This is a genomic window from Streptomyces sp. NPDC044704 (assembly GCF_056433525.1).
In genome coordinates this window covers 253229-308353 of the sequence record NZ_JBWKGY010000005.1, presented here as the reverse complement: position 1 = coordinate 308353, position 55125 = coordinate 253229, and the positions used below count along the sequence as shown (strand labels likewise).

The window sequence follows — 55125 nt, the reverse complement described above, 5'->3', positions numbered from 1 at the left end:
CTGCTCGCCGCCGACGGGCGGGACGGGCCGGACCGGCCGGACGGGGCCCTCCTGCGGGACCCCGACGGCCGGGACCAGCCCCTGGTCGCCGCCTACCGCGCCGAGCCCCTGCGCCGCGAGATCGCCCTCCTGGCCACCGAACACGGCACCCTGCACGGCCTCCCCCTGCGCGCCCTGACCGCCGAGCTCGACCTCACCCCCGTCACCGCCGCCGCGCCGCTCGCCTCGTTCGACTGCGACACCTGGGAGGACCTGGCGGCGGCCCGGGCCCGGATCAGGGAGCATGGGACCGTGCTGGAGCAATGGATCAACGCCGCCAAGAACGAGCTCGGCATCGACGTCGACGTCGACGTCACCGCCCTGCTCGACCTCGCCCGTGACGCCGCCCACGGCGTCGCCCGGCCCGCGGCTCCGCTGACGACCTTCCTCATCGGCTACGCGGCCGCCCGCGCCGAGGCCGAAGGCGCCGACCCCGCCCGGGCCGTCACCGAGGCCTGCCGCAAGACCGCCGCCCTGGCCCTGCACTGGGGCGACGAAGCACAGCCCGCCGATCCCGAGGAGAGCGGCTCCGGATGACCCGTACCGACGCCGACGGCGCCCTGGACGAGGCCCTCGCCCTGGTCAGCCGCGATGCCCGCGCCCACACCGCCGGCGGCCACCGCGCCGCACCCTGGCCCGCTGCCCGGGAGGCGGCCGTCAGGGCCGGCTCCGGCGTACGCGGCCGCACCCACCGGGTACCGCTCGCGGACGCCCACGGCGAGGTGCTGGAGGCCCCCCTGGAGGCCCTCAGCGACCTGCCCTCCTTCGACACCTCCGCCATGGACGGCTGGGCCGTCGCCGGACCCGGCCCCTGGCACGTCCGCAGCGGCGGGATCCTGGCCGGTACCGAGCCGCCCCCGCCCCTCGCCGACGGCGAGGCCGTACGGATCGCCACCGGCGCCCGGGTCCCCGCCGACACCAGCGCCGTGATCCGCAGCGAGCACGCCCGCGAGGCCGGCACCCAGCTGTACCCGCAGCGGGCCGTGAGCACCGGCCAGGACATCCGCCCCCGCGGCCAGGAGTGCCGCTCCGGGGACCTGCTGCTGCCCGTCGGCTCCCTCGTCACCCCGGCCGTGCTCGGCCTCGCCGCTGCCGCCGGGTACGACGAGCTGGTCACCCGGCCCCGGCCCCGCGTGGAGGTCCTGGTCCTCGGCGACGAGCTGCTGACCGGGGGCCGCCCCCATGACGGCCTCATCCGTGACGCCCTCGGCCCCATGCTCGGCCCCTGGCTGACCCGGCTCGGCGCGGAGGTCACCGGCACGCGCCGGCTCGGCGACGACCCGGCCGGGGCCGAGGCCCTGCTCAAGGCCGTCACCGGCTCCACCGCCGACCTGCTGATCACCACCGGCGGCACCGCCTCCGGCCCCGTCGACCACGTGCACCCCGTGCTGGCCCGGGCCGGCGCCGAGCTGCTCGTGGACGGGGTCGCCGTGCGCCCCGGGCACCCGATGCTGCTGGCCCGCATCGGCGACCGGGCGGACGGCCGGCACCTCGTCGGCCTGCCCGGCAATCCGCTGGCCGCGGTCTCGGCGCTGCTGACCCTCGCCGAGCCCCTGCTGCGCGCCCTCGCGGGCCGGCGGCAGCGGCCGCGCTACACGGTGCCGGTGCAAGGCGACGTGCCCGGCCACCCGTACGACACCCGGCTCGTCCCGGTGCTGCTGACCGACGAACACGCCGTACCGCTGCGGTACAACGGCCCTGCGATGCTGCGCGGCGTGGCCGCCGCCGACGCGCTGGCCGTCGTACCGCCGCACGGCGCACGATCCGGGCAGGACCTCGAAGTCCTCGACCTGCCCTGGGCTTCGGGGGGATGTTTCACGTGAAACTTCACGGCCAGGACGCCATGGCGCGCGGCGCGGACGAGAAACTCGTCTCGCGCCGCATCAAACTGCCCAGACGCATCGTCGAAAAGCCGCTGCGGCAGGTCGGCCTGCGCCTGTTGATGGCCCTGTTCGTGCTGTTCCTGACGGTCCTGATCGTCTGGCTCGACCGCGCGGGGTACCACGACAACGCGAACGATCAGGTCGATCTCCTCGACTGCTTCTACTACGCGACCGTGACCCTGTCCACGACGGGCTACGGCGACATCGTCCCGTACAGCGACAGCGCGCGGCTGGTGAACATCCTGCTGATCACGCCGCTGCGCGTGCTGTTCCTGATCATCCTGGTCGGCACCACCCTGGAAGTGCTCACCGAACGCACCAGGGAAGAATGGCGGCTGAGCCGCTGGAGGAAGAACTTGCGCGAGCACACGGTCGTCGTCGGCTTCGGCACGAAGGGCCGCTCGGCGCTGCAAACCTTGCTGGCCACGGGCCTGAGCAGGGAACAGGTCGTCATCGTCGACCCCAGCTCCAAGGTCATCGACATCGCCAACGCGGAAGGGTTCACGGGCGTGGTCGGCGACGCCACCCGCTCCGACGTCCTGCTCCGCGCGGAGCTCCAGAAGGCCCGTCAGATCGTCATCGCCACCCAGCGGGACGACACGGCGGTGCTGGTGACGCTGACGGCACGCCAGCTCAACCGGGGCGCGAAGATCGTCGCGGCGGTCCGCGAGGAGGAGAACGCGCCGCTGCTGAAGCAGTCCGGCGCGGACGCGGTCATCACCAGCGCGAGCGCGGCCGGCCGCCTGCTCGGCCTGTCGGTGCTCAGCCCCAGCGCGGGCACCGTGATGGAGGACCTCATCCAGCAGGGCAGCGGCCTCGACCTGATCGAACGGCCCGTCAACAAGGCGGAGGTCGGCCGGAGCGTGCGGGAGACCGACGACCTGGTGGTGAGCGTGCTGCGCGGGCACCGGCTCCTCCCGTACGACGACCCGCACGCCAGCCCGCTCCAGCTGACGGACCGTGTGATCACCATCGTCCGCGCCCGGCCCCCGGTGGCACACGTGCCGCTCGGCCCGGCGGAGTAGCAGCGCCGCCGGGTCGCGTACTGGGCCGCACGGGCGGGTTCGCGTAGCCTCCGGGCCATGCATGCGATCACCATCGAGCAGCCCGGCGGCCCCGAGGCCCTCGTCTGGGCCGAGGTACCCGATCCGGTGGCGGGCGAGGGGGAGGTGCTCGTCGAGGTCGCGGCGAGCGCCGTGAACCGCGCCGACGTCCTTCAGCGGCAGGGGTTCTACGATCCTCCGCCCGGCGCCTCGCGCCACCCCGGCCTGGAGTGTTCCGGGCGCATCACCGAGGTCGGTCCGGGGGTGTCCGGCTGGTCGGTGGGCGACGAGGTGTGCGCGCTGCTGGCCGGAGGCGGGTACGCGGAGCGGGTCGCCGTACCGGCGGGGCAGTTGCTGCCGGTGCCGCGGGGCGTCGACCTGGTGACGGCGGCCGCGCTGCCGGAGGTCGTCGCGACGGTGTGGTCCAACGTGTTCATGGTCGCCGGGCTGCGGCCCGGCGAGACCCTGCTCGTGCACGGCGGTTCCAGCGGGATCGGCACGATGGCCATCCAGCTCGGCAAGGCGGTCGGCGCGCGGGTGGCGGTCACGGCGGGCGGCAAGGACAAGCTGGCGCGCTGCGCCGAGCTCGGCGCGGACGTCCTGATCGACTACCGCGAGCAGGACTTCGTGGAGGAGCTGCGGTCCGCGACGGGCGGGGCCGGGGCGGACGTGATCCTGGACATCGTGGGCGCGAAGTACCTGGCGCGGAACCTGGACGCGCTCGCGGTCAACGGCCGGCTCGCCGTGATCGGGATGCAGGGCGGGGTGAAGGCCGAGCTGAACCTGGGCGTCCTGCTGGCCAAGCGCGCGGCGATCACCGCGACCTCGCTGCGGGCCCGGCCGCTGGAGGAGAAGGCGGCGATCATCGCCGCCGTACGGGAGCACGTGTGGCCCCTGGTCGCGGCCGGCCGCGTGCGCCCGGTGGTGCACGCGACGTACCCGATGGCCGAGGCCGCGGAGGCGCACCGGGTACTGGAGTCCAGCGCCCACGTGGGCAAGCTGCTGCTGAAGGTCTAGTGCCGTGCCCCGGGGGCACCCACCGCGCCCGGAGGGGTGGTGCCGTCCGGGCGGGGTGGGGGTCCCGCCCGGACGGGCTCTGTGGGCTGCTCTACAGGCTGCGGAGCAGCACCGACGGGGATTCCACGCAGTCGGCGACGTAGCGCAGGAAGCCGCCCGCCGTACCGCCGTCGCACACCCGGTGGTCGAAGGTCAGCGACAGCTGAACGACCTTGCGGACGGCCAGCTCCCCCTGGTGGACCCACGGCTTGGGGATGATCCGGCCCACGCCGAGCATGGCCGCCTCGGGGTGGTTGATGATCGGCGTGGAGCCGTCGACGCCGAACACCCCGTAGTTGTTCAGGGTGAACGTCCCGCCCGTGAGGTCCGACGGGGCCAGCTTCCCGGCCCGGGCGAGCTCGGTCAGCCGGGCGAACTCGGCCGACAGGGACTCGGGACTGCGGTGCTGCGCGTCCCGGACCACGGGGACCATCAGTCCGCGTTCGGTCTGCGCGGCGAAGCCGAGGTGCACGGCGGGGAGCCGGACGATCTCGTTCGCCGCGAGGTCTACGGTGGAGTTGAGCTCCGGGTAGCGGGCGAGGGCGGCCGTGCAGATCCGGGCGAGCAGTGCGAGCACCGAGATCTTCGGACCGTCGACGGCGTTCATGGCGGCGCGGGCGGCCATCAGTTCCGTCGCGTCGGCGTCGACCCAGCAGGTGGCCTCGGGGATCTCGCGCCGGCTGCGCGAGAGCTTCTCGGCCACGGCCCCGCGCAGCCCCTTGAGCGGGATCCGCTCGCCCTGGACGGCGGGCCGGGAGGCCACGGCGGGCGCGGCGGCCGGCGCGGCCTGAGCGGCGACGGGGGTGTCGGGGGCCGTCCGCAGGGCGGCCTCGACGTCGGCCCGCAGGATCAGGCCCTCGGGTCCGGAGCCGCGCAGCGCCCGCAGGTCCACCCCGTTGTCCCGGGCCAGCTTGCGCACGATCGGGGAGATCACCGCCACCGGCCCGAGTGCCACGGGGGCCGCCGGGGCCACGGCCACGGGAGCAGCAGCGGGGGCGGCCTGCACGGCAGAGGCAGAGGCAGCAGCGGCGGCAGTGGCGGCAGTGGCGGCGGCAGCCGGACGCACCCGGCGGCGGCGCGCCGGCCGGGAGTGGTCCGTGCCGTAGCCGACCAGGACGTTGCCCGAACCGGACGCCGCCTCCGACGGCTCCGGCTCCGGCGTCGTCCCCGAGCCCACCGCGACGGTGATCAGCGGAGCCCCGACCGGGAGCTCGGTGCCCTCCTCGCCGAAGCGGGCGGTGACCACGCCCCCGTACGGGCAGGGGACCTCCACCATCGCCTTGGCGGTCTCGACCTCGACGACCGGCTGGTCGATCTCGACCACGTCGCCCACGGCCACCAGCCAGCGCACGATCTCCGCCTCGGTCAGCCCCTCCCCGAGGTCGGGCAGCTTGAACTCCAGTACCTGCGGCATCAGTTCTCCCACTGCAGGCGGGCCACGGTGTCCAGGATCCGGTCCACGCCGGGCAGGTGGTGCTTCTCCAGCATCGGCGGCGGATACGGGATGTCGAAGCCCGTCACCCGCAGCACGGGCGCCTCCAGGTGGTGGAAGCACCGCTCCGTCACGCGGGCGGCGATCTCCGCGCCCGGCCCGCCGAAGCCGCCGGCCTCGTGGACCACCACGGCGCGCCCGGTGCGGCGTACGGACGCGACGACCGTCTCCTCGTCGAACGGGACCAGCGACCGCAGGTCCACGACCTCCAGGTCCCAGCCCTCCTCGCGGGCCGCCTCGGCCGCCTCCAGGCAGACCGGCAGCGAGGGCCCGTAGGTGATCAGCGTGGCGCTCGTGCCCGCCCGGCGGACCAGTGCCTTCCCGATCCCCGGCACCTCGGCCGGCGCGTCCGGCGACCACTGCGCCTTCGACCAGTACAGCCGCTTCGGCTCCAGGAAGACCACCGGGTCGTCGCTCGCGATCGAGGCGCGCAGCAGTCCGTACGCGTCCTCGACCGTCGCCGGGGTGACGACCGTCAGCCCGGGCGTGGCCACGTAGTACGCCTCGGAGGAGTCGCAGTGGTGCTCGACGCCCCCGATGCCGCCGCCGTACGGGACACGGATGGTGATCGGCAGGGGCATGGCGCCCCGCGTGCGGTTGCGCATCTTCGCCACGTGCGAGATGAGCTGTTCGAAGGCCGGGTACGCGAACGCGTCGAACTGCATCTCCACGACCGGCCGCAGCCCGTACATGGCCATGCCGACCGCGGTGCCGAGGATGCCGGCCTCCGCGAGCGGGGTGTCCGTCACGCGGTCCTCGCCGAACTCCTTCACGAGGCCGTCCGTGATCCGGAAGACCCCGCCGAGCGCCCCGACGTCCTCGCCCATGACGTGGACGGTCGGGTCTTCGGCCATCGCGTCGCGCATGGCCCGGGTGAGGGCCTGCGCCATCGTCGCGGGCTTCACCGCCTGCTGTGCCACCGTGCTCACGCCTCGTCCTCGGCTTCCAGTTCGGCGCGCAGCAGCTCGGCCTGCTCGCGCAGCCGTCCGGTCTGCTCCGCGTACACGTGCGCGAACAGGTCCATGGGGTCCAGGACCGGCTCGGCGTTCATCCGCTCGCGCAGGTTCGCGGCCATCGCCTCGGCCGCGTCGCGGGCCTCCCGGATGCCGGCCTCGTCGAGGATCCCGCGGGCGGTGAGCTCGCGCTCCAGCAGTTCCACCGGGTCGTGGGCCTTCCAGGCCTCCACCTCGGCGTCGGTGCGGTAGCGGGTCGCGTCGTCGGCGTTCGTGTGGGCCTCCATCCGGTACGTGACGGCCTCGATGAGGGTCGGTCCGCCGCCGCTCCGGGCCCGCTGGACGGCCTCGGTGAGGACCTCGTGCATCGCGGCGACGTCGTTCCCGTCGACCAGCCGGCCGGGCATGCCGTAGCCGACGGCCTTGTGGGCCAGCGTCGGGGCCGCGGTCTGCTTGGCGAGGGGGACGGAGATGGCGAAGCCGTTGTTCTGGACCAGGAAGACCACCGGGGCCTGCCAGACGGCGGCGAAGTTCAGCGCCTCGTGGAAGTCGCCCTCGCTGGTTCCGCCGTCCCCGACCATGGCCAGGGCGACGACCTCGTCCCCGCGCAGGCGGGCGGCGTGCGCCACGCCCACGGCGTGCGGGAGCTGGGTGGCGAGGGGGGTGCACAGCGGGGCTATCCGGTACTCGCGCGGGTCGTACCCGGTGTGCCAGTCGCCCCGCAGCAGCGTGAGGGCCTGTACGGGGTCCAGTCCGCGCGCCACGGCCGCCAGGGTGTCCCGGTAGCTCGGGAAGAGCCAGTCCTGCTCCTCCAGGACCAGCGCGGCCGCGATCTCGCAGGCCTCCTGGCCGACGGTGGACGGGTACACGGCGAGACGGCCCTGCCGGGTCAGCGCGGTGGCCTGCGCGTTGTAGCGGCGGCCGCGCACGAGCTCGGCGTAGTACCGGCGCATCAGCGCCGGGTCGAGGCGGTCGGCCGCCTCGGTGCCCAGCACCCGGTACGGCTCGGGGTCCGGAAGCAGCGCGGCTGCGTCCGTACGGGGCCTCCAGGCGGGCGGCGGGGTGGCACGGTGGGACGCACCGGCACCGGGCAGCTCTTGGACCGTCATGGCGGCGTACACCTCCTCATGGGAAGCGGGCAGGGAGTGCCCCGGATGTGAGGCCCCTCACCAACCGATTGTTCGGTTGTCCGCGCAATTTGGCTACAGGCGACTCCAGGCTGTGGACAAACTGGCGCCGGGGCCGTGGGATGGGTGCAGGACGTCCAGGAGAGGGAGGCATCGGGCAATGCCGGATGAACAAATGGCCGGAGCGGGTTCCGCACCGGTCCCGGCGGGGAACGCCCCGGGCGTCCCTCCGGTCCCTCCCCGCCCGCTGGATCCGATCGACCGGTCGATCATGCGGCTGCTCCAGGCGGACGGCCGGGCGTCGATACGGTCGGTGGCCGAGCAGGTGCACGTGTCGCGGGCCAACGCCTACGCGCGGATCAACCGGCTCATCGACGACGGGGTGATCCGCGGGTTCACGGCCCGGGTCAACCACGAAAGGGCAGGTCAGGGCGCATCCGCCTATATCACCCTGAAGATCGTCCAGAACTCATGGCGGACGGTGCGCGAACAGCTGCGCGAGCTCCCCGGGGCAGCGCACATCGCACTGGTCAGCGGGGACTTCGACGTCCTGCTGCTCGTCCACACCCCGGACAACCGGACCTTGCGCGAGCTGGTCCTGACCCGCCTCCAGTCCATCCCGGAGGTCCTGTCCACGCGCACCCTGCTGGTCTTCGAGGAGACGGACCTCCTGGACCCGGGCCCGGCGGCAGGCCCGGCGCTCACAGAGGACTGACTCCGGTACGACTGGTACGACCGGGTGAGCGGCGGTTACCGAGCGTCGGTAACCGACCGGCGGTCACGGAGCCGCGGTCAAGGAGCCGCGGTGCGCAGGCCGTCGAAGGCCATGTGGACGACCGCGTCGGCGAGCTGGCCGTGGTCCGCGCCCGGGTGCGGGCGGTACCACTCGACGAGGGAGTTCACCATGCCGAACAGCAGCCGGGTGGCGAGCCGGATGTCCACGTCCGCGCGCAGGTCCCCGTCGGCCGCGGCGGCCTTCAGCAGATCGGCGACCTGGTGGTCGAACTCGCGGCGCCGCTCCAGCGCCCAGCGCTCGGTGCGCGTGTTGCCCCGCACCCGCAGCAGCAGCGTCACGTAGGGCAGTTCGCCGAGCAGCACCTCGACCGTCCGCCGGGTGACGTACTCGACGCGTTCGACCGCCCGGCCGCGTACGGCGCCCGGCTCGTCGAGGACGGCGAACAGCCCGTCCAGGGCGCGGCTGACGGCCCGCAGCAGCAGCTCCTCCTTGCCCGCGACGTGGTGGTAGATGGAGGACTTGGAGATCCCGGCCGCCTTGGAGAGGTGCTCCATCGAGGTGCCGTCGTAGCCGCGCTCGTTGAAGACCTGGACGGCCACGGAGAGCAGGGTCTCCGGTGTGTACGTGTCCCGCCTGGCGGTGGTCATCGGGCGTCCTCCCCGTCGTCTTCCGCACCGGCCGCGTAGCCCAGCTTGAACAGCGCCAGCGAGGGCGCGTAGCGGCCGCCGGGACAGCGTTCGTCGAGGTGGTGCAGCAGGTCGTAGGCCCAGTCCCGGCCGAGCCGGTCGTGCCACGCGGCCGGGCCCATCGGGTAGTTCACGCCGAGCGTCATCGCGGTGTCGATGTCCTCGGCGGCCGCGACCCCGCGCGCCACGGCGTCGGCGGTCAGGTCGATCAGCATGGCGACGGTCCGGGCGACGATCATGCCGGGGACGTCACCGATGACGGAGACCTTCTTGCCGAGCTTCTGGAAGAGGCCGACGGCCTCGGCCAGGGTCCGCTCGGTGGTGTCCTCGCTCGCCGAGAGCGCGATCCGGGTGGCGCCCCGGTAGTCCAGGGCGAGGTCGAAGTAGACGACATCGGCGAACTCGACCGAGGTCTTGCCGTCGGCGAGCACCAGCTGGCCCTCGCCGGGCAGCTGGATGTACGGACCCCCGTGCTCGGTGGCCGTCACCGCGATCCCGGCCTCCTCGATGAGGTCGGCCAGGGCCGCGGCCGGTCCGAGGTCGCCGACGACGGTGACCTTGTCCGGGGCCTCCTCGGGGCCCGCCGTGTGCGGTTCCGGGGCCTTGGCGCCCTCCCCGTACGGGAACCAGCCCTGCCCGGACTTGCGGCCGAGGCGGCCCGACTGGACCAGCCGGCGCTGGGAGAGGGAGGGGGTGAACTTGGGGCTCCGGAAGAAGGACTCCCAGACGGAGCGGGTGACGGCCTCGTTGACGTCCTGGCCGATCAGGTCGGTGAGCTGGAAGGGGCCCATCTTGAAGCCGCCGCTCTCGCGGAGCACGGCGTCGATGGTCGCCGGGTCGGCGCCCTGCTCCTCGTGGACCGCGAAGGCCTCCGCGTAGAAGGGGCGGGCGATGCGGTTGACGATGAAACCGGGGGTGTCGGCGCAGCGGACCGGGGTCTTCCCCCAGCCGAGGACCGTGGCGTGGGCGCGCTCGGCGGCCGCCGGGTCGGTCGCGTGGCCGCTGACCACCTCGACGAGGGGCAGCAGGGGCGCCGGGTTGAAGAAGTGCAGGCCGAGGAAGCGGCCGGGGTGCGCGAGGGCGCCGGCGAGCTCGGTGACGGAGAGGGAGGAGGTGTTCGTGGCCAGCAGCGCGTCCGGCGCGACCACTCCTTCGAGTGCCGCGAAGAGGGTGCGCTTGACGGCGACGTCCTCGACGACGGCCTCGATGACGAGGGCCGCTCCGGCGAGGTCGGCGAGACCCGCCGCCGCGCCGATCCGGCCGATGGCGTCCTCGGCCTCGACGCGGTCCAGGCGGCCCTTGGCGGCCATCCGCTCGACGCGGTCGCGCACGAGGCCGGCTCCGGCTTCGGCGAAGGCGGGGTCGATGTCGTGGATCAGCACGCGGTGACCTGCGAGGACGGCCACCTGGGCGATGCCCTGCCCCATGGTGCCCGCGCCGACGACCGCCACAGTGCGGGACCGCTCGATTGCTGTCATGTCCTGATCCTCCCGCACCGACTTATCCACAGGCCTGCCGGGCCCTCTTGTCCCGACCGATCGTTCGGTTACTCTAACTCCAGTCTGCTCTCCTTCGCCCGGCTCAACGAGGAGTTGGTCCCTGATGGCCGCCGAGCTCACCGTCCCCCAGCTGTCCGCCAAGCACCGGCCCACCCTGGACCAGGCCCTGTCGGCGATCCGCAGCCGCGCCTACTGGTCCCCGCATCCCGAGCACCCCAAGGCCTACGGGGAGACCGCCCCGGCCGACGGCCTCGCCGCCTTCGAGGCCGTCCGCGGCACCCGCTTCGACCTCGGCCAGCCCGGCACCGACGGCTGGACGGGCGGCGAGGTGTCCCCGTACGGCCCCGAGCTGGGCGTCGAGTACCCGCACGCCGACCCCGACGTGCTGCTGCCCGCGATGCGGGCCGGCATGGGCGCCTGGCGGGACGCGGGCCCCGAGGTCCGCGCGCTCGTCTGTATCGAGATCCTGGCCCGGATCGGCGCGCGGACGCACGAGTTCGCGCACGCGGTCATGCACACCAGCGGCCAGGCCTTCATGATGGCCTTCCAGGCGGGCGGCCCCCACGCCCAGGACCGCGGTCTGGAGGCCGTGGCCTACGCGTACGAGGAGCAGACCCGGGTCCCCGGCCAGGCCGACTGGTCGAAGCCGCAGGGCAAGCGGGACCCGCTGGAGCTCGGCAAGACCTTCACGGCCGTCCCCCGCGGCGTCTCGCTGATGATCGGCTGCAACACCTTCCCCACCTGGAACGGCTACCCCGGCCTGTTCGCCTCCCTGGCCACCGGCAACCCCGTACTGGTCAAGCCGCACCCGCGGGCCGTCCTGCCGCTGGCCCTCACCGTCAAGGTGGCCCGCGAGGTACTCGCCGAGGCGGGCTTCGACCCGAACCTGGTGGCCCTCGCCGTCGAGCGGCCGGGCGAGGGCATCGCCAAGACCCTCGCGCTGCGCCCCGAGGTCCGGCTCATCGACTACACCGGGTCGACGGAGTTCGGCGACTGGCTGGAGACCAACGCCCGGCAGGCGCAGGTCTACACGGAGAAGGCGGGCGTCAACACGGTCGTCGTCGACTCCACCTCCGACTACAAGGGGATGCTCTCCAACCTGGCGTTCTCCCTGTCCCTGTACAGCGGCCAGATGTGCACCACCCCGCAGAACCTGCTGATCCCGCGCGACGGCATCGAGACGGACGCCGGCCACAAGTCGTACGACGAGGTCGTCGCCGACCTGGCCGCCTCGGTCGGGGGCCTGCTGGGCGACGACGCCCGCGCCAACGCCCTGCTCGGCGCGCTGGTCAACCCGGACGTCAAGGCCCGGCTGGAGGCGGCGGCCGCCCTCGGCGAGGTGGCCCTGGCCTCCCGCGAGGTGGTCAACCCGGAGTTCCCGGACGCGGTCGTGCGCACCCCGGTCATGGTGAAGCTGGACGCCGGCAAGCCGGACCCGGACGCCGCCTACCTCTCCGAGTGCTTCGGCCCGGTGTCCTTCGCGGTGGCGGTGGACTCCACGGCCGACGCGCTGGAGCTGCTGCGCCGTACGGTGCGGGAGAAGGGCGCGATGACCGTGGGCGCGTACACCACGTCCCCGGACACCGAGCGGGCCATCGAGGAGGTCTGCCTGGAGGAGTCGGCGCAGCTCTCGCTGAACCTGACCGGCGGGGTCTACGTCAACCAGACCGCGGCCTTCTCCGACTTCCACGGCTCGGGCGGCAACCCGGCGGCCAACGCCGCGCTGTGCGACGGGGCGTTCGTCGCGAACCGCTTCCGCGTGGTGGAGGTCCGCCGCCAGGCGTAGCCGGCCCTCCCGCCCGGCCGCACCTTCCGGCCGGGCGGATCCGGCCGCCGGGCGGTCCCGGCCGGGCGGTCTCCACGGCTCATGCCGAGAGGCGACCCGGCGGGCCGTCCGCTCCGGCGTCCGAGCCCGCCGCCGCCTCGAAGGCGCGGGAGGATCCGTCGGTCTGGGCCAGCCTGCGCAGGGCCGCGAACATCGCGTCGCCCAGGACCGTACCGACCACGACCGTCTCGATCAGGTCCTCCCGGGCGGCCCGTCGCCCGACGTACTCCAGGTCCGCGCGGGCCACCCCCTCGGCCGCCGAGGCGTAGGCGTCGAGCACCTCCGCGAAGCCGCCGTGCCCGACCCGCGCCAGCGCGGCCAGGGCCGCCGTCAGGGCCTGTCCCGCCGGGCTGTCCGCCGAGGAACGCCAGCCGCGCGCGTCGAGCAGCCGCACGACCCGCTCCCGGGCCAGGACCGCCTCCGCGTCCGGCCCCCCGTCGCCGCCGCGGTCACTTCCGTACCCCGGCACCAGCCGGTCGGCGGCCGCGCCCAGCAGTTTGTGCACCGACCGCTGCTTGTCGTCGACGGCCGCGAGGACCTCGCCGATCGCCGCGAGGGACAGCCCGCCCACTTCCAGCAGGGCGCGGATGAGCCGTAGCCGCCGTTCGTGGTCATCGCCGTAGCTCGCCTGGTTGGGGCTGCTCAGCTCTCCGGCCGGCAGCAGTCCTTCCCGTACGTAGTACTTGATCGTCGGCACGGGCACACCGGTCCGGCCGCTCAACTCTCCGATGCGCATCGTGCGTTCACTCATCTCTGCTTGCCAGCTCCCCGCCCATCATAGATAGTGGCACTACCAGATAGCGGCAAGTGCCGCTATCCATCATGCTCCTGTGGGGGGGAAAGCATGTCCTCGTCCACCTCGTCCACCCGGTCCACCTGGTCCATCTCGTCTTCCTTACGCACCTGGCACCGGCCGCTGACCGTCTTCGCCGGGGTGATGGTGGTGTGGGCCGCGGGCTCCGCCGTCGGACTGCTCGTCGACGACCGCGTCCTCCTGGGCGCCCCGATCTGGGCCAAGCCCTTCAAGTTCGCCGTCTCGTTCGTGGGCTACTCGCTCAGCCTCGCCTGGATGATCTCCCTGGCCGGCCGGGCCCGGCCCCGGCTGCGCCGCCCCGCCTGGTGGGCCGGCACGCTCGTCGCCGCCACGAGCGCCGTGGAGATGCTGCTCATCACCCTCCAGGTCGTCCGGGGCAGGCAGAGCCACTTCAACCAGGCGACGCCGCTCGACGCACAGCTCTACAGCGCCATGGCGCAGACCGTGGTGGTGCTGTGGCTGGCCACCCTCGCCGTCGCCGTCCTGCTCTTCCGCGCCCGCGTCGCCGACCGGGCCACCACCTGGTCGATCCGGATCGCCACCGTCCTCGCCCTCGCCGGCGCGGGACTCGGCTTCCTGATGACCCGGCCCACCGACGAACAGCTCGCGACCGACAACGCCCCCCTGGGTGGGCGCGCACAGCGTCGGAGTGCCCGACGGCGGCCCCGCCATGCCGCTCACCGGCTGGTCGACCACGGGCGGAGACCTGCGCATCCCGCACTTCGTCGGCATGCACGCGCTCCAGCTGCTCCCGCTGCTCGTCCTCGTGCTCGCCGCCCTCGCCCCGCGCTTCGCCCGGCTGCGGGCGGAGCGGGTCCGGCTGCGCCTGACCCTGGTGGCGTCCGCGGTCTACGCCGCGGTGGTCGCCCTGCTGACCTGGCAGGCACTGCGCGGCCAGCCACTGGTCCACCCCGACGGGGCGACGCTCGCCGCGGCCGCGGCGATCCTGGCCGCGGGCGCGCTAGGCGTGCTCGGCGCCCTGCGCTCCGGCCGGGGGGCCGCCCCAGTGGAAGAGGGTCATGGCCACGCTGGTGGCCAGGTTGTAGCTGGAGACCTGCGGACGCATCGGCAGGGAGACCAGGTGGTCGGCACGGGCACGGAGCTCGGGTGAGATGCCGTGCCGTTCGGAGCCGAAGGCGAGCAGGGCGTCGTCCGGGAGGGTGAGGGAGCGGATGTCCTCGCCCTCCGGGTCGAGGGCGTACAGCGGCCCGGCCGGCAGTTCGTCCAGTGCGAGCCGGTCGACCGTGGTCGCGTAGTGCAGTCCGGCCCCGGCCCGCACCACGTTGGGGTGCCAGGGGTCGAGGTCGCCGCGGGTGACCACGCCGGTGGCCCCGAAGCCGGCCGCGAGACGGACGACGGCGCCTACGTTGCCGAGGTTGCGCGGGTTGTCGAGCACCACGACCGGGGCGGGCCTCGGCAGCCGGGCCAGCACGGCCCGTCCCGCCTCCCGGTCGGGCCGGACGGCCAGGGCGGCGACCCCGGTGGGGTGGACGCGGGGCAGCAGTTCCTTCAGCGGGGCCCGGCGCACCAGCCGCGCCACTTCCGGGGCCACGTCGGGAGCCAGCCCGGCGGCGAGGGCGCGTACGGCGTCGGGGTCGTCGGCGACGACCGCCCGGACCTCGGCGCCGAAGCGCAGGGCGTGCTTCAGCGCGTGGAACCCGTCCAGCAGGACGACCCCGTCCCGCCCGGCGGCCTCCCGCCACTGCCGCGCGACGTCATCGGGACTCTGCTGCTCGCTCATGCCCCGACCCTACGACGCCCCGCGCGACCGCCCGCCCACGGCCGCCCGGGCCGCCCCGGCGGGCGTCAGCGCGGTACCGGGCTGGGCTCCGACGGGACCGGCGGCCCGGCGGGCTCCGCGGGCTCCGGGCGCGGCCGGGTCCGTACGGGCCTCAGGGCCGTGGCCCGCGCGCCGAGCCACACCAGGAAGGCCGTCGGCAGGAAGACGGCGTCGGCGGCGATCATCGCCAGCGAGAAGAACGGCAGCCCCAGCAGCACCGCGATCCCCGCGTGCTCCAGCATCATGACCGCCAGCAGCACGTTCTTGACGCGCCGGTCGAACAGGGTGAACGGGAAGGCCACCTGCACCGCCACCGTCCCGTACGACAGCAGCATCACCAGCGTCCCGCTGCCCGCCAGCAGCCCGGACAGCCCCGGCCACGGGGTGAAGTAGTCCAGCCCGAGCGGGTAGTAGAGCGCGGTCCCGTCCTGCCAGCGCGATCCCTGGATCTTGTACCAGCCGGCCGTGGCGTAGATCAGGCAGACCTCCGCCATGATCACCAGCATTCCGGCGTTGTGCAGCAGGTTCGCGAGCACGTCGAGGACGGCCCGGCCCTCGCCCCGCGGCTCGTACCGGTCGACCAGCCACCAGAGCCCGAGCCCCACCCACAGCGCGGCGAAGGCGGCCAGCCAGCCCGTCCCGAACCGTCCGGCCAGCGCCCCGTACGCGAGGACCAGGCCCAGTACGGTCCACAGGACCGGCCCCGCCGCCCCCGCCGAGGCGCTGCCGCGCAGCCGGACGCGGCGCGCGTCCAGCGACCACACCTGCGCGCAGCGGGTGAGCACCAGGTAGATCGCCATCAGGTGGATGACGTTGTCGCCGCCGTCGCCCATGAAGACGCTGCGGTTCTGCAGGGACAGCACCCCGACCATGAAGACCACGGACGTGGCCCGCGTCCGCCAGCCGAGCACCAGCAGCGCGCTCGCGAGCACGGAGACGGCGTAGACGATCTCGAACCAGAGCGTGGAGTCCGACCACATCAGCACCGTGAAGGCACGGTTCGAGGCGGTCAGCCGCTCGGCCAGCTGCCAGCTCCACGGGCTGTCGGGGCCGTACAGCTCGTGCCGGTTCGGGATCTCCCGCAGCAGGAAGAACAGCCAGGTCCCGGCGAAGCCGATGCGGACCACGGCGCTCTGGTAGGGGCCCAGCGCCCGCCCGGTGACCTGCGCCAACGCCCGGGCCGCCCGGGCCCTGGGGCCCGGTCCCGACGGCTGCCCCGGCCGCCCCGGTCTTCCCGGCCCCCTCATACCGTCCACCACGGCAGCTCCCGGTAGTAGGTCTGGGTGTCGGTCTTCTCGGTGCTCCAGCTCGGCGCCGCCACGGCCGTGGTCGCCGAGCGCAGCTGGATCCGCTCGATCCGGTCGCCGTCCCGCCCGCCCCGGGCGAGCCGGTCCAGGGCGATCCTGCGCAGGTACTCCTCGGAGAGCGCGCCGCGGTCGCCGTTCGGGCGCTCGTCCTCGTCGTGGGAGCCCGTGTAGAAGTCCCAGGCCCGGCGGAGCTCGTTCTGCTTCGTGTGGCTCGGCAGCAGGCTGTGCCGGATGGCCGCTCCGTCCTCGGCCGACAGGTCGCGCCAGTCTCCGGTGACGACCTCGCCCGCCGGGGTGCGGACCTCGGCCCGCACCTGCACGGCGATGTTCTGCTGGAGGGGGTTCGGGGCGAAGAGCTTCCAGTTCTGTTCGAACTCGGGGTAGACCCAGCCGTCGACCAGGTCCGCGTGCCGCTTGCTCACCGTGTTGGACGGCGCGACGTGCAGGAAGACGAGCGCCAGGTGCAGGCCTGCGGCGACGGCCACGGCAGCCAGCGCCAGGGCCGCCACGACCCGGTACGGGGCCGACAGGCCGGCTATTCCGGGCGTCCTGGCCGGTGCGTCCCGCTCGGCGGGGGGCGACTCGGCGGGGGGCTCGGCGGACGCCTCGCCGGGCGGGGCCGGAGGGGCCGCGGAAGGCGGAGGAGGCGGCGGAACGACCGGCGGAAGGGCTCCTTCCGCAGGCTCGTGCTCGTTCGAATCCATCCCGCCCCGATCATCCCGCGTCCACAGGGTTGCCCACAGAGGTTGACACCCTACGGGCCGCCGTCTCACCATTGAAGAGGATGAACCGAACGATCGGTCGGTCGGGCGGACGGCAGACTCTGACAGGGAGCCGAGATGGTCGCAGTGACCCCGGAATCGGGCCCGGGCACGGCAACGGCGCCGCGCACGGCGAACGCCGTCGAGGCGGACCTCGGCGCGCAGCTCGCCGCAGCCTTCGACGCCGCCGTGGCGGCGGACGAGCGCGTGGAGCCGCGCGACTGGATGCCCGACGAGTACCGCGCTTCGCTGGTCCGGCAGATGGCCCAGCACGCGCACTCCGAGATCATCGGCATGCAGCCCGAGGCGAACTGGATCACCCGCGCGCCGTCGCTGCGCCGCAAGGCGATCCTGATGGCCAAGGTGCAGGACGAGGCCGGCCACGGCCTCTACCTGTACAGCGCCGCCGAAACCCTCGGCACCAGCCGCGACGAGCTGCTCGACAAGCTCCACTCGGGCAAGCAGAAGTACTCCTCGATCTTCAACTACCCCACCCTGACCTGGGCGGACGTCGGCGCCATCGGCTGGCTCGTGGACGGCGCGGCGATCACCAACCAGGTGCCGATCTGCCGCTGCTCCTACGGCCCGTACGCCCGCGCCATGGTCCGCATCTGCAAGGAGGAGTCCTTCCACCAGCGCCAGGGGTACGAGCTGCTCCTCGCGCTCTCGCAGGGCACCGAGGCCCAGCACGCCATGGCCCAGGACGCGGTGGACCGCTGGTGGTGGCCCTCCCTGATGATGTTCGGCCCGCCGGACGACGAGTCGGTCCACTCCGCCCAGGCGATGGCCTGGCGGATCAAGCGCCATTCCAACGACGAACTGCGCCAGCGCTTCGTGGACATCGCCGTCCCGCAGGCCGAGTCGCTGGGCCTGACCCTGCCCGACCCGGACATCAAGTGGAACGAGGAGCGCGGGCACCACGACTTCGGCGCCATCGACTGGTCGGAGTTCTGGAACGTCCTCAAGGGCAACGGTCCGTGCAACGAGCAGCGGATCAGCCAGCGGCGCAGGGCGCACGAGGAAGGCGCCTGGGTCCGCGAGGCAGCGGCGGCCTACGCCGAGAAGCACACCAGCACCGGACGAGAGGTACAGGCATGACGCAGAACTGGCCCCTGTGGGAGGTGTTCGTGCGCTCGCGCCGCGGCCTCTCGCACACGCACGCGGGAAGCCTGCACGCCCCGGACGCGGAGATGGCCCTGCGCAACGCCCGCGACCTCTACACGCGGCGCGGCGAGGGCATCTCCATCTGGGTCGTGCCCTCCACCGAGATCATCGCCTCCTCGCCGGACGAGCGGGACCCGTTCTTCGCCCCGTCCGCCGACAAGCCCTACCGGCACCCCACCTTCTACGACATCCCCGAGGGGGTGCGTCACCTGTGAGCAGCACCGGCACCGCCCCCCTCACCGGCGTCACGGCCGCGGCCGCGCTCGCCCTCGGCGACGACGCGCTGATCCTCTCCCACCGCCTGGGCGAATGGGCCGGTCACGCCCCCGTCCTGGAGGAGGAGGTGGCCCTGGCTAACATCGCGCTCGACCTGCTCGGCCAGGCGCGCGTCCTGCTGTCCATGGCGGGCGACGAGGACGAGCTGGCCTTCCTGCGCGAGGAGCGTTCCTTCCGCAACCTCCAGCTCGTCGAGCAGCCCAACGGCGACTTCGCCCACACCATCGCCCGGCAGCTGTACTTCTCCTTCCACCAGCACGAGCTGTACGGCGCGCTGGCCGCCGGGGACGGCCCGTTCGCCCCGCTCGCGGCCAAGGCCGTCAAGGAGACCGCCTACCACCGGGACCACGCCGAGCAGTGGACCCTGCGCCTCGGCGACGGCACCGAGGAGAGCCGCCGGCGGATGCGGGCCGGGCTCGACTCCCTGTGGAAGTACACCGGCGAGATGTTCCGGCCCCTCGAAGGGCTCGGCGTGGACCCGGCCGCCCTGGAAGACCGCTGGCTGGCCGCGGTCGGCGGGGTACTGGAGCGGGCCGGGCTCGCCCTGCCCGAAGGGCCGCGTACGGGAGCCTGGGCCGCCGGCGCCGGCCGCGAGGGCCTGCACACCGAGTCGTTCGGACGGCTGCTCGCCGAGATGCAGCACCTGCACCGCAGCCACCCGGGAGCGTCGTGGTGACCGGGACCGCGGCGGCCGCCGGAGCGGTGGGCATGACCCGCCTGGAGGCGGAGCTGGCCGAGCTCGCGGGTTCCGTCCCCGACCCGGAACTGCCGGTGCTCACCCTCGCCGAACTGGGCGTCATGCGCGGCGTCCGGATGCACGAGGACGGTCACGCCGAGGTCACCCTCACCCCCACCTACACGGGCTGCCCCGCGATCGAGGCCATGTCGGCCGACATCGAGCGGGTCCTGACCGGCCACGGCATCCCCGAGGTGCGGGTCGTCACCGTGCTCGCCCCGGCCTGGTCGACGGACGACATCAGCGCCGAAGGCCGCCGGAAGCTGGCCGAGTTCGGCATCGCGCCGCCCCGCCCGCACTCCGCCGGAGGACCGGTCCCGCTGACGCTGTCGGTGCGCTGCCCCCATTGCGGATCCACCGACACCGAGCTGCTCAGCCGATTCTCCTCCACCGCGTGCAAGGCGCTGCGCCGCTGCGTCTCCTGCCGCGAACCGTTCGACCACTTCAAGGAGCTGTAGATGGCCGTGTCTGTGCCCTCGGCGGAGCCGGGCCCCGCGCGCGCCGCGCGCCACGGCGCCTTCCACGCGCTGACGGTGGCGGCGGTCGAACGGCTCACCGACGATTCGGTGGCGCTGACCCTCGCGGTGCCCCCGGAACTGCGCGACGAGTACCGGCACGCGCCCGGCCAGCACCTCACCCTGCGCCGCACCGGCCCCGACGGCGGCGGGACCCGCCGCACCTACTCGATCTGCTCTCCCGCCCCGGCCGCCGACGGCCCGGGCCCGGCACTGCTGCGGGTCGGCGTGCGCCTCGTGGAGGGCGGCGAGTTCTCCACGTTCGCGCACAAGGAGATCGCCGCCGGGGACGTGCTCGACGTGATGGTCCCGGCCGGCCGGTTCGTCCTGGAGCCCGCCGCGGCCCCCGCCGCCGCGCACTACGCGGCGATCGTCGGCGGCAGCGGGATCACCCCGGTCCTGTCGATCGCCGCGAGCCTGCTGGCGGCCCGCGCCGACGCCCGCTTCTGCCTGGTGCGCAGCGACCGTACGGCCGCGTCGACGATGTTCCTGGACGACGTCGCCGACCTCAAGGACCGCTATCCCGACCGCTTCCAGCTGGTGACCGTCCTCTCCCGCGAGGAGCAGGAGGCCGGTCTGCCGTCCGGGCGGCTCGACCAGGAGCGGTTGTCGGCGCTGCTGCCCGCGCTGCTGCCGGTCGCCGAGGTGACGGGCTGGTTCCTGTGCGGGCCGTACGGGCTGGTGCAGGGCGCCGAGCGGGCGCTGGGCGAGCTGGGCGTCGCCCGGACCCGGGTGCACGAGGAGATCTTCCACGTCGAGGACACCGCGCCGCAGACCCCCGGCCGGACCGCCTCCGCGCCGTCCCACGGGCGGGTCACGGCACGCCTCGACGGCCGTTCGGGCACCTGGCCGGTGCAGGACGGCGAATCGCTGCTGGACGCCGTGCTGCGGGGCCGCGCGGACGCCCCGTACGCCTGCAAGGGCGGGGTGTGCGGCACCTGCCGGGTCTTCCTGGTCGCGGGCGAGGTGCGCATGGAGCGCAACTTCGCGCTGGAGTCCGAGGAGACGGACGCCGGCTTCGTGCTGGCCTGCCAGTCCCACGCGGTATCGGAGGAAGTGGAGATCGACTTCGACCGCTGAGCCGCCGCCCTTCCCGCTCCGCCCTCTGCCGCCCTCTGCCGTTCCTCCCCCTGTGCAATTCCTGTCGCCTGTTCTATCTTGACGGACCGTCAGATATGACGGACGGGACCCAGCCGGTGCACGCGGGAGGACAGGCAGTGGACTTCACCTTCACCGAGGAACAGCAGGCGGCCGTCGAGGCGGCCAGGGCCGTGTTCGCGGATGTCGCCCCCGACCGGGTGCCCAGCCCCGCGCTCACACCGGGAGCCGTCGCGGACGAGTTCGACCGGCCCCTGTGGAGCAGCCTGGCCGGCTCCGACCTGCTGGGCCTCGTCCTCGACGGGGAACACGGCGGCGCCGGCCTGGACGTCATCGCCCTGTGCCTGGTGCTGCGGGAGTCCGCCAAGGTCCTGGCGCGCGTACCGCTCCTGGAGCACTGCGCCACCGCCATGGCCGTCCAGGCCCACGGCAGCACCGAACTGGCCGCCGCCCTGCTGCCCGGCGCCGGGGACGGCACGCTCGTCCTGACCGTCGCCGCGCACGGCCGCACCGGCCACGACCCCGCAGAACTCGCCGTCACCGCACGCCGCGACGGCACGGACTGGACCCTGGACGGGGTGCAGACCTCCGTCCCCTGGGCGCACAGCGCCGACTGGATCGCCGTACCCGCACACCGCGGCGACGGCGAGGCCGTCCTCGCACTCGTCCCCCGCGCCGCCGGCGGGCTCACCCTCGCCGCGCAGTACTCCACCAGCGGGGAACGGCTCGCGGAGCTCACCCTCGACGGGGTCCGGGTACCCGCCTCCCACCTCATCGAGGCCCCCGGCGCCTGGGAGCGGCTCCGCCAGCTCCTCACGACCGGGACCTGCGCCCTCGCGCTCGGCCTCGGCGAGAACGTCCTCACCATGACCAGTCAGTACACCGCCAAGCGGGAGCAGTTCGGCTTCCCCGTCGCGACCTTCCAGGCCGTCGCCGTACAGGCAGCCGACCGGTACATCGACCTGCGCGCCATGGAGGTCACCCTCTGGCAGGCCGCCTGGCGGCTCGACGCGGCGACCGGCGGCGCCGGCGGCCCGCTGCCCAGCTCCGGTGACGTCGCCGTCGCCAAGATCTGGGCCTCCGAGGGAGTGCGCCGGGTCGTACAGACCGCCCAGCACCTGCACGGCGGCTTCGGCGCCGACACCGACTACCCGCTGCACCGGTACCACGCCTGGGCCAAGCAGCTGGAGCTCCAGCTCGGGCCGGCCGCGGCGCACGAGGAGGCCCTGGGCGACCTGCTGGCCGCCCATCCCCTCACCTGAGGCGGAAAGCCCCTCAGAGCACGAAGGCCGGGTTCCCGCTGTCCGTCACCATCGGGCGCCCGGCGCTCTCCCAGGCCTGCATCCCGCCGTCGACGTTGACGGCGTCGATGCCCTGACGCACCAGGTACTGGGTGACCTGCGCGGAGCGCCCGCCGACCCGGCACATCACGTGGACCCGGCCGTCCTCCGCGATGGCCTCGGTCAGCTCGCCGTAGCGGGCCACGAAGTCGCTCATCGGGATGTGCAGCGCGCCCTCGACGTGCCCGGCCGCCCATTCGTCGTCCTCGCGGACGTCCAGGACAAAGCCTTCGGAGGGCACCGCGGCGGCGTCCACCGAGGGGAGCGGTCCGAAGTTCATAGCTGTCGCCTTCTCTCTTCGCGGGTCTGGCCTGCCAACCTACCCGGCGAGCGCCGCCAGCTCCGCCTCGCGCTCGGAGACCTGTGCCAGCAACTGCTCCGCGATCTCCTCCAGCAGCCGGTCCGGGTCGTCCGGAGCCATCCGCAGCATCGACCCGATCGCGCTGTCCTCCAGCTCCCGGGCCAGCACGGACAGGAGTTCCTTGCGCTGCGCCAGCCACTCCAGGCGGGCGTACAGCTCCTCGCTCTCGGTCGGCCGCACGGCCTCCGGCGCGGGACCGGCCGCCCATTCCTCCGCCAGCTCGCGCAGCAGCTGCTCCTCGCCGCGCCCGTAAGCGGCGTTGACCCGGGCGATGAACGCGTCGCGGCGCTCCCGCTCGGTCTCGTCCTGGGCCAGGTCCGGATGCGCCTTGCGGACCAGCTCCCGGTAGAGCCGGCGGACCTCCTCCGAGGGACGCACGCGCTCCGGGGGCTTCACGGACCCGCCGGTGAGCATCGCGGACGCGTCGTCGGAGATCCCGTCGGAGTCCAGCCAGTCGTGGAACAGCTCGTCGACGCCGGGCATCGGCATCACCAGCGAGCGCGCGTCACGGGCCCGCCGCAGGTCCTCGGGATCCCCGCTGCGGGCCGCCTTCGCCTCCGCGATCAGCGCGTCCAGCTCGTCGAGCCGCGAGTACATCGGCCCGAGCTTCTGGTGGTGGAGGCGGGAGAAGTTCTCGACCTCCACCCGGAAGGTCTCCACCGCGATCTCGAACTCGATCAGGGCCTGCTCGGCGGCGCGCACGGCCCGGTCCAGCCGCGCCTCGGGCCGCTCGTCCGCGGCGCCCGGGGAGGCGGCGCCCGAAGTGGCGCCCGGGGTAGCGTCCGGGGCGGCGTCCGGAGAAGCCTGGGAGGCCGCGGACGGGCCGGGGACTGTCTGCTCGGGGTGCTCGGTCTGCTCGCTCACCCGGCCAGCCTACGGCCCGTCCGGCCGGGCGGTGTTTCACGTGAAACACCGCCGGCCCGGCCCCTCCGCTCAGACCGTGCCGGCCCCGGCCCCACGCCCCACCGCCCGCCCCGCTCCGCGCCCCGCCCCCGCCGGCATCCCGCCCGGCCCTCCGCTCAGACCCCGGCCTCCGCCGCGATCCGCCCGCCCCGGACGGCCGCCACCAGATCCGCGTGGTCGGCCTCGGTCCGGTCGGCGTAGGCCACCGCGAAAGCCGCCACGGCCTCGTCCAGCTCCTCGTTCTTGCCGCAGTACCCGGCCAGCAGCCTCGGATCGGCGCTGTGCGCGTGCGCCCGCGCCAGCAGCGCGCCGGTCATCCGCCCGTAGTCGTCGAACTGCTCGGCCGACAGCGCCGCCGGGTCCACGCTGCCCTTGCGGTTGCGGAACTGGCGCACCTGGAAGGGCCGCCCCTCCACCGTGGTCCAGCCGAGCATGATGTCGGACACCACCTGCATCCGCTTCTGCCCGGCCACCACCCGCAGGCCCTCGTGCTCCTCCACCGCCGCGTGGAAGCCCAGTCCGGGCAGGTACGGCAGCAGCACGGACGGCCGCGCCTCCTTCACCTGGAGGACCAGCGGCTCCCCCCGGTGGTCCAGCAGCAGCACCACGTACGAGCGCGTGCCCACGCTCCCCGTCCCGACCACGCGGAACGCCACGTCGTGGATCGCGTACCGGGCCAGCAGCGGCAGCCGGTCGCCCGGCAGGGTCTTCAGGTACGGGCCCAGCGAGGCCGCCACGGCCGCCGCCTCCCCGTCACCGACGCGGCGCAGCACCGGCAGCGCGTCGACGAACCGCCGGACGCCGTCCGCCCCGATCTCGGTGGACTTGGCGGCGAACCGGGCCGAGGTGTTGTTCCGGGCCTTCGCCGAGACCCGCTCCAGCGTGCCCAGCAGGTCGCGGGCATCGGTGTGCGAGACGAGCTCCTCGTCCGCGATGGCGTTCCACGCGTCGAGGGCGGGGAGCTTCGCGAGCAGCCGCATGGTCCTGCGGTAGGCGCCCACCGCGTCCTGCGCCGCCGTCCGGCAGGTGTCCTCGTCCGCGCCCGCCACCCGCCCGGCCAGCACCAGCGAGGTGGCCAGCCGCTTCACGTCCCACTCCCACGGGCCGAAGACGGTCTCGTCGAAGTCGTTGAGGTCGATGACGAGCCGGCCGCGCGCGTCCCCGTACAGGCCGAAGTTGGCCGCGTGCGCGTCACCGCAGATCTGCGCCCCGACGCCGGTCACCGGGCCGCCGGACAGGTCGTGCGCCATGAGCCCGGCCGCCCCGCGCAGGAACGCGAAGGGGTTCGCGGCCATGCGGCCGACCCGTATCGGGGCGAGCTCCGCGACCCGGCCGGCGTTGGACTCCTCCACCGCCCGCACGGCGTCCGGCCGTCCGGCCGGGGCCTCGAACCGGGCGTGCGCGGAACGCGGTACGCGCTCGCGCAGGGCCCGGCCCGCCTCCTTGGGCGAACCGGCCACTGACCGGGGCGCGAAGCCCTCGACCCGCGGTATTCGCCCGCCCTCACGTCCCGCCGCCGCGACCGCAGCCGCGACCGCTTCCGCCGTCGCGCCCGCCGCGTTCTGCTCCGGTACCGTCACCATTCGCGCCGCCCCCGCACCTGTCGCTCCGTGTCGGCCGAGGCGGCCGACTGCGCGTCGGCCCGACCGTTTTCGGCCCGACCGTATCTAGAGCCCGGCGTCCCTGGCCAGCAGGGCCGCCTGGACCCGGTTGTCGCAGCCCAGCTTCGCGAGGATCCGGCTCACGTACGTCTTCACCGTGGCCTCGCTCATGTGCAGGCGCCGGCCCGCGTCCGCGTTGGACAGCCCTTCTCCGAGCAGCGCCAGCACCCCGCGTTCCCGCTCGCTCAGCTCGGCCACCCGCCTCCGGGCCGCCTCGCCGCGTCCGGCGGACCGGCCGGTCGCCAGCTGGTCGACCACGTGCCGCGTCGCGGAGGGCGACAGGTAGGCGTCGCCGGCGGCGGCCGCCCGGACCGCGCCGATCAGCTCTCCCGGCGCGGAGTCCTTCAACAGGAACCCGGCGCCGCCCTCGCCGAGCGCCCGCAGCACGTTCTCCTTCTCACCGAAGGTCGTCAGGATCAGCGCCCGCACGTCCGGCACGGTCCGACCCAGCTCGCCGAGTGCCGTCAGCCCGTCCATCACCGGCATCTGGATGTCGAGGAGCACCACGTCGGGGGCGTGGGAGCGGGCCAGCTCCACCGCCTCCCGGCCGTTCGCACCCTCCGCGACGACCTCGATGTCCGGTGCGGAGGTCAGGATCATCCTGATGCCCGCCCGGATCAGCGGCTCGTCGTCAGCGATCACCACTCTGATCACCTTGGCTGTCACCCCGCGCTCCTACTGCTTGACCTCGTACGCCTGCTTCTCGACGAGCTTGCCGTCCTTGAAGCAGAACCGGAACACGGCGTCGGTGGTCAGGTCGTCCGACTCCTCCGACAGCAGCGCCAGACAGTCCGACCCCGGGGGCCGGGGCGGCCCCTTGCGCTCCAGGCCGTCCGTCATGACGCTCTCCCCGGACGGCAGCCGCTCGCGGACGGTCTGCTCCGACTCCCCGACACTCACCGCGTCGTAATCCTCCTTGCTGATCATCGCCTTGTTCGCGGAGCTCACCAGCAGCGCCACCCCGGCCCCCATGACGATCAGCAGCAGGACGAGCGCCGCGACGGCGATCCCGCAGCCCAGCGCCCAGCCGCCGGTCCGGCTGCGCACCGGCACCGCGAGCTCGCGGTCCACCGCCGCCCAGTCCAGGGGCGGCGCACCCTTCCGGGCCGTCGCCAGGGCCTGCGTCCGCTGCCCGAAGTCGTCGGCCACGTCCTCGACGGCGCCGGCCGGCTCGGCGCCGTACGGGAGCACTCCGGCCACCCGGAAGCCCCCGCCCTCGGCGGCCGCCGCGTGGACCATGCCGCCGACCAGCCGGGCCCGTTCCCGCAGCCCCGTCAGCCCCTGCCCGCCCGAGACCACCTCACCGGAACCGGGACCGGCCGCAGGGCCGTTGGCGATCTCCACCACCAGGGAGTCGTCCTCGTACCGCAGTTCCACCGTGATGGAGGCCCCCGGAGCGTGCTTGTAGGCGTTGGTCAGCGCCTCCTGCACGATCCGGTACGCCGCGTGGTCGCAGGCCGCCGCCAGCGGCCGGGGCTGCCCCGCCACGGAGAGCCGTACGTCGGTCCCCGCGGCCCGCGCCGTCTCCACGATCCCGCCGATCCCGGCCACCCCGCGCGCGGCGGGCTGCGCCTCCTCCACGGGCAGCGGAGCCTCCACCCCGTCCCGCAGGATCCCGACGACCTCGCGCAGCTCGTGCATCGCCGCGACCGAGGCCTGCCGCAGCACCCCGACCGCCTCGCGCTGCCGGTCGGTGATCGCGGGATCCACCTCCAGCGCCCCGGTGTGCACCGAGATCAGCGCCAGCTGGTGGCCGAGGCTGTCGTGCATGTCCTGGGCGATCCGCTGCCGCTCCCGCAGCCTGGCCTGCCCGGCGACCATCGTCCGCTCGCGCAGGAGCTGGGCGTTGCGCTCCTGAAGGGCACTCAGCAGGGTCCGCCGCTGGTACCAGTACCGGCTGGCCAGACCCGGCATGACCGTCGAGGCGAGGAACATCAGCGTGGAGAACACGATGACCAGCAGGGGACGCATCTGCGACCACTGGTCGACGAGGCTGAGGCCCACTTCCGCGACGAACGCGATGACGAAGGCGGCCAGCGCCCGGCCCACCCCGACGATCCGCCGGCCCGCGGACCAGCCCAGCAGGATCGTCACGAGGAACACCCCGGGCAGGAACCCGCTGGCCGCGGCGCCCACGATCAGGGTCGTCGCGGGCAGGCGCCGGCGCAGCAGGGTCAGCGCGACCACGAGCACGACGGCCGAGGCCGTCTTCAGCGTGGAGCTGTGACTGAGTTCGTCAACGCCCACGCCGAGCAGCGCGATCACCGCGGCGATCGTCAGGTCCCCCGCCAACGCGCTCCGGGACCAGGGCTCCGGCCCCTTCAGCCAGTCCCAGCCCGCCCGCGCCCTCGCCCTCGTATCCACGCGAGCGACCCTAGACACCCGACGGCACCGGCGGCTTCCCCCTTTCGTCGCGCGCCGTACGACGAAAGTCGGACGGACGATGTGCGGGGAGAGAAGGGCCACGGGGGCGAACCCGGCGCCGCGGCTCGGCCGCGCCCTCCCCTATATAAGGGTCCGGAGGCCGATAATGCAGGAAGCCCCGATCCGGATTCCGGATCGAGGCTTCCTCGATGTGGGCGAGGGGGGATTTGAACCCCCACGTCCCGAAGGACACTGGCACCTGAAGCCAGCGCGTCTGCCGTTCCGCCACTCGCCCGAGCAGCTCCCCAGTGGTTCTTCCCTTTCGGGCCGTTCCCCTGGCGACGTCGAAACATTAGCACGTCGGACGGGGTGGAATCACATCGCTTTCCCGGCCCCCTCGGAGGGCGGCCGGGACGGCCCCTCCCGCAGTCCGCTCCGGGTGCGGGACACTGTCCCTGGAGCGCCCCTACGATCCCTTGTGAGGACCAACACTCCTGCGCACGGGACCGATGGGGAACCAGCCGAATCCGCCACGCGTGGATACGATCAGTAAGCAGTACAGGGCGACAACGACGGAGGAGGTGCCCCATGGGAGTTCTGAAGCGGTTCGAGCAGCGACTCGAAGGTCTGGTGAACGGCACCTTCGCCAAGGTGTTCAAGTCCGAGGTCCAGCCGGTGGAGATCGCCGGCGCCCTCCAGCGGGAGTGCGACAACAACGCCACCATCTGGAACCGCGAGCGGACGGTCGTTCCCAACGACTTCATCGTGGAGCTCAGCGCCGGCGACTACGAGCGTCTGAGCCCCTACTCCGGCCAGCTCGGCGACGAGCTCGCGGGCCTCGTCCGCGACTACGCCAAGCAGCAGCGGTACAGCTTCATGGGCCCCATCAAGGTCCACCTGGAGAAGGCCGACGACCTCGACACCGGCCTCTACCGGGTCCGCAGCCGTACCCTGGCCTCCAGCACCTCCCAGGACTCGCCTCAGGCCGGGCAACAGCAGCAGGGCCAGCAGGGCGGTTACGGCTACCCGCCGGTCGCCGCCCCGCCCATGCCCGCGGGACCGCCTCCGGGCGGACCCGGCGGCCGCCCCGGCGCGGGCGGGCCCGGTCCCAGCGGCGCCCCCGGCACCACGCGCCGCTGGATCGAGATCAACGGCACACGCCACCAGATCTCGCGCCCCACGCTCGTACTCGGCCGGAGCACCGAGGCCGATGTGCGGATCGACGACCCCGGCGTCTCGCGCCGGCACTGTGAGATCCGGACCGGAACACCCCCGACGATCCAGGATCTCGGGTCCACCAACGGCATCGTGGTGGACGGACAGCACACCACCCGCGCTACGCTCCGCGACGGCTCGCGGATCGTCGTGGGCAGCACCACCATCATTTACCGGCAAGCCGAAGGGTGAAGCGGGGGCAATGTCAGAGCTGACCCTGACGGTCATGCGGTTGGGTTTCCTGGCCGTTCTGTGGCTGTTCGTCATCGTGGCCGTTCAGGTCATCCGCAGCGACCTGTTCGGCACGAGAGTGACGCAGCGCGGCTCACGCCGCGGCGGCGCCACCAGTGCGCCGCAGCAGACCGGGCGGCAATCCGCCGCGCCACCCCAGCAACGCCAGCGCCGGGGTGCGCCGACCAAACTCGTCGTCTCCGAAGGCACCCTCACGGGCACCACGGTGGCCCTCGCCGGCCAGACGATCACGCTGGGCCGTGCTCACGACTCCACGATCGTGCTGGACGACGACTACGCCTCCAGCAGGCATGCCAGGATCTACCCCGACCGTGACGGCCAGTGGATCGTCGAGGATCTCGGGTCCACCAACGGCACGTATCTCGACCGGACCCGGCTGACCACCCCGACGCCCATTCCGCCGGGCGCCCCGATCCGCATCGGCAAGACCGTCATCGAGCTGCGGAAGTAGTACGAGAATGAGCGAGCGGAGCGAGCGAGCCGCGGCGGTCCGTCCCACCGGGGACTCGGATCCGAGCGCGCTCCCGACCGGAGGGTGGGCAGTGTGGCTCGAGACCGGTTGTACCCGGAGGCAGCGTCGACAGGGCAGGTGCGCATGAGTCTGTCCCTGCGTTTCGCCGCCGGATCGCACAAGGGCATGATCCGCGAGGGCAACGAGGACTCCGGCTACGCCGGTCCCCGGCTCCTCGCGATCGCCGACGGCATGGGCGGCCAGGCCGCCGGCGAGGTCGCCAGCTCCGAGGTGATCTCGACCCTCGTCCAGCTCGACGACGACGTCCCGGGCTCCGACATCCTCACCGCGCTGAGCGTGGCCGTGCAGCGGGCCAACGACCAGCTGCGCGTCATGGTCGAGGAGGACCCCCAGCTGGAGGGCATGGGCACCACGCTCACCGCCCTCCTGTGGACCGGTCAGCGCCTCGGACTCGTCCACGTCGGCGACTCCCGCGCCTACCTGCTCCGTGACGGCGTCCTCACGCAGATCACCCAGGACCACACCTGGGTGCAGCGCCTCGTCGACGAGGGCCGCATCACCGAAGAGGAAGCCACCACCCACCCGCAGCGCTCGCTCCTCATGAGGGCGCTCGGCAGCGGTGACATCGTGGAGCCCGACCTCTCGATCCGCGAGGTCCGGGCCGGCGACCGCTACCTCATCTGCTCCGACGGGCTGTCCGGCGTCGTCTCCCACCAGACCCTGGAAGAGACCCTCGCCGACTACCACGGCCCCCACGAGACGGTGCAGTCCCTGATCCAGCTCGCCCTGCGCGGCGGCGGTCCGGACAACATCACCTGCATCGTCGCCGACGTCCTCGACACCGACAGCGGCGACACCCTCGCCGCCCAGCTGAACGACACCCCGGTCGTCGTCGGCGCGGTCGCCGAGAACCAGCACCAGCTCTTCGACGGCAACGCCATGCAGACCCCGGCCGGGCGCGCCTCGGGCCTCGGCCGTCAGGCCGCTCCGCCCGCCGGCGCCTTCGGCCCTCCCGGCAGCGGCGAGGCCCCCGGCTACGGATACCCCGACCAGAGCCCGGGCGGCGGCGGCTACGGCAGCTTCGGCGAACCCGACGCGTACGAGGCCGACCCGCCGTACGAGGACACGTACGACCACCCGCGCAGGCGCCGCAGCAAAGGGCGCAAGTGGACCACGCGGACGCTGATCCTGCTGCTCGTGGCCGGTGTCGTCGGCGGTGGCCTGTACGCCGCGCACCGGTGGACGCAGACCCAGTACTACATCGGCGTCAAGGGCGAGCACGTCGCGCTGTACCGCGGCATCAGCCAGAACCTGGCCTGGATCCACCTCTCGAAGGTGGAGACGGATCACCCCGAGATCGAACTGAAGTACCTGCCGTCCTTCAAGCGGAAGCAGGTCGAGGCCACCATCACCGAAGGCAGTCTCGACGGCGCCCGCAAGAAGGTCGACGAGCTCGGGACCCAGGTCGCCGCCTGCAAGAAGGACGAGGCCCGCCGCGCCGCCGAGGCGCAGAACAACCAGACGCCCGGCCCCGTTCTGACTCCCGCGGAGCAGACGATGGCCGGCCTGTGCGAAAAGCAGTAGAGATACGCGGGCACAGGGGGCCCGACACACCATGAGCGTTGTCACCAACACGACCACCATCGGCGCCATCGAGGCGCCGAGCCGGCGGAACACCGAGCTCATGCTGCTCGCGTTCGCCGTGGTCATCCCGATCTTCGCGTACGCCAACGTCGGCCTGTCGATCCACGGCGAGCTGCCTCCGGGCATGCTGCTGTACGGGCTCGGCCTCGGCGTGCTCGCCGGCATCGCCCACCTCGTCGTACGGCGCTACGCCAAGTACTCCGACCCGCTGCTGCTGCCGATCGCCACCCTGCTGAACGGGCTGGGCCTGGTCCTCATCTGGCGGCTCGACCAGTCCGAGCGGCTGCAGAAGCTCGCCAAGCGGAACTTCGGCGCCTTCTCCGAGTCCGCGCCGCGGCAGATGATGTACACGGCGCTGGCCATCGCCCTGTTCGCCGTCGTGCTGCTGGTCCTCAAGGACCACCGCGTGCTCCAGCGGTTCACGTACATCTCGATGGCCGCCTCCCTGGTCCTGCTGATCCTGCCCGTGATCCCGGGTCTGGGCGCGGACGTGTTCGGCGCCAAGATCTGGATCAGCGTCGGCGGTTTCTCCATCCAGCCCGGCGAGTTCGCGAAGATCGTCATCGCGGTGTTCTTCGCGGGCTACCTGATGGTCAAGCGCGACGCCCTGGCCCTGGCCAGCCGCCGCTTCATGGGCCTCTACCTGCCGCGCGGCCGTGACCTCGGCCCGATCCTGATGATCTGGGCGATGAGCCTGCTCGTCCTCGTCTTCGAGAACGACCTCGGCACCTCGCTGCTCTTCTTCGGCATGTTCGTGATCATGCTGTACGTGGCCACCGAGCGGACCAGCTGGATCGTCATCGGCCTGCTGATGTCGATGGCCGGCGCCGTGGTCGTCGGCACCACCGCCAGCCACGTCGAGGCCCGTGTGAACGCCTGGCTGGACCCCTTCGGCTGCTACGCCACCTCCGGCGCCTGCGAGCAGGTCGGCCAGTCGATCATGAGCTTCGGGTCCGGCGGTGTCCTCGGCACCGGCTGGGGCCAGGGCAGCTCCGACCTCATCGGCTTCGCCGCGAACTCCGACTTCATCTTCTCGACCGTCGGCGAGGAGCTCGGCCTGACGGGCGTCATGGCCTTCCTGCTGCTCTACGGTCTGATCATCGAGCGGGGCGTGCGCACCGCGCTGGCCGCCCGCGACCCCTTCGGCAAGCTCTTCGCCATCGGGCTGTCCGGCGCCTTCGCCCTCCAGATCTTCGTCGTCGCCGGCGGAGTCATGGGCCTCATCCCCCTCACCGGCATGACCATGCCCTTCCTCGCGTCCGGTGGTTCCTCGGTCCTCGCGAACTGGGTGCTCATCGCCATCCTCATCCGGATCAGCGACACCGCACGCCGGCCCGCCCCGGCCCCCGCCCCGTCCCCCGACTCCGAGATGACCCAGGTGGTCCGCCCGTCATGAACAAGCCCCTGCGCCGCATCTCGCTGTTCTGCGGGCTGCTCGTCCTCGCCCTGCTGATCCGGACCAACTGGCTGCAGTACGTGCAGGCGGAGGACCTCAGCACCCGCAAGGAGAACCGCCGGGTCCTGATCGCCCAGTACGCCACCGAGCGCGGCAACATCATCGTCGAGGGCCAGCCCATCACCGGTTCCACGCGGACCGACAGCACCGACTTCCGGTACAAGCGCACCTACCTCGACGGCCCCCTGTGGGCGCCCGTCACCGGTTACGCCTCGCAGGCCTTCGGCTCCACGCAGCTGGAGAACATCGACGACGGCATCCTGACCGGCAACGACGACCGGCTGTTCTTCGACCGCACCATCGGCATGTTCACCGGTGAGAAGAAGCAGGGCGGCAACGTCGTCACCACCCTGAACGCCGCCGCCCAGAAGGCCGCCTTCCAGCAGCTCGGCAGCAAGAAGGGCGCCGTCGCGGCGATCGACCCGCGCACCGGCGCCGTCCTGGCCCTGGTCAGCACCCCGTCCTACGACCCGTCCAGCTTCGCCGGCTTCTCCGACGCGGACGAGAAGGCCTGGGTCTCGCTCAAGGACAGCGAGGACAAGAACCTCGTCAACCGCGCCCTGCGCGAGACCTACCCGCCGGGTTCCACGTTCAAGGTGGTCACGGCCGCGGCCGCGCTGGAGAACAACGTGGTCACGGACATCGAGGCGCCCACGGACACGCCCGAGCCGTACATCCTGCCGGGCACGAAGACCCCGATGGTCAACCACGCCTCGGGCTGCGAGAAGGCCACGCTGAACTTCGCGCTCCAGGTCTCCTGCAACTCCGTCTTCGCCAACCTCGGCGACAAGGTCGGCCGCGACAAGATGGTCGAGACCGCCCAGAAGTTCGGCTTCAACAACGACAAGATCGACATCCCGGTCCGCGCCTTCGCCAGCGTCTACGACAAGACGATGGGCAAGGACGGCAACGCGCAGAGCTCGATCGGCCAGTTCAACACGGCGGCCACCCCGCTCCAGATGGCGATGGTCACCGCGGCGATCGCCAACGACGGCAAGCTGATGAAGCCGTACATGGTCGACCAGCTGACCGCTCCGAACCTCGACGTGATCGAGAAGCACGAGCCGCAGGAGATGAGCCGGCCCCTCTCCGCCGCGAACGCGCAGAAGGTCCAGCAGATGATGGTCAACGTCGTCGAGAAGGGCACCGGCGGCCAGGCCAAGATCAAGAACGTGAAGGTCGGCGGCAAGACCGGTACGGCCCAGCACGGCGAGAAGAACGCCAAGCGCCCCTACGCCTGGTTCATCTCCTACGCCGAGAACCCCGACGGCAGCTCGCCGGTCGCCGTCGCCGTCGTCATCGAGGACAGCGCCGCGGACCGCGAGGACATCAGCGGCGGCGGTCTGGCGGCACCGGTCGCCAAGGCGGTCATGGAAGCCGTACTGAAGAACAAGGGATGAGAAGCCGGGGCAGTGTCCGAGCGCTCGGTACCGGTCCGATATCAGCCTGTGGTCACGAACCGATCACCGACGATCGGCCGGTAGCCTTGCCGCGAACAGCACACCGCCGGACCACACACGGGTGCGGTCGGGACTGACGGAGAGGGCTGCAAACGTTATGGAAGAGCCGCGTCGCCTCGGCGGCCGGTACGAGCTGAGCCACGTGCTCGGCCGTGGTGGCATGGCCGAGGTCTACCTCGGTCACGACACCCGGCTCGGCCGTACCGTCGCCGTCAAGACCCTGCGCGCCGACCTCGCCCGCGACCCGTCCTTCCAGGCCCGGTTCCGCCGCGAGGCCCAGTCGGCCGCGTCGCTGAACCACCCGGCGATCGTCGCCGTCTACGACACCGGCGAGGACTACGTCGACAACATCTCCATCCCGTACATCGTGATGGAGTACGTCGACGGCTCGACCCTGCGCGAGCTGCTGCACTCGGGCCGCAAGCTGCTGCCCGAGCGCACCCTGGAGATGTGCATCGGCATCCTCCAGGCCCTGGAGTACTCGCACCGCGCCGGCATCGTGCACCGCGACATCAAGCCCGCCAACGTCATGCTGACCCGGACCGGCCAGGTCAAGGTCATGGACTTCGGCATCGCCCGCGCCATGGGCGACTCCGGCATGACCATGACGCAGACGGCCGCCGTGATCGGCACCGCCCAGTACCTCTCCCCGGAGCAGGCCAAGGGCGAACAGGTCGACGCGCGCTCGGACCTCTACTCCGCGGGTTGCCTGCTGTACGAGCTGCTCTGCGTGCGGCCGCCGTTCGTCGGTGACTCCCCGGTGGCCGTGGCCTACCAGCACGTCCGCGAGGAGCCCCAGCCCCCGTCGAACTTCGACCCCGAGATCACGCCCACGATGGACGCCATCGTCCTCAAGGCGCTGGTCAAGGACCCCGACTACCGCTACCAGTCCGCGGACGAGATGCGGGCCGACATCGAGGCCTGCCTCGAAGGCCAGCCCGTCGCCGCCACCGCCTCCATGGGCGCGGCCGGGTACGGCTATCCCGACCAGGGCGGCTACGGGCACCAGGGCTACGACCAGCCCACCACCGCACTGCGCTCCCCCGACTCCGGCCAGACCTCGATGCTCCCGCCGATGCCCCCGGGCGACAACGGCTACGGGTACGGGGACCAGGGCCACGGCGGCTACGACCAGGGCGGTCACGGCCGCCGCCAGAAGAAGAACCGGGCCTCCACGGTCCTGCTGGCCCTCGCCGGCGTCCTCGTCCTGGTCGGCGCGATCCTCATCGGCAAGTCCCTCTTCAGCGACCGGGCCGACAACCGGCCCTCCGTGCCCAAGTTCGTCGGCGACACCCTGGAATCGGCACAGGGCCGCGCCCAGAGCGTGAAGCTCACGGTGGTCAAGGAAGCCGACGAGCCCTGCGACAACCAGCCCAAGGGCAGGATCTGCTCGCAGGACAAGGAACCCGACACCAAGGTCGACGAGGGCACCACCGTCAAGGTGAAGGTCTCCTCGGGCGCCCCCAAGGTGCCGGTGATCGACGTGGTGCGCCTGACGTACGAGCGGGCCGAGTCCGCGTTGAAGGACAAGAACTTCCAGGTCGAGAAGGAGCTGCGGGAGTCCGAGGGCAACCCGGGCGTGGTCCTGGAGCAGAGCCCCAAGAGCGGCACCGAGGCCGAGAAGGGCTCGGTCGTCAAGCTGATCGTCTCCAAGGAGATCTCCAAGGGCACCGTCCCGGACCTCACCGGGAAGACCAAGGAAGAGGCGGTCAAGCTCCTCACGGCCGCCAAGCTGAAGCTCGGCAGCACGACCGAGGTCGACCAGCCCGGGGCGGCGCCGAAGACGATCGTCCACCAGCAGTACGCCGCTGGTGAGCAGCTCGCCAAGGACACCCCGGTCAACGTCAGCATCGCCAAGGCGACCGCGGCGCCGACCGCCGTGCCGCTGCTGTTCGGCCGGACCGTGGCCCAGGCCAAGGACGACCTGAAGCGGGCCAACCTGACCTTCGGAGCGGTCCTGTCGGGCCCGACGGACGACAACGCCACGGTGCTGCAGTCCGACCCGGCGGCCGGGACCCCGCAGCCGGCCGGAACCGTCGTCAACCTCCAGACCTCGCCCGGCAGCGGCCAGGGCGGTCAGCAGGGCGGCAACGGGAACGGCGGCAACGGCGGCGGCTTCATCGGAGGCCTCGGCGGCCGCTGACGGCCGGCGGCACCCCCGTACGAACGAAGGCCCGGCCCCTCTCCACGGAGAGGGGCCGGGCCTGTTTCACGTGAAACACCGTCCGCCGCGGCTCAGCGCAGCTCGGCCGGCGGGGTGCGCTTGTCGTCCACCTTCTCGGTCCGTACGAGCTCACCCCACACGATGTACCGGTACTTCGACGTGTAGACGGGGGTGCAGGTCGTCAGCGTGATGTAGCGCCCGGGGGCCGTCTTGCCCGACTCCTTGGGGACCGGGTTGATGACGTCGACGTTGTACTTCGAGGTCTGCCGCAGCTCGGCGAAGGCCTTGTAGACGTACCAGGTGTCGCGGGTCTCGAAGACGATCGCGTCGCCGGTCTTTACCTTGTCGATGTTGTGGAACTTGGCCCCGTGCCCGTCACGGTGCGCGGCCAGCGCGAAGTTGCCCTTCTCGTCCCAGGGCAGGGCGGACTTCACGGGCTGGGTGTAGTACCCGGCGACGCCGTCGTCGAGGACGTCGGGGTCCGTGCTGGGCTTGACCAGCACCTCGCCGTTCTTCATCGCCGGTACGTGCAGGAAGCCGATGCCGCCCTGGGTGTCGAGGGCGCCCGGCTCGGCGGGCGCGCCGGCCGGGGGTGCGGGGGCCGCCTGCCACTGGCGGCGGACCTCGTCGCCGCGCTCCGACGCCTGACGGTCGGCGAGGACGTTCGTCCACCACAGCGAGTAGGCCACGAACAGGGCCAGGACGAGGCCCACCGTGATCAGGACCTCTCCCAGCAGGCTCAGGAACCCGGCGATCACGCTGCGGTTTCGGGGCGGCGGTGCGGAGCGGCGGCGGGCACGAGACACTGCGGATTCGTCCTTACGGGCTGTTCAGCGCGGGCGGAGCGCCCTGGCTGCGGGGGCGTTCTTCGGTCATCCTGCCCCATACGATCATCCGGTAGGTGCTCGTGAACTCGGGAGTGCAGGTCGTCAGCGTGATGTACCGGCCCGGGCCGGTGAATCCGGAGCCCTCGGGCACCGGCTTGATCACGGAGACGTTCGTCGGGGGGGTCTGCGGCAGGATCGAGGTCATCTCGTACGTGTAGAACGCGTCCCGCGTCTCCACCACGATCGGATCCCCCGGCCCCAGCTTGTTGATGTAGCGGAACGGCTCGCCGTGCGTGTTCCGGTGGCCGGCCACCGCGAAGTTGCCCTGCTTGTCCGACGGCATCGCCGTCTTCAGCGCCCCCTCGCCGTAGTGCCCGACCATGCCCCGGTCCAGCACCTTCGGCTTGCTGATCCCCTCCGCCACCGGCACCTTCAGGTCCAGCTTCGGGATGTGGAGGATGGCGAAGCCCTGGCCCGGTTCGAAGGCCGCCACCGGGGGCGCCGCGCCCTGGCCGGGCGCCGCCGGGTCAGGGGCGCGTTCCCACGTCTGCTGCAGGGAGCCGGCGGCCCCGTCCGCGGTCCGCTGCGCCAGCAGGTTCGTGTACCAGAGCTGGTAGGTGACGAACAGCAGCATCACCAGGCCGACGGTGATGAAGAGCTCCCCGACCGCCCGGCTCAGCACCACGACCGCGCCTCCCGAGCGCGGGCGGGCTCGCCTGCGGCCCCGCCCGCCCCGTCGGCGCGCCCGTGCGTGCGAACGCTTCGCGGCCTCCTGGGCGGCCTTGCGCCGCGCGGCCCGGCCCTCGGTGGGCGCGGACGGCGCGACCGCCGTCACGCGACGGCCTTGCCCACCACCGGGGCCAGTCCCGCCGATCGCTGGACGGCTCCGGCGTCGCCGCAGCGCACGAGCCAGTTCGCGAGCATCCGGTGGCCCCATTCGGTCAGCACCGATTCGGGGTGGAACTGCACGCCCTCCACGTCGTGCTCGCGGTGCCGCAGGCCCATGATGATCCCGTCCTCGGTGCGCGCCGTGACCTCCAGCGCGTCGGGGAGGGTCAGCGGCTCGGCCGCGAGGGAGTGGTAGCGGGTGGCGGTGAAGGGGGAGGGCAGCCCGGCGAAGACGCCCAGGCCCTCGTGCACGACGGGCGAGGTCTTGCCGTGCAGCAGTTCGGGGGCCCGGCCGACCACGCCTCCGTAGGCGACGGCCATCGACTGCATGCCGAGACAGACGCCGAAGACCGGCACGCCGGTGTCCGCGCAGTGGCGGACCATGTCCACGCAGACGCCCGCTTCCTCCGGCGTGCCCGGCCCCGGAGAGAGCAGCACGCCGTCGAAGCCGTCCTGGGCGTGGGCGAGCGCGACCTCGTCGTTGCGCAGCACCTCGCATTCGGCGCCGAGCTGGTAGAGGTACTGGACCAGATTGAAGACAAAGCTGTCGTAGTTGTCGACAACCAGAATGCGCGCGCTCACGGAGTGGCTCCCGATCCCTCGTCCACCGTCACATCGTTGAACGGAAGGAGCGGCTCGGCCCACGGGAAGACGTACTGGAACAGCACGTACACCACCGCCAGGACCAGTACGAGTGAGATCAGCGCGCGTACCCACGCGTTGCCCGGCAGGTGCCGCCAGATCCAGCCGTACATTCCGTCCGCGTCCCTTTCGCTCCACGCACCGCAGGGGCGGTACCGCAACAGCCTAAAGGCAGAGGCCCGGCGCGGTGGGTCCGCTGTGCAATCACTCTGGTGCGCCCTGCCGCGCGGGGCGGGTGTCCGTGAGCTCCGCCCAGACGACGAGGCGGTGGCTGTGGCCCCATTCCGGCTCGCAGGTGGTCAGGGTCAGGTACTTGCCGGGGGCGGTGAAGGGGGACTTCGCCGGCACGGGGTCGACGACCCCGGTCTCGGTGGGGAGCGTGCGCAGCGGGGCGGCGCGGACGGTGTACGTGTACCGGTGCGTGGCGTCCCGGACGATGACGGTGTCCCCGGGGCGGAGCAGGGGCACGTCCTTGAAGGGGTCGCCGTACGTGCGGCGGTGGCCGGCGACCGCGAAGTTCCCGGTGCCGCCGGCGCGGGCCGTGCCGGGGTAGTGGCCGAGGCCCTTCTTCAGGAGGTCGGGGTCCGTTCCCTCCAGGACCGGCTTGTTCCAGTCCGGGCCGAAGCGCGGGATCGTCATCTCGGCGAAGGCCCGGCCGGCGGGGTAGGGCGCGGGTGGCTCCTCCGCGGGCGGCTCCCCAGGCGGGTCCTCCGCGGGCCGTGGCGGGGGCTGCCGGCCGCCCTGCCCCGGGGGCGGGGGCTCGGGCGCCGCGGCCGGGGCGGCGGCCGCCCAGCGGTCGCGCAGCCGGTCCCGCTCGCCGTCCATGGCCCGGTCGGCCTTGACCCCGGTCCACAGCAGGACGTAGGCGACGAAGAGCACGATCAGCGTGCCGGCCGTCAGGCACACCTCGCTGAGCGTCCGTACCACCAGGCGCAGTACGACGTCAGGGCGCGGCGGACTCCAGCGGCTTCGCATAGTGGAGGTCCACTGTGCCGGAGTAGCCGGGCAGTGTCAGCCTCTTCTCCTCGTCCACTTTCCAGCCCAGTCCGTAGGCGTTGACGTACAGCTGGTAGTTCTGCAGGGCGGGCGAGTCCGCGAGGGCCTTGCGCAGGGCGCCGGGGTCGCCGACGGCCGACACCTTGTAGGGGGGCGAGTAGACCCGGCCCTGGAGGATCAGGGTGTTGCCGACGCAGCGCACCGCGCTGGTGGAGATCAGGCGCTGGCCCATGACCTCGATGCCCTCGGCGCCACCCAGCCAGAGCGCGTTCACGACGGCCTGGAGGTCCTGCTGGTGGATCACGAGGTCGTTCGGCTGCGGTTCGGGCACGCCCGGGACGCGGGCCGTGGCGTTCGGCGGGGCGTCGTTGAGGGTGACGGTGAGGCCCTTGCCGGAGAGCTCCTCGGTGCCGGAGGCCTTGCGCAGGGCGGCCAGCTTGGCGTCCTCGGCCTTGGTGCTGCCGTCGTCGCGGTCGGCGAGGGCGTCGACCTGCGAGCGCAGGGCGGCGGCGCTCTTCTCCAGCTCGGCGTTGTCGGCGCTGCGCTCGTGGATGAGGTCGGACAGTTTGAGGAGTGACGCGTCCGTGCGGATGTTCGTACCCTTGGACGTGTTGAAGCTGGTGACGAAAATGAGCCCGGCGAGGGCGAAAACGGCGGCCGTCAGCAGCCGGACCGGTCTGGCCCGCAGACGGGGACCCGCGGAGGAGTCGTCGGAATTGCTCAACGTACCCTTCTCCTTCAACGCCACAGGTCCACTACGCTAACGGACGCCCGGGGCAGGCAAGGTCCCCCAGCGCATCGACAGGAGAGCCCCTCGTGCCGAAGTCACGTATCCGCAAGAAGGACGACTACACACCGCCGTCGGCGGGGAAGCAGGCGCAGACGATCAGGCTGACGAACCGCAGCTGGGTCGCGCCGGTCATGCTGGCGTTCTTCCTCATCGGTCTGGCGTGGATCGTCGTCTTCTACGTGACCGATACCCAGCTGCCGGTCGAGGCCCTGGGGAACTGGAACATCGTGGTCGGTTTCGGCTTCATCGCGGCGGGCTTCGGCGTCTCGACGCAGTGGAAGTAGTGCGCATCTAGCGCCGGAACGCAAGCTCTCCCCATGAGTTATCCACAGCGTCATCCACACCTGAGGAAAAGACAGAAGATCTGTGGATAACTCTGTGGAGAGTTGACGCCGGTGTGATCAGGTGAGTGCGGCCGTCCGGACCAATACCACCGCTGCGGCCAGCAGGAACACCGCCGCACAGGTACCCCACTGGACGAGCGTGCGCTTCCTGCCCGTGGCGCGGCCGAGCATGCCCAGGGCGACGAGGGCGCCGGTCACCAGGCCTCCGATGTGGGCCTGCCAGGACACGGACCAGCTGCCGCCCAGCGGTACGAAGGTCACGAGCAGCATCAGCCCGAGCGTGATCAGGACCGGCCGCATCTCGTAGCGCAGCCGGCGGGCGAGGACGACGGTGGCGCCGAGGAGCCCGCAGACGGCGCCCGAGGCGCCGAGGGTCGGGGTGTTCGGCGCGGTCAGCAGGTAGACGAGGGCGCTGCCCCCGAGCCCCGACAGCAGGTAGAGCGCGAGGTAGCGGACGCGGCCCAGGGCCGCCTCCAGCGGACCGCCGATCACCCACAGGGCCAGCATGTTGCCGATGATGTGCCACCACTCGACGTGCAGGAACACCGAGGTCAGCAGCCGGTGGTACTGGCCGGTGGCGACCCCTTCGACGGGGGCTCCCCAGTACTGGACGTAGCGGCCCAGCAGCTCCAGCTGGATGGCCAGCCCCGGGACCAGGTACGCGGCGAGGAACACGGCCGCGTTGATCCCGATCAGGACCTTGGTGACGAGCTGGGGATCGGCGGCGACGAGGCCGCCCGCGAGGGTGCGCGGCGCGTTGGCCGTGGCGGCGTGCCCGGTGCCGGAGCCGCCGCGCACGCAGTCGGGGCACTGGAAGCCCACCGAGGCGCTGATCATGCACTCCGGGCAGATGGGGCGCCCGCAGCGGGTGCAGGCGATCCCCGTGTCGCGGTCCGGGTGGCGGTAGCAGCCCGGCAGACGGTCGGTGTCCATCGGTCCCCTCGGTCGGCGGCGGGACAGCGGCGCCCCGCCGGTCCGGTACACAACCAGGACGGACGGGCGGGGCGGAAAGGTTCCCGGGGTCGCGCCCCGGGCGGGGGTGAGGGGCTGCCGGGGTCAGCGCTCCTCGATGACGACGGACTGGATGATCACGTCGGCGACGGGGCGTTCGGTGCGCGGGTTGGTCTCGCCGGCGGCGATGGCGTCCACGACCTTGCGGCTGGCGGCGTCGGTGACCTCGCCGAAGATCGTGTGCTTGCGGGTCAGCCAGGCGGTCGGCGCGACCGTGATGAAGAACTGGGAGCCGTTGGTGCCCGGCCCGGCGTTGGCCATGGCGAGCAGGTAGGGCTTGGTGAAGGCGAGGTCGGGGTGGAACTCGTCGGCGAACTGGTAGCCGGGGCCGCCGGTGCCGTTGCCGAGCGGGTCGCCGCCCTGGATCATGAAGCCGCTGATGACGCGGTGGAAGACGGTGCCGTCGTAGAGCGGTGCCGTGGTCTTCTGGCCGTCGGTGGGGCGGGTCCACTCGCGCTCGCCCTTCGCGAGCTCCACGAAGTTCCGGACGGTCTTCGGAGCGAAGTTCCGCAGCAGCTCGATCTCGATGTCGCCGTGGTTCGTCTTCAGGGTGGCGTAGAGCTTCTCGGCCACGGGTCTGCCTTCCATAGTCATCACTGTCGGTTCCGATCCTCCCACGGAGGGCAGCGCCGCACAGAAATCCTCCACTCGTATGCCCTGTCACGCATGCCCGGCGGCGCTATGGCAGGCATGATCCGACAAAGGGTGGAAAGGTGAACCGTGTCCGCCACCGAGGAGGAGGATCCCCGTGACCCGCAAGGACAGCGTGCGCCTGGCCGCCGAAAGCGCCAGGGATACGGTCCGGCACGCAGCGGAAGTGGTGGCGCCGTACGCAGGAACCGCCAAGGACGCGGCTGTGCACTACGCGCAAGAGGCGAACGAGCGACTGGCGCCGATGATGTCGCAGGCGGCCACCGAGGCCGCACGACAGGCCCGTACGACGTACGACTGCCACGTGCATCCGCGCCTGAAGCAGGCCCGCACGCACGTGCCGCCGGGCGTGGACCGGGCGGCGACGCAGGCCGTGCTCCAGACGCGCCTCGCGGCGCGGCAGGCCGCCGACTACACCCAGCCGAAGCTGGAGAGCGCGCTCGCGGCCGCCACGCCCGTGGCGGAGGAGGCCGCGTCCCGGTCGACGGCCGCCCTGGCGGCGCTGCGCGGCCAGGTGTCGGCGAAGGAGGTCCGCCGGCTGGTGCGCCGCCACGAGCGCCGGGAGCGGTGCGGGCGGGCGGCGCGCGGGGTCGCGCTGGTCGGCGTACTGGCCATCGGCGCCTTCGCGGCGTGGAAGTGGTGGGACCGGCAGTCCAACCCGGACTGGCTCGTGGAACCCCCGGCGGCCACCGAGCTGTCGTCCCGCGACGCCGGCCCGGCCGCGTTCGACGAGGAACTGGCGCAGAAGGAACGTGAGGCGGACGCGGGGCCCGAGGGCTCCCCGGACAAGCAGCTCTGACGGACCCGGCCGCCCGGCACGCGCGGCGAACACGGGAAGGGGCCCGGATCCACCAGGATCCGGGCCCCTTCCCGTGCGCCGCCGGGTTCAGTTGGGGAGGGTGAGCACCATGCCGGGGTGGATGAGGTCCGGGTTCGGGCCGACGACGCCCCGGTTCATCGCGTAGAGCTCGCGCCAGCGGCCCTCGTTGCCGAGCTCGCGGCGGGCGATCGCGGAGAGCGAGTCCCCCGGCTTGACCGTGTACGTGCGCTTCTTGGCCGCCGGCTTGGGCGACACCGGGACGGCCTTGTGCGCGGCCGACGCGGGGCTGGGCGCCGCGGGCGCGGCGGGCGCGGCGGCCCTGGGCGGCATCGCGGCGGGCTTGGGCATCGCCGCGGGCTTGGGCGCCACGGGGACGGCCTTGTGCGCGGCGGAGGTGGGGGTGGGCGCCGCGGGAGCGGCGGCGGGCTTCGGCGGCGCGGCCGCGGCCATGCGGTCGGCGGCCGCCTTGGTGGCCGCCGCGGCGTCCGTGTACTTCGAACCGGTGCCGGCGGGCGCGTTCGGCGCCGCGGGCGGGGAGGCGGCCGGGGTCTGCTGTTCCACCTGCTCCCGCGCCTTCTCCGCCTCGTGTTCCTTCTTCTTGTCGGACTTCAGGAAATCGAAGAGTCCCATGTGCGTGCGCCTCCGGCGTGGTGTGGCCCCCCGGGCTAGGTGCCTGCCCCCACTCTCGGACACCCCGGGCCCGGGGGCCCTGTGACTGGGCCGTACGGGGGACCCCCTGCGGAGTTCCCGGCGCGCCGGGTGACGCTCACCACACACCGGAAGAACGAATTCCAGCCACCTGAGAGTACAATCGCCAGCGATCCGTGGAGTCGGACAGTTCCCTGCGAATTGTGTCACCGATGTGACGGGTCTGCTGCAACGCCTCAACCTGGTCCGGCGCATTGAAGAACAGTACGAATTGATACCCGCCGGCCGCAGAAGAAGCGTAGACATGCTGCAGGTGTTCGCCGAGCCCGTTCCGCGCCAGAATTTCTCGGACGCGCTGGAAAGTGCCGCGCAGGGCACTCCCGTCACCCTCCAGTTTCAACAGGGTTGCATACATGGAATCATCTCGTGTTCTCGCGGGTGGGTGAAGGACGGGTGGAATGACTGAATCTCTGTACACCAAGGGGAGTTCGGACTCGTCGCTCGCGTGCCTGGGCATCGGCGGACGGGCCGAGACGGTGTACCGGGCCATGATCAAGAACCATCAGTGGGGGATCGCCGAGCTGGCCTGCGAACTGCGCGTCCCCGAGGAGGAGGTCCGCGCCGGCCTCGACGAACTCGCCGCCTCCGCACTGGTGCGCCCCTCCTGGGAGGAGCCGGGAGCCATCGTCCCGGTCAAGCCCAGCCTCGCCCTCGCCGGACTGATTTCCGCCCAGCAGAAGGAAATCCTGGAACGCCAGCAGAGGCTTGAGGAAGGCCGCGCCGCGATGGCCGACCTCGTGGCCGAATTCGAGCGGGGACAAACCGGCGCCAGCGGCGGGAACATCGAGTACCTGCGCGGCATGGATTCCGTACGCGGATACCTGGAGGAAATCTCCGAGGAAGCCCGCTCCGAGGTGCTCGCCCTCATTCCCAAAGCCTCGCTGACCACCGACAGCATGACGGCCAGCAAAGCCCTGGACGAGAAACTCGCCCAGCGCGGCGTGGACATCCGGACGGTGTACCTCGACAGCGTCCGGAACCACCCCGCCACCCGCCGCTACGCGGCCTGGCTCAATTCCTGCGGCGGTGAGGTCCGTACCCATCCCGTCCTGCCGATGCGCATCATCCTGGTCGACCAGAAGGCCGCCGTCCTCCCCATCGATCCGCAGAACTCCGGCACGGGCGCGCTCGTCGTCCGCGAGCCGAGCGTCGTCGTCGCGCTGCTGACCCTGTTCGCGAAGATCTGGGAGGCGGCCCGCCCGCTGGGCACCGCCGAACAGCCCGACAGCCTCGGGCTCAGTCCCCAGGAGCGGGAACTGCTGCGGCTGCTCGCCTCCGGGATGACCGACGAGGCCGCCGGCAAGCAGCTGGCCATCTCCGTCCGCAGCGTCCGGCGCCTGATGTCCGACATCATGGCCCGCCTCGACGCCCGCAGCCGGTTCGAGGCGGGCGTCCGCGCCACCGAGCGGGGCTGGATCTGAGCGGCGGCCCTCACCGCTGCGCGATCCGTGCCACCGCCGGCCGGGCCAGCGTCAGGTAGTCGGACACCGCCAGCTCCACGGACATGTCCAGCCGCCCGGTGTTGAAGTAGAGCGCCGGGTGCCCGGTCAGTTCCTCGTCGACCAGCACCTCCAGCTCGGCCGCGGCCGCGCCCAGCGCGAACGGGGCGATGGACCCGCTGACGCAGCCGGTCAGCCGCTCCGCGACCTCCCGTACGGCGAACGACGCCTCCGTGCCGCCCATCAGGTCGGCGACGGCGGCGAGGTCCACCCGCCGGTCGCCCGGCACCACGGCGAGGACGTAGCGGCGCCGCCGCTTGCCGTAGGCGACGCGCAGCACGATGGACTTGGCGGCCTGCGCCAGCGGATGTCCGCGCAGCAGGCTCGCCGCGTCCGTACGGCCCTCCGGGGCGTGCGCGATGAACCGGTGCCGCGCCCCCGAGGCCCGGAACAGCGCCGCCAGCATCGGGTGCACGTCCAGGGCGCCCGCCGGGGCGGCGGCCCGCAGGACCGCCCCCTCGGACAGCGGCCGGGCCCGGAGCCCGAGCGCCGTCACCGCGCGCTCCGGCCCAGGACCGTCGCGGCGGAGGCCCGGGCCAGCGACAGGGCGTCGCCCAGCTTCTCGGCGTGCCGGCCTCCGGCGCTGGCGAGCGCGCCCTTGCCGCCCGCGCCGCCGCCGATGACGGCGGCCGCCTCGGCGAGCACCTCACGGGCCTCGATGCCCTGTTCGCGCAGCCGGCTTCCCACGGCCGAGGCCAGCAGGGCCTTGCCCTCGTGCGGGGTGCCGAGGACGACGACCCCGACCCCTGAGGCCAGGCGTACGGCGACGGTGGAGGCCAGCTGCCGCAGCTCCTGCGCGTCGACCCCGTCCACCCGGGTCGCGACCAGCATGCCGCCCGGCATGGCCTCGGCCTTCTCGGCGAGACCGGCGGCGATCGCCGACAGCTCGGCGCTGCGCATCCGCTCCACGTCGGCCTGGGCGTTGGCCAGCAGGTCGAGCCGCTTGCGCAGGGCCTCCACCGCGTCCTCGGGGCGGGCGCCCAGCAGCCCCGACAGCTCGCGCAGCAGGGCGCGTTCGCGGTCGGCGGAGAGCAGCGCCTCGTGTCCCGTCCAGGCCTCGATGCGGCGCAGGTTGGCGCCGACCGAGGACTCGCCCGCGATGCGCAGGGCGCCGACCTGGGAGCCGTGCGCCACGTGCGTGCCGCCGCACAGCTCGCGCGAGAAGTTGCCGATGTCGACGATGCGCACCGTCTCCTCGTACTTCTCCCCGAACAGGGCCAGCGCACCGGCCTGTTCGGCTTCCGCCCGGTCCGCGTACCAGACCCGCACCTCCGGGTCGGCCAGGAGCCGCTCGTTGACCCGGGCCTCCAGCTCGCCGAGCTGGCCCGCCGAGAGCGCGGAGAAGTGCACGAAGTCGAAGCGCAGGCGGCCGTCGTCGACGAGCGAGCCGTGCTGCGCGGCGTGGTTGCCGAGGAGCTCGCGCACCACCGCGTGCAGGACGTGCGTGGCGGAGTGCGAGCGGGCCACGGCGGCTCGCCGCCGGGCGTCGACGACGGCCTCGGCGGTGTCGCCCGTACGGATCTCGCCCGCGGTGACCCGGGCCGTGTGGACGTGGAAGCCGGGCAGTCCGCGCCGGGTGTCGGTGATCTCCAGGACGGCGCCGTCCGCGGTGTGCAGCAGGCCGGTGTCGCCGACCTGGCCGCCGCCCTCGGCGTAGAACGGGGTCGCGGCCAGGACCAGTTCGACCTGCCGACCGGCGCCCGCCGCCGCCACCGGGGTGCCCTCGTCGAGCAGGGCGAGGACGGTGCTCTCGGCGGTCAGGCGCTCGTAGCCGAGGAAGTCGGTGCGGCCGTGCCGGGCCACGAGGTCGCGGTAGGCGTCCTGGCGGCGCAGGGCGGCGGCCGTCTTCGCCTTGCCGCCGCTCTTGGCGCGCTGCTGCTGGGCGGCGAGGAGCGCGGCGAAACGGTCCTCGTCGACCTCCAGGCCCGCGTCGTGCGCGGTCTCCAGGGTCAGTTCGACGGGGAAGCCGAAGGTGTCGTGGAGTTCGAAGGCGGTCTCCCCCGACAGGGTGCCGGACCGCTGGTCCTTGGCACGCCGCACGGCCGCGTCCAGCAGCTTGGCGCCCTGGCGCAGGGTCCGGCCGAAGGACTCCTCCTCGGAGTGCACGATCTGCTCGATCAGACCCGCGTGCTCGGTCAGTTCGGGCCAGGCGGTGCCGAGGTTGGCGATGACGCTGCCGGTCACGGCGGGCAGCAGCGGGCCCTCGATGCCGAGCAGCCGGCCGTGCCGCACGGCGCGGCGCATCAGCCGGCGCAGGATGTAGCCGCGGCCCTCGTTGGAGGGCAGGACCCCGTCCGCGATGAGGAAGGCCATGGCGCGGGCGTGCTCGGTGACCACCTGGAAGGAGACCTTCTCGGCGCCGCTGCCCGGGTAGCCGCGGCCCGCCAGTTCCTGCACCGTGGCCAGGGTCGGGGCCAGCAGGTCGGTCTGGCAGACGTTCTCGACGTCCTGGAGGATCACCGCGAGCCGCTCCAGGCCCATGCCGGTGTCGATGCCCTTCATCGGCAGCTCGCCGAGGATCGGGTAGTCGGTCTTGCCCTCGCCCTCACCCCGGCCGAACTGCATGAAGACCAGGTTCCAGATCTCCATGTAGCGCTCGTCGTTGACGGCCGGGCCGCCCTCGGGGCCGAAGGCGGGGCCGCGGTCGTAGTACAGCTCCGAGTTGGGGCCGCAGGGTCCGGGCACGCCCATCGACCAGAAGTTGTCCTCCTTGCCGAGCCGCTGGATCCGCGACGCGGGGATGCCGACCTGCTCCCAGACGCGGATCGACTCGTCGTCGTCGAGGTAGACGGTCGCCCACAGCTTCTCGGGGTCGAGTCCGAAGCCCTTGGTGACCAGCTCGTACGCGTACGCGATGGTGTCGGACTTGAAGTAGTCGCCGAAGGAGAAGTTGCCGAGCATCTCGAAGAACGTGCCGTGCCGGGCGGTCCGGCCGACGTTCTCGATGTCGGAGGTGCGGGCGCACTTCTGGACCGAGACGGCGCGCGGGAACGGCGCCGGGGTCTCCCCCAGGTAGTAGGGCTTGAACTGGTTCATGCCCGCGTTGGCCAGGAGCAGCGTCGGATCGTCGGGGACGAGCGGACTGGAGCGGACGAGCTCGTGGCCGCGGCCGGTGAAGAAGTCGAGGAAGGTGGAACGGATCTGCTGGGAGTGCACGGGATCACCTCGGTACGGAACTGCGGATGCGAAGGGGACGGACGGGGCGGGCGGGTCAGACCAGGCAGGGGATCGCGGACACGGAGGTGACCCCGAAGGCGGGCTCGCGCACCAGGGCCGGAGTGCCGCCGCGCAGACCCGGGTGGCGTTCGTCGAGGGCCCGGAACATCGCCTCGACCTCCATCCGGGCCAGGGCCGCGCCGAGGCAGAAGTGGCCGCCGCGGCCGAAGGCGACGTGCCGTCCGCCGGTCCGCCGGACGTCGAAGCGGTCGGGGTCCTCGAACACCTCGGGGTCCCGGTCGGCGGCGGCGAGGACCAGGACCACCCGCTGCCCCTTGGCGATCCGGTGCCCGGCGTACTCGAAGTCCCGCAGGGCGGTGCGCGGGGCGAAGTGGAACGGCGAGGAGTAGCGCAGGGCCTCCTCCACGGCGGCCGCGTACGGGACCTCGCCCGTGCGCAGCGCCCGGTGCTGCCCGGGGTCGGCGAGGAGGGCGGCCATGCCCACGGCGACGGCGGTGGCGACCGGTTCGGCGCCGCCGGTGAGCAGCTGCGCGAAGAGGGCCGTGACCTCCCGGTCGTCGAGGGAGCCGTCCGCGTACAGCCCGCCGAGGAGGGCGGCCATCGGTCCGGAGCCGCGCGGCAGGACCGTGCCCGTGACGTAGGCGGTGAGCTCGCGGACCGCCCGGCCCGCGGCCAGCGCCGTCTCCTTCTCCAGGACGGGCATGCTGAGGTAGCCGATGAGGGCGTCCGACCAGCGCAGTACGTCGGCCCGTTCGGCGTCGTCGATGCCGAGGAAGGCGCAGATGGCGGTGAGCGCGTACGGGCGCGCCACCTGTTGGAACAGATCGCCCTCGCCGGGTCGCAGGGCGGCGGCGGCCGCCTCGGCGGCGGCCCGGACGGTCTCGGTGAAGGGCGCGAGGCTGCGCGGGGTGAACGCCCGCTGGAGGGCCTTGCGGGCCTTGAGCTGGTAGGGCGGGTCGGCGAAGACCAGCCACTTGCCGAGGAACTCCTCGACGGGGGCGAAGGCGGCCCGCATGTCCTCGGTCATCGAGGCGAGCATCTCCGTCTTGTCGCGGGCCCCGAGGGCGCTCTCCATCAGCAGCGCCTCGACGTCCGCGTGCCGGGTGACGTACCAGCTGCGGGTCGGCGGGTTCCAGTGGACGGGCTCGTGGGCGCGCAGCCGGGCGAAGAAGGCCGCCGGGTCGAGGGCCACCTCGGCGGAGAGGATTTCCTCGGCGTCGAAGGCGGGTACGGCGGCGGCGGGTACGGCGGCGGGGGCCGGCGCCGCGGTGGTCGTGGTCATCTAGGGCACCTCCTGAGCGGGTGTGTCGAGCCCGGCGAGTTCGTGGGCGGTCCGGCCGAGTACGTCGCCCAGTGCGCGCAGCGCGCCGCCGTCGAGGACGTCCGGATCGGCGGTGAGGTCGAGGTAGAGCCGGCCGTCGGCGTGGCCGGGGTCGACGGTCTCCGCGGTGAGGTCGAAGGGGCTGGTCCGCGCGGTGAGGCGGGCGGGGGCGAAGACGGCGCCGTCCAGGTCGAGCGTGCGCGAGGCGCAGCGCGGCCAGTCGGAGAAGACGGTGCGGAGCAGGGGGCCGGGAGCGGCGGGGCCGCAGGCACGGATCTCCTCGTAGCCGAGGCGCTGGTGGCGCAGGGCGAACGCGGCGGAGCCGAGTACGGAGCGGAAGTCCGCCACGGCGTCGGCGCCGTCGGTCCGGACGCGTACGGGGACCAGGTCCGCGAGGGGGCCGATCACCGCCCATCGGCCGGGTTCGTGGCGGGCGGGCACCGGCAGGCCGACGCAGAGGTCCCGCTGCCCGGTGAAGCGGGCCAGCGCCAGCCCGTACACCGCGAGCAGGGCCAGAGCGGGCGTCACGGTGGCGTCGCCGGCCCGGGCCAGGAGCCCGTCGAGGACCGGCCGCGCCAGCGACAGCCGCAGCTGCGCGGGCCCGGACGGCGCCGCACCGGCGGCCGCGACGGGCGGGGCCTGCGGTACGGCCCCGGCGAGCTGGACGGCCCAGGCGGCGCGCAGGGCGTCCGCCCCGTCGGGGTCCGGCGCGGCGGCCGGGAGGGTGCCCGGCAGGCCGTCCGGTACGGGGGCCGGGAGCGGCCCCGCCTCCGGGCCGGCCCCGTACAGGCGCTCCAGTTCGGCCTCCAGGAGCGGCAGCGAGGGCCCGTCGACGGCGGAGCGGTGCACCTGTACGACGAGCAGCGCGCCCTGCGTCCAGCGGTACAGCTCCGCCCGCAGCAGCGGCCCGTCGCCGAGGTCGAAGGGACGTCCCGACCGGGACTCGGCGGCGGCCAGCGCCCGGCCGACGGCGTCCCAGCCCTCGCCGGGGGTGGCGTGCACGGTGACGCCCTGCGGCGGCCGGGGCCCGCGCAGCGCGGGGTGCCGGGCGGCGAGGGCGGTGAGGGCGGCGGCGAGCCGGTCCGGGTCGGTCCGGTCGGCGCCGCCGGTCGCGAGGTAGGCGAGCGTGACGGCGTCGGCGGGTTCCGCGCCCTTGAACCACCGCAGTTCGGAGGGGAGTTGGCGGGAGGACAGCATGACGACTCCTCTGGTCGACTCGTGGGTGGGCCGCTCAGGCACGGACGGCCTCCTGACCCGCTTCGGCGGCGCGCGAGGCGGACCCGTCGGGCGCGCCGGACGCGCCGGACCCGGCGGTTCCAGCGGACCCGGCAGCACCGTCGGCACCGTCGGCACCGGCGGCACCGGCGGATTCGCCCGCCCGGGCCCCGGTCACGGCCGTCGCGGCCCGCCCGAGCAGGCCGGTCGACGCCAGCAGCGCCACCGGGACCAGCGCGCACAGCACCGCCAGGCCGGCGACGAAGCCCGCGCCCGCGCCACCGGCCACCAGGACTCCGGCGGCCAGCGGCCCCGTCACGAAGCCCACCGAAGTGGCGGACCCGTAAGCGGCGTTGAAGCGCCCGCGCAGTTCCGGCGCGGCCAGCGAGTTCACCAGCGAGGGCATCCCGGCCGCGTACAGGGTCTCGGCGACGGCGAACAGCACCATCCCCGCGATCAGCACGGCGAGCTGCGGGCCCCGGCCGTCCACGGCGAGCGCGCACAGGACGAGCACCCAGTTCGCGGCCCAGGCCGCACCGGCCAGGGCCACGGTCCGGGTGTGCCTCCAGCGCTTGATCAGCTCGTGCAGCACCAGCTGCGCCCCGATGACGCCCGCCGTGTTCACGGCGAAGAGCACCGCGAGGCCGCCCGAGTCCACGTCGGTGCTGGTCAGCACGAAGGCGGGCAGGCCCGCCTCCAGCTGCCCGTACGAGGCGAAGTACAGGGCCGTGCCCAGCCCCATGACCAGCAGGAACGGGCCGTTCGCGAACACCTGCCGGTAGCCGGCGCCCTTGGCGCCGTCCTGCCCCGGTGCCGGCTTCGGCGGTTCGGCCGCGTCCAGCCCGCGCAGCAGGAACATCGCGACGGCGATCCCGAGGTAGCTGAGCGCGTCCGCCCCGTACAGCAGACGGAACGACATCGGGTGCGCGACGGTCGCGAGCGCCCCGCCCAGCAGGCCGCCGATGCCCATGGCCGCGTTGGCCAGGGTGAAGCTGGAGCCGAAGACCACCGGGTGGGACTCCGGCGGCACCGACCCGGCGAGCAGCGTGTTCCACGCCGAGGAACCCCCGAGGCCGAGCCCCCACACCAGCGCGGCGAGGAGGAACTGCCAGGCCTCGGAGGCGACGGCGTACCCGGCCACGCCGACGGCGCTGAGCAGCATGTGCGCGGCGGCCGCGCGCCGGGCGCCGATGCGGTCGGCGAGCCGGCCCGCGTGCAGCCCGCCCAGGATGACGGCGACGGAGGTGACCGACACCGCGTGCATGGCGGTGGCCAGGCCCAGTCCGTTGATCTGGTGGATGTAGACGACGAGGAACGGCAGGACGAGGCCCGAGCCGATGTTGTTGACGGCGCCCAGCGCGAGCAGGGTCCTGGCGGGACGCGGCAGGGCGCGCAGATCCTTCATCAGGGACACGTCGGACCCTCCTTCTCCGTGGTGGAAGCGGGTACCGGCGCGACCACCGGCCCGGGCACGCGCACGACGGGAAGGCGCCCCTCGTGCGCCTCCACGCGCGCGGCCGCGCCCAGCGGGACGGTGAGCATCGGGTCGGTGTGCCCGAAGGGCAGGTCCAGCACGATCGGTACGTCGCCCGGGAACGCGTCGAGCAGGATCCGGTGCAGCGCCTCGGTGTGCTCCGGGCCGTACGGGCCTCCCGGGGTGCGCCCGACGAGCACGGCGGCGGCCCGCTCGGCGATGCCGAGGTGGCGCAGCTGCGTCAGGCTGCGCTGGAACGCCGGTACGGCCGCCCCGTCCGCGGTGCCCTCCAGGCACAGCACGGTCGGCGCGTCCGGGGGGCGCAGCCAGCGGGTCCCGGCGAGGAAGCCGAGGGTGGGCACGTTGCCGCCGAACAGGACGCCCTCGGCGGTGCCCGGGCGCAGGACGTACGGGCTGCCCGGGTGGCGGGGCCGCTCCTCCTGGTCGGCGCTCGCCCAGTCCCCGTGGGGCTGGGTCCACCAGTCCGGCAGCGGCCAGCCCCCGCCGGCGCCGCCCCGGAGGGTGTCGCGCAGGTGCCCGGTGGTCTCCGCGTAGGGGCGCGGCCATTCGCCGAACTGGGGCAGCAGGGCGGGGCCGTAGAAGACGGTGGTGCCGGTGAGGGCCTGGCAGCCGAGGAGCAGGGCCGTGTTGTCGCTGTAGCCGACCAGGATCTTCGGGGGCAGCCCGGTGAGCTCGTCGAGGTGTTCGAGGAGGTCGTTGGAGTTGTTGCCGCCGATGGTCGTGAACACCGCGCCGACCTCGGGGTCCGCGTACAGGTCGAGGAGCGCGCGGGCCCGTTCGCGGCCGGTGCCGGCGATCTGGCCGGCGTACCGGCCCTCGGGGGCGAACCGCACCGTGCAGTCCAGCTCCCGCTCCAGCGCGGCGAAGGCGCGCAGGGTGCGCCGGGGGAACCGGCCGGCGGCGTAGGCGCTGGTGGCGGCCACTCCCACGACGGCGCCGGGCGCGAGCGCGGGCGGGGCGGTGGTGACGGGCAGCCCGCGGCCGGCGCTCATGCCGTGCCGAACAGGTAGCGCAGGGCGTTGCCCGCGAGGAGGGCCCGCTCGTCGGCGCCGCTCAGGCCGAGGGAGCCGAGGATGCGCCGTACGGCCTCGGAGGTTCCGGCGCCGAGGACGCGCCCGTCGTCCCAGGGCTGGAGGTGCCACGGGGTGTCGAGGGAGAACATCAGGCGGGGGCCGCAGTCCGCGATCAGGGCGGCGAGCCGGGCGTCGGAATCGACGGGACCGGGGTCGCCGACGGTCCGCTCGCAGACCGCTTCCCACGGGCCGAGGTCGGCGTACACGCCGGGCTGCTCCAGGACCTCCGTGAGCCCGGGGTTGTTGAACCCGAGGTGGGCGAGGCTGATCCGGGCGCCGGCCCGCACGGCGGCGGGGACGGCGTCGGCGCGGATCTCGGCGAGGTCGCCGAGGCGGCCCTCGGGCGAGCAGTGCAGGACGGTCGGCACGTCCCAGCGGGCGGCGAGGTCGAGGTAGCCGCGCGCGACGTACTCGGCGATCGGGGTCTCGGCGGCCGGCGGGTGCCACTTGAGGGCGAACACCTCGCCGAGGCGGCCCTCGTAGTCGGCGGCGAAGGCGTCGGCGTCGCGGAAGGGGTCGGCCATGAGGGCGGTCATCGGCAGCCCCGCGGCCGGCGGGTTGTCCTTGCGGAAACGGGCGCAGTCGTCGAGGAGTTCCAGGTTCCGGTGCCGGATGACGCGGCTGCAGGTGTCGGGGTCGACCTGGGTGCCCTCCGGCTTGAACCGCCGGTAGTAGGGCATCGGCAGGACGAGCGCGCCGACGGCCGAGGGCGGCTCCGGCAGCAGGTCCCGGCCGAGCGTGGTGAGCAGCTCCATCAGCTCCGTGACGGACTGCCGGTAGGTGTGCTGGGACTCCTCGCTGTGGAAGATGAGTTCGGCGCCGGTGTGCTCGTGCGCACTGACCAGCGCAAAACCGCCCGCGAGACCGCCCGTGCCCCCGGCCGCGGCGGTGAGCTGCGCCCGCACCCGCTCCCGTACGTCCTCCCCGATGACGGGCGCGGGGCCCCGCGCCGCCTGCGGCAGCGGCAGGTCTCCGGGGATGAGCCCGTACACGACGTGGTCCACGCGGCCGGAGTGCGTGGTGCCGGCCCCGCGCAGCACGCCCTCGCGGGTGAAGCCGGCCTTGAGCGCGACGCGCTGGGAGGCGGTGTTCCCGGTGGCGGCGAGCAGGGTGATCCGGCGGACCGGGGTCGAGGTCAGGGCCCAGGCGGCCACGGCGCCGACGGCTTCGGGCGCGAAGCCGCGGCCGCGTGCGGCGGGCACGGTCCAGTAGCCGATCTCGCAGGTCAGTTCGGTCCAGTTGGTGGACTTGAGGCCGAAGCAGCCGACGAGTTCGCCGGTCTGCGCGTCCTCGGCGGCGAACTGGATGCCGTCGCCCCCGGCCAGGGAGGCCGGGGCGCCCTCGGTGCACCACCAGCGGGCGTGCGCCTCGGTGTAGGGGCTCGGCAGGGGCAGCCACCGCTGGGTCGTCGGGTCGTCGCAGGCGGCCCGGACGGCGGGCACGTCCCGCTCGGCGAAGGGGCGCAGCACGAGCCGCGCGGTGGTGAGGGTCTCCTCGGTGAAGCGGTTCATCTCTCCGTCTCCTGCGGTCACTTCTCGCCGCGGAACTTGCGTCCCAGCAGCACCGACGAGCCGGTCGGGCGGGCG

General features: G+C 73.0%; 53 protein-coding genes, 1 tRNA gene and 1 pseudogene (2 of these 55 only partly in view). 22 read left to right on the top strand and 33 right to left on the bottom strand.

Going from position 1 to position 55125, the window contains the following annotated elements; genetic code table 11:
• The 4 genes in view from AC07B0_RS15285 to AC07B0_RS15270 are tightly spaced (at most 57 nt apart) and all read left to right on the top strand, a layout consistent with a single transcriptional unit that may run on beyond the window.
• On the top strand, positions 1–576 hold the 3' portion of the coding sequence (locus tag AC07B0_RS15285; RefSeq protein ID WP_469377226.1) for an NTP transferase domain-containing protein. It extends 309 nt beyond the left edge of the window; only the last 576 of its 885 coding nucleotides appear in the window; its start codon lies beyond the left edge, outside the window; it ends in the stop codon at positions 574–576.
• Positions 573–1862: a molybdopterin molybdotransferase MoeA gene (locus AC07B0_RS15280; protein ID WP_469377224.1), complete on the top strand. Its 1290-nt coding sequence runs from the start codon at positions 573–575 to the stop codon at positions 1860–1862. The genes AC07B0_RS15285 and AC07B0_RS15280 overlap by 4 nt, the downstream gene beginning before the upstream one ends.
• Positions 1850–2947 carry a potassium channel family protein gene (locus AC07B0_RS15275; RefSeq protein ID WP_356873364.1) on the top strand — a complete coding sequence of 366 codons (1098 nt, stop codon included), beginning with the start codon at positions 1850–1852 and terminating at the stop codon, positions 2945–2947. The genes AC07B0_RS15280 and AC07B0_RS15275 overlap by 13 nt, the downstream gene beginning before the upstream one ends.
• Positions 2948–3004: 57 nt before the next feature.
• Positions 3005–3982 (top strand): NAD(P)H-quinone oxidoreductase, encoded by a 978-nt coding sequence (locus tag AC07B0_RS15270; RefSeq protein WP_469377222.1) that lies wholly within the window; start codon positions 3005–3007, stop codon positions 3980–3982.
• Positions 3983–4073: 91 nt separating this feature from the next.
• On the opposite strand, the gene AC07B0_RS15265 is transcribed toward AC07B0_RS15270, so the two are convergent.
• The 3 genes from AC07B0_RS15265 to pdhA are packed head-to-tail and all read right to left on the bottom strand — an operon-like array spanning position 4074 to position 7575.
• On the bottom strand, positions 4074–5435 hold the full coding sequence (locus AC07B0_RS15265) for a dihydrolipoamide acetyltransferase family protein (protein WP_478898326.1): 1362 nt from the start codon (positions 5433–5435) through the stop codon (positions 4074–4076).
• On the bottom strand, positions 5435–6403 hold the full coding sequence (locus AC07B0_RS15260; RefSeq protein ID WP_356873583.1) for an alpha-ketoacid dehydrogenase subunit beta: 969 nt from the start codon (positions 6401–6403) through the stop codon (positions 5435–5437). Before AC07B0_RS15260 ends, AC07B0_RS15265 begins: the two co-directional genes overlap by 1 nt.
• A gap of 35 nt (positions 6404–6438) precedes the next feature.
• Entirely contained in the window at positions 6439–7575 is a 1137-nt protein-coding gene (gene pdhA, locus AC07B0_RS15255) for a pyruvate dehydrogenase (acetyl-transferring) E1 component subunit alpha (RefSeq protein WP_356873358.1), read from the bottom strand.
• A gap of 178 nt (positions 7576–7753) precedes the next feature.
• Between pdhA and AC07B0_RS15250 the strand changes: the two genes are divergently transcribed.
• A complete protein-coding gene (locus AC07B0_RS15250) occupies positions 7754–8308 on the top strand; it encodes an Lrp/AsnC family transcriptional regulator (RefSeq protein ID WP_467297981.1) in 555 nt (184 codons plus the stop codon).
• A gap of 77 nt (positions 8309–8385) precedes the next feature.
• Here the strand turns inward: AC07B0_RS15250 and AC07B0_RS15245 are convergent, their stop codons facing one another.
• The gene (locus AC07B0_RS15245; protein WP_356873354.1) at positions 8386–8976 is read right to left on the bottom strand and encodes a TetR/AcrR family transcriptional regulator; all 591 of its coding nucleotides are present in this window, start codon (positions 8974–8976) and stop codon (positions 8386–8388) included.
• Positions 8973–10493: a 3-hydroxyacyl-CoA dehydrogenase gene (locus tag AC07B0_RS15240; protein ID WP_478898324.1), complete on the bottom strand. Its 1521-nt coding sequence runs from the start codon at positions 10491–10493 to the stop codon at positions 8973–8975. Before AC07B0_RS15240 ends, AC07B0_RS15245 begins: the two co-directional genes overlap by 4 nt.
• Before the next feature lie 124 nt (positions 10494–10617).
• Between AC07B0_RS15240 and paaN the strand changes: the two genes are divergently transcribed.
• Positions 10618–12300, top strand: a complete 1683-nt coding sequence (gene paaN, locus AC07B0_RS15235; RefSeq protein ID WP_469377215.1) for a phenylacetic acid degradation protein PaaN — start codon at positions 10618–10620, stop codon at positions 12298–12300.
• Positions 12301–12379: 79 nt separating this feature from the next.
• On the opposite strand, the gene AC07B0_RS15230 is transcribed toward paaN, so the two are convergent.
• Positions 12380–13090 carry a MerR family transcriptional regulator gene (locus AC07B0_RS15230; RefSeq protein WP_478898321.1) on the bottom strand — a complete coding sequence of 237 codons (711 nt, stop codon included), beginning with the start codon at positions 13088–13090 and terminating at the stop codon, positions 12380–12382.
• 186 nt (positions 13091–13276) lie between these two features.
• Between AC07B0_RS15230 and AC07B0_RS15225 the strand changes: the two are divergent.
• Positions 13277–14159: pseudogene (locus tag AC07B0_RS15225) on the top strand (hypothetical protein); the annotation flags it as partial.
• Here the strand turns inward: AC07B0_RS15225 and AC07B0_RS15220 are convergent.
• From AC07B0_RS15220 to AC07B0_RS15210, 3 genes are all read right to left on the bottom strand, one after another.
• Positions 14115–14894, bottom strand: a complete 780-nt coding sequence (locus AC07B0_RS15220) for a TrmH family RNA methyltransferase (protein WP_467297974.1) — start codon at positions 14892–14894, stop codon at positions 14115–14117. The pseudogene AC07B0_RS15225 and the gene AC07B0_RS15220 overlap by 45 nt on opposite strands.
• A gap of 65 nt (positions 14895–14959) precedes the next feature.
• A complete protein-coding gene (locus tag AC07B0_RS15215; RefSeq protein ID WP_469377211.1) occupies positions 14960–16180 on the bottom strand; it encodes an HTTM domain-containing protein in 1221 nt (406 codons plus the stop codon).
• The gene (locus AC07B0_RS15210) at positions 16177–16944 is read right to left on the bottom strand and encodes a DUF5819 family protein (RefSeq protein WP_469377209.1); all 768 of its coding nucleotides are present in this window, start codon (positions 16942–16944) and stop codon (positions 16177–16179) included. Before AC07B0_RS15210 ends, AC07B0_RS15215 begins: the two co-directional genes overlap by 4 nt.
• Before the next feature lie 135 nt (positions 16945–17079).
• Here AC07B0_RS15210 and paaA point away from each other — a divergent pair, with 135 nt between their 5' ends.
• The 6 genes from paaA (at position 17080) to AC07B0_RS15180 (ending at position 22052) form a co-directional block, all read left to right on the top strand.
• A complete protein-coding gene (paaA, locus tag AC07B0_RS15205) occupies positions 17080–18099 on the top strand; it encodes a 1,2-phenylacetyl-CoA epoxidase subunit PaaA (protein WP_356873342.1) in 1020 nt (339 codons plus the stop codon).
• The gene (gene paaB / locus AC07B0_RS15200) at positions 18096–18380 is read left to right on the top strand and encodes a 1,2-phenylacetyl-CoA epoxidase subunit PaaB (RefSeq protein WP_281209342.1); all 285 of its coding nucleotides are present in this window, start codon (positions 18096–18098) and stop codon (positions 18378–18380) included. The genes paaA and paaB overlap by 4 nt, the downstream gene beginning before the upstream one ends.
• Positions 18377–19117 (top strand): 1,2-phenylacetyl-CoA epoxidase subunit PaaC, encoded by a 741-nt coding sequence (paaC, locus tag AC07B0_RS15195; protein WP_478898318.1) that lies wholly within the window; start codon positions 18377–18379, stop codon positions 19115–19117. Before paaB ends, paaC begins: the two co-directional genes overlap by 4 nt.
• A 32-nt stretch (positions 19118–19149) precedes the next feature.
• Positions 19150–19635 (top strand): 1,2-phenylacetyl-CoA epoxidase subunit PaaD, encoded by a 486-nt coding sequence (paaD, locus tag AC07B0_RS15190; RefSeq protein WP_356873579.1) that lies wholly within the window; start codon positions 19150–19152, stop codon positions 19633–19635.
• A complete protein-coding gene (locus AC07B0_RS15185; protein WP_467297965.1) occupies positions 19636–20772 on the top strand; it encodes a 2Fe-2S iron-sulfur cluster-binding protein in 1137 nt (378 codons plus the stop codon).
• 137 nt (positions 20773–20909) lie between these two features.
• On the top strand, positions 20910–22052 hold the full coding sequence (locus AC07B0_RS15180) for an acyl-CoA dehydrogenase family protein (RefSeq protein ID WP_356873336.1): 1143 nt from the start codon (positions 20910–20912) through the stop codon (positions 22050–22052).
• Positions 22053–22065: 13 nt separating this feature from the next.
• Here the strand turns inward: AC07B0_RS15180 and AC07B0_RS15175 are convergent, their stop codons facing one another.
• The 6 genes from AC07B0_RS15175 to AC07B0_RS15150 all read right to left on the bottom strand — a co-directional run bounded on the left by AC07B0_RS15175 (position 22066) and on the right by AC07B0_RS15150 (position 27714).
• Positions 22066–22410, bottom strand: a complete 345-nt coding sequence (locus tag AC07B0_RS15175) for a rhodanese-like domain-containing protein (RefSeq protein ID WP_356873334.1) — start codon at positions 22408–22410, stop codon at positions 22066–22068.
• 39 nt (positions 22411–22449) lie between these two features.
• A complete protein-coding gene (locus AC07B0_RS15170; RefSeq protein WP_356873577.1) occupies positions 22450–23205 on the bottom strand; it encodes a J domain-containing protein in 756 nt (251 codons plus the stop codon).
• Between the two features lie 305 nt (positions 23206–23510).
• Positions 23511–24977: a DUF2252 domain-containing protein gene (locus AC07B0_RS15165; RefSeq protein WP_469377201.1), complete on the bottom strand. Its 1467-nt coding sequence runs from the start codon at positions 24975–24977 to the stop codon at positions 23511–23513.
• Between the two features lie 84 nt (positions 24978–25061).
• Positions 25062–25709 (bottom strand): response regulator transcription factor, encoded by a 648-nt coding sequence (locus tag AC07B0_RS15160; protein ID WP_478898507.1) that lies wholly within the window; start codon positions 25707–25709, stop codon positions 25062–25064.
• Between the two features lie 21 nt (positions 25710–25730).
• A complete protein-coding gene (locus tag AC07B0_RS15155; RefSeq protein ID WP_467297961.1) occupies positions 25731–27419 on the bottom strand; it encodes a sensor histidine kinase in 1689 nt (562 codons plus the stop codon).
• A gap of 212 nt (positions 27420–27631) precedes the next feature.
• A tRNA-Leu gene (locus AC07B0_RS15150) sits at positions 27632–27714 on the bottom strand.
• A gap of 293 nt (positions 27715–28007) precedes the next feature.
• Here AC07B0_RS15150 and AC07B0_RS15145 point away from each other — a divergent pair.
• The 6 genes from AC07B0_RS15145 (at position 28008) to pknB (ending at position 36061) form a co-directional block, all read left to right on the top strand.
• The gene (locus AC07B0_RS15145; protein WP_356873326.1) at positions 28008–28826 is read left to right on the top strand and encodes a DUF3662 and FHA domain-containing protein; all 819 of its coding nucleotides are present in this window, start codon (positions 28008–28010) and stop codon (positions 28824–28826) included.
• Between the two features lie 10 nt (positions 28827–28836).
• On the top strand, positions 28837–29337 hold the full coding sequence (locus tag AC07B0_RS15140) for an FHA domain-containing protein FhaB/FipA (RefSeq protein ID WP_356873324.1): 501 nt from the start codon (positions 28837–28839) through the stop codon (positions 29335–29337).
• Positions 29338–29481: 144 nt separating this feature from the next.
• Complete coding sequence (locus AC07B0_RS15135; protein ID WP_356873322.1) at positions 29482–30942, top strand: PP2C family protein-serine/threonine phosphatase; 1461 nt, start codon at positions 29482–29484, stop codon at positions 30940–30942.
• A 31-nt stretch (positions 30943–30973) separates the two neighbouring features.
• Positions 30974–32398, top strand: a complete 1425-nt coding sequence (locus AC07B0_RS15130) for an FtsW/RodA/SpoVE family cell cycle protein (RefSeq protein ID WP_356873320.1) — start codon at positions 30974–30976, stop codon at positions 32396–32398.
• Positions 32395–33858, top strand: a complete 1464-nt coding sequence (locus tag AC07B0_RS15125; protein ID WP_356873318.1) for a peptidoglycan D,D-transpeptidase FtsI family protein — start codon at positions 32395–32397, stop codon at positions 33856–33858. The genes AC07B0_RS15130 and AC07B0_RS15125 overlap by 4 nt, the downstream gene beginning before the upstream one ends.
• A 157-nt stretch (positions 33859–34015) precedes the next feature.
• Positions 34016–36061 (top strand): Stk1 family PASTA domain-containing Ser/Thr kinase, encoded by a 2046-nt coding sequence (gene pknB / locus AC07B0_RS15120; protein WP_356873316.1) that lies wholly within the window; start codon positions 34016–34018, stop codon positions 36059–36061.
• A 92-nt stretch (positions 36062–36153) separates the two neighbouring features.
• Here pknB and AC07B0_RS15115 read toward each other — a convergent pair whose 3' ends face one another.
• From AC07B0_RS15115 to AC07B0_RS15090, 6 genes are all read right to left on the bottom strand, one after another.
• Entirely contained in the window at positions 36154–36888 is a 735-nt protein-coding gene (locus AC07B0_RS15115) for a class E sortase (protein WP_356873314.1), read from the bottom strand.
• A gap of 13 nt (positions 36889–36901) precedes the next feature.
• Positions 36902–37744: a class E sortase gene (locus AC07B0_RS15110; protein WP_478898314.1), complete on the bottom strand. Its 843-nt coding sequence runs from the start codon at positions 37742–37744 to the stop codon at positions 36902–36904.
• Positions 37741–38379, bottom strand: coding sequence for an aminodeoxychorismate/anthranilate synthase component II (locus tag AC07B0_RS15105; RefSeq protein WP_356873312.1), 639 nt, complete (start codon positions 38377–38379; stop codon positions 37741–37743). The genes AC07B0_RS15110 and AC07B0_RS15105 overlap by 4 nt, the downstream gene beginning before the upstream one ends.
• On the bottom strand, positions 38376–38552 hold the full coding sequence (locus AC07B0_RS15100; protein ID WP_185902496.1) for a hypothetical protein: 177 nt from the start codon (positions 38550–38552) through the stop codon (positions 38376–38378). Before AC07B0_RS15100 ends, AC07B0_RS15105 begins: the two co-directional genes overlap by 4 nt.
• A gap of 91 nt (positions 38553–38643) precedes the next feature.
• Positions 38644–39414, bottom strand: coding sequence for a class E sortase (locus AC07B0_RS15095; RefSeq protein WP_478898312.1), 771 nt, complete (start codon positions 39412–39414; stop codon positions 38644–38646).
• Entirely contained in the window at positions 39383–40159 is a 777-nt protein-coding gene (locus AC07B0_RS15090; RefSeq protein ID WP_356873308.1) for a DUF881 domain-containing protein, read from the bottom strand. Before AC07B0_RS15090 ends, AC07B0_RS15095 begins: the two co-directional genes overlap by 32 nt.
• A 92-nt stretch (positions 40160–40251) precedes the next feature.
• On the opposite strand from AC07B0_RS15090, the gene crgA reads away from it, so the two are divergent.
• On the top strand, positions 40252–40509 hold the full coding sequence (gene crgA / locus AC07B0_RS15085; RefSeq protein WP_356873306.1) for a cell division protein CrgA: 258 nt from the start codon (positions 40252–40254) through the stop codon (positions 40507–40509).
• A gap of 117 nt (positions 40510–40626) precedes the next feature.
• On the opposite strand, the gene AC07B0_RS15080 is transcribed toward crgA, so the two are convergent.
• Both AC07B0_RS15080 and AC07B0_RS15075 read right to left on the bottom strand, forming a co-directional pair.
• Positions 40627–41502 (bottom strand): rhomboid family intramembrane serine protease, encoded by an 876-nt coding sequence (locus AC07B0_RS15080; protein ID WP_356873304.1) that lies wholly within the window; start codon positions 41500–41502, stop codon positions 40627–40629.
• Between the two features lie 123 nt (positions 41503–41625).
• Complete coding sequence (locus tag AC07B0_RS15075) at positions 41626–42153, bottom strand: peptidylprolyl isomerase (protein ID WP_356873575.1); 528 nt, start codon at positions 42151–42153, stop codon at positions 41626–41628.
• Between the two features lie 175 nt (positions 42154–42328).
• Between AC07B0_RS15075 and AC07B0_RS15070 the strand changes: the two genes are divergently transcribed.
• A complete protein-coding gene (locus AC07B0_RS15070) occupies positions 42329–43030 on the top strand; it encodes a DUF5324 family protein (protein WP_356873302.1) in 702 nt (233 codons plus the stop codon).
• An 87-nt stretch (positions 43031–43117) separates the two neighbouring features.
• Here the strand turns inward: AC07B0_RS15070 and AC07B0_RS15065 are convergent, their stop codons facing one another.
• Together AC07B0_RS15065 and AC07B0_RS15060 are read right to left on the bottom strand one after the other, a co-directional pair.
• The gene (locus AC07B0_RS15065) at positions 43118–43681 is read right to left on the bottom strand and encodes a LysM peptidoglycan-binding domain-containing protein (RefSeq protein ID WP_356873301.1); all 564 of its coding nucleotides are present in this window, start codon (positions 43679–43681) and stop codon (positions 43118–43120) included.
• A gap of 136 nt (positions 43682–43817) precedes the next feature.
• Complete coding sequence (locus AC07B0_RS15060) at positions 43818–44114, bottom strand: hypothetical protein (protein WP_478898310.1); 297 nt, start codon at positions 44112–44114, stop codon at positions 43818–43820.
• Between the two features lie 43 nt (positions 44115–44157).
• Between AC07B0_RS15060 and AC07B0_RS15055 the strand changes: the two genes are divergently transcribed.
• Positions 44158–45180 carry a helix-turn-helix transcriptional regulator gene (locus AC07B0_RS15055; RefSeq protein ID WP_469377188.1) on the top strand — a complete coding sequence of 341 codons (1023 nt, stop codon included), beginning with the start codon at positions 44158–44160 and terminating at the stop codon, positions 45178–45180.
• A gap of 10 nt (positions 45181–45190) precedes the next feature.
• Here AC07B0_RS15055 and AC07B0_RS15050 read toward each other — a convergent pair whose 3' ends face one another.
• The 8 genes in view from AC07B0_RS15050 to AC07B0_RS15015 are tightly spaced (at most 55 nt apart) and all read right to left on the bottom strand, a layout consistent with a single transcriptional unit that may run on beyond the window.
• Positions 45191–45754: a YbaK/EbsC family protein gene (locus AC07B0_RS15050; protein ID WP_356873295.1), complete on the bottom strand. Its 564-nt coding sequence runs from the start codon at positions 45752–45754 to the stop codon at positions 45191–45193.
• Positions 45751–48414: an alanine--tRNA ligase gene (gene alaS / locus AC07B0_RS15045; protein ID WP_356873293.1), complete on the bottom strand. Its 2664-nt coding sequence runs from the start codon at positions 48412–48414 to the stop codon at positions 45751–45753. The genes AC07B0_RS15050 and alaS overlap by 4 nt, the downstream gene beginning before the upstream one ends.
• 55 nt (positions 48415–48469) lie before the next feature.
• On the bottom strand, positions 48470–49717 hold the full coding sequence (locus AC07B0_RS15040) for a cytochrome P450 (protein WP_469377185.1): 1248 nt from the start codon (positions 49715–49717) through the stop codon (positions 48470–48472).
• Positions 49718–50995: a condensation domain-containing protein gene (locus AC07B0_RS15035; RefSeq protein WP_478898308.1), complete on the bottom strand. Its 1278-nt coding sequence runs from the start codon at positions 50993–50995 to the stop codon at positions 49718–49720.
• Positions 50988–52376 carry an MFS transporter gene (locus tag AC07B0_RS15030; RefSeq protein ID WP_478898506.1) on the bottom strand — a complete coding sequence of 463 codons (1389 nt, stop codon included), beginning with the start codon at positions 52374–52376 and terminating at the stop codon, positions 50988–50990. The genes AC07B0_RS15035 and AC07B0_RS15030 overlap by 8 nt, the downstream gene beginning before the upstream one ends.
• Complete coding sequence (locus tag AC07B0_RS15025; RefSeq protein ID WP_478898306.1) at positions 52376–53458, bottom strand: S66 family peptidase; 1083 nt, start codon at positions 53456–53458, stop codon at positions 52376–52378. Before AC07B0_RS15025 ends, AC07B0_RS15030 begins: the two co-directional genes overlap by 1 nt.
• On the bottom strand, positions 53455–55050 hold the full coding sequence (locus tag AC07B0_RS15020) for a GNAT family N-acetyltransferase (RefSeq protein ID WP_478898304.1): 1596 nt from the start codon (positions 55048–55050) through the stop codon (positions 53455–53457). Before AC07B0_RS15020 ends, AC07B0_RS15025 begins: the two co-directional genes overlap by 4 nt.
• A gap of 17 nt (positions 55051–55067) precedes the next feature.
• Positions 55068–55125, bottom strand: the final stretch of a protein-coding gene (locus AC07B0_RS15015; protein WP_478898302.1) for a His/Gly/Thr/Pro-type tRNA ligase C-terminal domain-containing protein. The gene runs 1349 nt beyond the window's last position; only the last 58 of its 1407 coding nucleotides appear in the window; the start codon falls outside the window, past its right edge; its stop codon occupies positions 55068–55070.

Excerpts from the sequence above, each read along its gene's own strand:
- AC07B0_RS15280 (WP_469377224.1), top strand. The coding sequence starts at position 573 with ATGACCCGTACCGACGCCGACGGCGCCCTGGACGAGGCCCTCGCCCTG.
- AC07B0_RS15275 (WP_356873364.1), top strand. The coding sequence starts at position 1,850 with ATGTTTCACGTGAAACTTCACGGCCAGGACGCCATGGCGCGCGGCGCG.
- AC07B0_RS15270 (WP_469377222.1), top strand. The coding sequence starts at position 3,005 with ATGCATGCGATCACCATCGAGCAGCCCGGCGGCCCCGAGGCCCTCGTC.
- AC07B0_RS15265 (WP_478898326.1), bottom strand. The coding sequence starts at position 5,435 with ATGCCGCAGGTACTGGAGTTCAAGCTGCCCGACCTCGGGGAGGGGCTG.
- AC07B0_RS15260 (WP_356873583.1), bottom strand. The coding sequence starts at position 6,403 with ATGGCGCAGGCCCTCACCCGGGCCATGCGCGACGCGATGGCCGAAGAC.
- pdhA (WP_356873358.1), bottom strand. The coding sequence starts at position 7,575 with ATGACGGTCCAAGAGCTGCCCGGTGCCGGTGCGTCCCACCGTGCCACC.
- AC07B0_RS15250 (WP_467297981.1), top strand. The coding sequence starts at position 7,754 with ATGCCGGATGAACAAATGGCCGGAGCGGGTTCCGCACCGGTCCCGGCG.
- AC07B0_RS15245 (WP_356873354.1), bottom strand. The coding sequence starts at position 8,976 with ATGACCACCGCCAGGCGGGACACGTACACACCGGAGACCCTGCTCTCC.
- AC07B0_RS15240 (WP_478898324.1), bottom strand. The coding sequence starts at position 10,493 with ATGACAGCAATCGAGCGGTCCCGCACTGTGGCGGTCGTCGGCGCGGGC.
- paaN (WP_469377215.1), top strand. The coding sequence starts at position 10,618 with ATGGCCGCCGAGCTCACCGTCCCCCAGCTGTCCGCCAAGCACCGGCCC.
- AC07B0_RS15230 (WP_478898321.1), bottom strand. The coding sequence starts at position 13,090 with ATGAGTGAACGCACGATGCGCATCGGAGAGTTGAGCGGCCGGACCGGT.
- AC07B0_RS15220 (WP_467297974.1), bottom strand. The coding sequence starts at position 14,894 with ATGAGCGAGCAGCAGAGTCCCGATGACGTCGCGCGGCAGTGGCGGGAG.
- AC07B0_RS15215 (WP_469377211.1), bottom strand. The coding sequence starts at position 16,180 with ATGAGGGGGCCGGGAAGACCGGGGCGGCCGGGGCAGCCGTCGGGACCG.
- AC07B0_RS15210 (WP_469377209.1), bottom strand. The coding sequence starts at position 16,944 with ATGGATTCGAACGAGCACGAGCCTGCGGAAGGAGCCCTTCCGCCGGTC.
- paaA (WP_356873342.1), top strand. The coding sequence starts at position 17,080 with ATGGTCGCAGTGACCCCGGAATCGGGCCCGGGCACGGCAACGGCGCCG.
- paaB (WP_281209342.1), top strand. The coding sequence starts at position 18,096 with ATGACGCAGAACTGGCCCCTGTGGGAGGTGTTCGTGCGCTCGCGCCGC.
- paaD (WP_356873579.1), top strand. The coding sequence starts at position 19,150 with ATGACCCGCCTGGAGGCGGAGCTGGCCGAGCTCGCGGGTTCCGTCCCC.
- AC07B0_RS15185 (WP_467297965.1), top strand. The coding sequence starts at position 19,636 with ATGGCCGTGTCTGTGCCCTCGGCGGAGCCGGGCCCCGCGCGCGCCGCG.
- AC07B0_RS15175 (WP_356873334.1), bottom strand. The coding sequence starts at position 22,410 with ATGAACTTCGGACCGCTCCCCTCGGTGGACGCCGCCGCGGTGCCCTCC.
- AC07B0_RS15165 (WP_469377201.1), bottom strand. The coding sequence starts at position 24,977 with ATGGTGACGGTACCGGAGCAGAACGCGGCGGGCGCGACGGCGGAAGCG.
- AC07B0_RS15145 (WP_356873326.1), top strand. The coding sequence starts at position 28,008 with ATGGGAGTTCTGAAGCGGTTCGAGCAGCGACTCGAAGGTCTGGTGAAC.
- AC07B0_RS15140 (WP_356873324.1), top strand. The coding sequence starts at position 28,837 with ATGTCAGAGCTGACCCTGACGGTCATGCGGTTGGGTTTCCTGGCCGTT.
- AC07B0_RS15135 (WP_356873322.1), top strand. The coding sequence starts at position 29,482 with ATGAGTCTGTCCCTGCGTTTCGCCGCCGGATCGCACAAGGGCATGATC.
- AC07B0_RS15130 (WP_356873320.1), top strand. The coding sequence starts at position 30,974 with ATGAGCGTTGTCACCAACACGACCACCATCGGCGCCATCGAGGCGCCG.
- AC07B0_RS15125 (WP_356873318.1), top strand. The coding sequence starts at position 32,395 with ATGAACAAGCCCCTGCGCCGCATCTCGCTGTTCTGCGGGCTGCTCGTC.
- pknB (WP_356873316.1), top strand. The coding sequence starts at position 34,016 with ATGGAAGAGCCGCGTCGCCTCGGCGGCCGGTACGAGCTGAGCCACGTG.
- AC07B0_RS15100 (WP_185902496.1), bottom strand. The coding sequence starts at position 38,552 with ATGTACGGCTGGATCTGGCGGCACCTGCCGGGCAACGCGTGGGTACGC.
- AC07B0_RS15095 (WP_478898312.1), bottom strand. The coding sequence starts at position 39,414 with ATGCGAAGCCGCTGGAGTCCGCCGCGCCCTGACGTCGTACTGCGCCTG.
- AC07B0_RS15080 (WP_356873304.1), bottom strand. The coding sequence starts at position 41,502 with ATGGACACCGACCGTCTGCCGGGCTGCTACCGCCACCCGGACCGCGAC.
- AC07B0_RS15065 (WP_356873301.1), bottom strand. The coding sequence starts at position 43,681 with ATGGGACTCTTCGATTTCCTGAAGTCCGACAAGAAGAAGGAACACGAG.
- AC07B0_RS15060 (WP_478898310.1), bottom strand. The coding sequence starts at position 44,114 with ATGTATGCAACCCTGTTGAAACTGGAGGGTGACGGGAGTGCCCTGCGC.
- AC07B0_RS15055 (WP_469377188.1), top strand. The coding sequence starts at position 44,158 with ATGACTGAATCTCTGTACACCAAGGGGAGTTCGGACTCGTCGCTCGCG.
- AC07B0_RS15040 (WP_469377185.1), bottom strand. The coding sequence starts at position 49,717 with ATGACCACGACCACCGCGGCGCCGGCCCCCGCCGCCGTACCCGCCGCC.
- AC07B0_RS15030 (WP_478898506.1), bottom strand. The coding sequence starts at position 52,376 with ATGAAGGATCTGCGCGCCCTGCCGCGTCCCGCCAGGACCCTGCTCGCG.
- AC07B0_RS15025 (WP_478898306.1), bottom strand. The coding sequence starts at position 53,458 with ATGAGCGCCGGCCGCGGGCTGCCCGTCACCACCGCCCCGCCCGCGCTC.
- AC07B0_RS15020 (WP_478898304.1), bottom strand. The coding sequence starts at position 55,050 with ATGAACCGCTTCACCGAGGAGACCCTCACCACCGCGCGGCTCGTGCTG.